At 44.6% G+C, this 42,380-nt stretch carries 47 protein-coding genes (1 of these 47 running past the window's edge); 30 read left to right on the forward strand and 17 right to left on the reverse strand.

The features are described 5' to 3' along the window. From efp to F8C76_RS04045, 18 genes are all read left to right on the forward strand, one after another. Nucleotides 1-162, forward strand: partial view of an elongation factor P gene (efp, locus tag F8C76_RS03960; RefSeq protein WP_152130550.1) — the 3' portion only. The gene continues 405 nt to the left of window position 1, outside the view; only the last 162 of its 567 coding nucleotides appear in the window; the start codon falls outside the window, past its left edge; the stop codon is at nucleotides 160-162. 6 nt (nucleotides 163-168) lie between these two features. After that, complete coding sequence (locus F8C76_RS03965; RefSeq protein ID WP_152130551.1) at nucleotides 169-1,104, forward strand: UDP-3-O-(3-hydroxymyristoyl)glucosamine N-acyltransferase; 936 nt, start codon at nucleotides 169-171, stop codon at nucleotides 1,102-1,104. A gap of 59 nt (nucleotides 1,105-1,163) precedes the next feature. Next, nucleotides 1,164-2,036, forward strand: a complete 873-nt coding sequence (gene sucD / locus F8C76_RS03970; protein WP_116218822.1) for a succinate--CoA ligase subunit alpha — start codon at nucleotides 1,164-1,166, stop codon at nucleotides 2,034-2,036. A gap of 109 nt (nucleotides 2,037-2,145) precedes the next feature. Then, nucleotides 2,146-2,895: a 3-oxoacyl-[acyl-carrier-protein] reductase gene (gene fabG / locus F8C76_RS03975; RefSeq protein WP_129654295.1), complete on the forward strand. Its 750-nt coding sequence runs from the start codon at nucleotides 2,146-2,148 to the stop codon at nucleotides 2,893-2,895. 5 nt (nucleotides 2,896-2,900) lie between these two features. Further along, a complete protein-coding gene (locus tag F8C76_RS03980) occupies nucleotides 2,901-4,934 on the forward strand; it encodes a vWA domain-containing protein (RefSeq protein WP_152130552.1) in 2,034 nt (677 codons plus the stop codon). Nucleotides 4,935-4,947: 13 nt separating this feature from the next. Then, nucleotides 4,948-5,763, forward strand: coding sequence for a prohibitin family protein (locus F8C76_RS03985; RefSeq protein ID WP_129654293.1), 816 nt, complete (start codon nucleotides 4,948-4,950; stop codon nucleotides 5,761-5,763). A gap of 202 nt (nucleotides 5,764-5,965) precedes the next feature. Continuing rightward, entirely contained in the window at nucleotides 5,966-6,823 is an 858-nt protein-coding gene (gene hisG / locus F8C76_RS03990; RefSeq protein WP_129654292.1) for an ATP phosphoribosyltransferase, read from the forward strand. Next, nucleotides 6,823-8,106 (forward strand): histidinol dehydrogenase, encoded by a 1,284-nt coding sequence (gene hisD / locus F8C76_RS03995; protein WP_152130553.1) that lies wholly within the window; start codon nucleotides 6,823-6,825, stop codon nucleotides 8,104-8,106. The genes hisG and hisD overlap by 1 nt, the downstream gene beginning before the upstream one ends. Continuing rightward, nucleotides 8,103-9,152: a histidinol-phosphate transaminase gene (gene hisC / locus F8C76_RS04000; RefSeq protein ID WP_152130554.1), complete on the forward strand. Its 1,050-nt coding sequence runs from the start codon at nucleotides 8,103-8,105 to the stop codon at nucleotides 9,150-9,152. Before hisD ends, hisC begins: the two co-directional genes overlap by 4 nt. Next, nucleotides 9,152-10,288 (forward strand): bifunctional histidinol-phosphatase/imidazoleglycerol-phosphate dehydratase HisB, encoded by a 1,137-nt coding sequence (gene hisB / locus F8C76_RS04005; RefSeq protein WP_152130555.1) that lies wholly within the window; start codon nucleotides 9,152-9,154, stop codon nucleotides 10,286-10,288. The genes hisC and hisB overlap by 1 nt, the downstream gene beginning before the upstream one ends. Nucleotides 10,289-10,371: 83 nt before the next feature. Further along, the gene (hisH, locus tag F8C76_RS04010; RefSeq protein WP_152130556.1) at nucleotides 10,372-10,956 is read left to right on the forward strand and encodes an imidazole glycerol phosphate synthase subunit HisH; all 585 of its coding nucleotides are present in this window, start codon (nucleotides 10,372-10,374) and stop codon (nucleotides 10,954-10,956) included. Nucleotide 10,957: 1 nt separating this feature from the next. Further along, on the forward strand, nucleotides 10,958-11,380 hold the full coding sequence (locus tag F8C76_RS04015; RefSeq protein WP_152130557.1) for a GNAT family N-acetyltransferase: 423 nt from the start codon (nucleotides 10,958-10,960) through the stop codon (nucleotides 11,378-11,380). Further along, entirely contained in the window at nucleotides 11,377-12,156 is a 780-nt protein-coding gene (locus F8C76_RS04020) for a 1-(5-phosphoribosyl)-5-[(5-phosphoribosylamino)methylideneamino]imidazole-4-carboxamide isomerase (protein WP_152130558.1), read from the forward strand. The genes F8C76_RS04015 and F8C76_RS04020 overlap by 4 nt, the downstream gene beginning before the upstream one ends. Next, nucleotides 12,149-12,664 (forward strand): DinB family protein, encoded by a 516-nt coding sequence (locus tag F8C76_RS04025; protein ID WP_152130559.1) that lies wholly within the window; start codon nucleotides 12,149-12,151, stop codon nucleotides 12,662-12,664. Before F8C76_RS04020 ends, F8C76_RS04025 begins: the two co-directional genes overlap by 8 nt. A gap of 13 nt (nucleotides 12,665-12,677) precedes the next feature. Then, the gene (gene hisF / locus F8C76_RS04030; protein ID WP_152130560.1) at nucleotides 12,678-13,433 is read left to right on the forward strand and encodes an imidazole glycerol phosphate synthase subunit HisF; all 756 of its coding nucleotides are present in this window, start codon (nucleotides 12,678-12,680) and stop codon (nucleotides 13,431-13,433) included. A 3-nt stretch (nucleotides 13,434-13,436) separates the two neighbouring features. After that, complete coding sequence (hisIE, locus tag F8C76_RS04035; RefSeq protein WP_152130561.1) at nucleotides 13,437-14,036, forward strand: bifunctional phosphoribosyl-AMP cyclohydrolase/phosphoribosyl-ATP diphosphatase HisIE; 600 nt, start codon at nucleotides 13,437-13,439, stop codon at nucleotides 14,034-14,036. Between the two features lie 63 nt (nucleotides 14,037-14,099). Then, the gene (locus F8C76_RS04040) at nucleotides 14,100-15,266 is read left to right on the forward strand and encodes a vWA domain-containing protein (protein ID WP_152130562.1); all 1,167 of its coding nucleotides are present in this window, start codon (nucleotides 14,100-14,102) and stop codon (nucleotides 15,264-15,266) included. A gap of 8 nt (nucleotides 15,267-15,274) precedes the next feature. Next, a complete protein-coding gene (locus tag F8C76_RS04045) occupies nucleotides 15,275-16,744 on the forward strand; it encodes a MoxR family ATPase (protein ID WP_152130563.1) in 1,470 nt (489 codons plus the stop codon). A gap of 8 nt (nucleotides 16,745-16,752) precedes the next feature. Here the strand turns inward: F8C76_RS04045 and F8C76_RS04050 are convergent, their stop codons facing one another. After that, nucleotides 16,753-17,235: a hypothetical protein gene (locus F8C76_RS04050; RefSeq protein ID WP_249042356.1), complete on the reverse strand. Its 483-nt coding sequence runs from the start codon at nucleotides 17,233-17,235 to the stop codon at nucleotides 16,753-16,755. A 241-nt stretch (nucleotides 17,236-17,476) separates the two neighbouring features. On the opposite strand from F8C76_RS04050, the gene F8C76_RS04055 reads away from it, so the two are divergent. After that, nucleotides 17,477-18,352 carry an alpha/beta hydrolase gene (locus tag F8C76_RS04055; RefSeq protein ID WP_152130565.1) on the forward strand — a complete coding sequence of 292 codons (876 nt, stop codon included), beginning with the start codon at nucleotides 17,477-17,479 and terminating at the stop codon, nucleotides 18,350-18,352. Beyond that, a complete protein-coding gene (locus tag F8C76_RS04060) occupies nucleotides 18,339-19,151 on the forward strand; it encodes an alpha/beta hydrolase (protein ID WP_152130566.1) in 813 nt (270 codons plus the stop codon). Before F8C76_RS04055 ends, F8C76_RS04060 begins: the two co-directional genes overlap by 14 nt. Here F8C76_RS04060 and cysM read toward each other — a convergent pair. Together cysM and epsC are read right to left on the reverse strand one after the other, a co-directional pair. Beyond that, complete coding sequence (gene cysM / locus F8C76_RS04065) at nucleotides 19,140-20,024, reverse strand: cysteine synthase CysM (RefSeq protein WP_152130567.1); 885 nt, start codon at nucleotides 20,022-20,024, stop codon at nucleotides 19,140-19,142. The two genes, F8C76_RS04060 and cysM, sit on opposite strands and share 12 nt — an antisense overlap. Then, nucleotides 20,014-20,808 carry a serine O-acetyltransferase EpsC gene (epsC, locus tag F8C76_RS04070; RefSeq protein WP_152130568.1) on the reverse strand — a complete coding sequence of 265 codons (795 nt, stop codon included), beginning with the start codon at nucleotides 20,806-20,808 and terminating at the stop codon, nucleotides 20,014-20,016. Before epsC ends, cysM begins: the two co-directional genes overlap by 11 nt. A 94-nt stretch (nucleotides 20,809-20,902) precedes the next feature. On the opposite strand from epsC, the gene F8C76_RS04075 reads away from it, so the two are divergent. Then, complete coding sequence (locus tag F8C76_RS04075; protein WP_152130569.1) at nucleotides 20,903-21,583, forward strand: DUF2461 domain-containing protein; 681 nt, start codon at nucleotides 20,903-20,905, stop codon at nucleotides 21,581-21,583. Here F8C76_RS04075 and F8C76_RS04080 read toward each other — a convergent pair. Further along, a complete protein-coding gene (locus F8C76_RS04080) occupies nucleotides 21,569-21,982 on the reverse strand; it encodes a glyoxalase (protein ID WP_152130570.1) in 414 nt (137 codons plus the stop codon). The genes F8C76_RS04075 and F8C76_RS04080 overlap by 15 nt on opposite strands. A 131-nt stretch (nucleotides 21,983-22,113) precedes the next feature. Between F8C76_RS04080 and F8C76_RS04085 the strand changes: the two genes are divergently transcribed. After that, a complete protein-coding gene (locus F8C76_RS04085) occupies nucleotides 22,114-22,881 on the forward strand; it encodes a 3-keto-disaccharide hydrolase (protein ID WP_249042357.1) in 768 nt (255 codons plus the stop codon). Nucleotides 22,882-22,885: 4 nt separating this feature from the next. Here the strand turns inward: F8C76_RS04085 and F8C76_RS04090 are convergent, their stop codons facing one another. The 9 genes from F8C76_RS04090 to F8C76_RS04125 all read right to left on the reverse strand — a co-directional run bounded on the left by F8C76_RS04090 (nucleotide 22,886) and on the right by F8C76_RS04125 (nucleotide 29,172). Then, entirely contained in the window at nucleotides 22,886-23,275 is a 390-nt protein-coding gene (locus F8C76_RS04090) for a DUF302 domain-containing protein (RefSeq protein ID WP_136567210.1), read from the reverse strand. Between the two features lie 41 nt (nucleotides 23,276-23,316). Next, on the reverse strand, nucleotides 23,317-23,670 hold the full coding sequence (locus F8C76_RS18835) for an NAD-dependent epimerase/dehydratase family protein (protein ID WP_211372112.1): 354 nt from the start codon (nucleotides 23,668-23,670) through the stop codon (nucleotides 23,317-23,319). Further along, entirely contained in the window at nucleotides 23,618-24,283 is a 666-nt protein-coding gene (locus F8C76_RS04095; protein ID WP_211372113.1) for an NAD-dependent epimerase/dehydratase family protein, read from the reverse strand. The genes F8C76_RS18835 and F8C76_RS04095 overlap by 53 nt, the downstream gene beginning before the upstream one ends. Before the next feature lie 9 nt (nucleotides 24,284-24,292). Further along, nucleotides 24,293-25,861 (reverse strand): serine hydrolase, encoded by a 1,569-nt coding sequence (locus F8C76_RS04100; RefSeq protein WP_152130571.1) that lies wholly within the window; start codon nucleotides 25,859-25,861, stop codon nucleotides 24,293-24,295. A gap of 18 nt (nucleotides 25,862-25,879) precedes the next feature. Continuing rightward, complete coding sequence (locus tag F8C76_RS04105) at nucleotides 25,880-26,683, reverse strand: phytanoyl-CoA dioxygenase family protein (RefSeq protein WP_152130572.1); 804 nt, start codon at nucleotides 26,681-26,683, stop codon at nucleotides 25,880-25,882. A gap of 13 nt (nucleotides 26,684-26,696) precedes the next feature. Next, nucleotides 26,697-27,143, reverse strand: coding sequence for a VOC family protein (locus tag F8C76_RS04110; RefSeq protein WP_152130573.1), 447 nt, complete (start codon nucleotides 27,141-27,143; stop codon nucleotides 26,697-26,699). Nucleotides 27,144-27,170: 27 nt separating this feature from the next. Beyond that, nucleotides 27,171-27,536 (reverse strand): DUF2200 domain-containing protein, encoded by a 366-nt coding sequence (locus F8C76_RS04115; protein ID WP_152130574.1) that lies wholly within the window; start codon nucleotides 27,534-27,536, stop codon nucleotides 27,171-27,173. Nucleotides 27,537-27,645: 109 nt separating this feature from the next. After that, nucleotides 27,646-28,521 (reverse strand): HEPN domain-containing protein, encoded by an 876-nt coding sequence (locus tag F8C76_RS04120; protein ID WP_152130575.1) that lies wholly within the window; start codon nucleotides 28,519-28,521, stop codon nucleotides 27,646-27,648. A 96-nt stretch (nucleotides 28,522-28,617) separates the two neighbouring features. After that, a complete protein-coding gene (locus tag F8C76_RS04125) occupies nucleotides 28,618-29,172 on the reverse strand; it encodes a hypothetical protein (RefSeq protein WP_152130576.1) in 555 nt (184 codons plus the stop codon). 411 nt (nucleotides 29,173-29,583) lie between these two features. Between F8C76_RS04125 and F8C76_RS04130 the strand changes: the two genes are divergently transcribed. The 3 genes from F8C76_RS04130 to F8C76_RS04140 all read left to right on the forward strand — a co-directional run bounded on the left by F8C76_RS04130 (nucleotide 29,584) and on the right by F8C76_RS04140 (nucleotide 31,496). Then, nucleotides 29,584-29,826 (forward strand): hypothetical protein, encoded by a 243-nt coding sequence (locus tag F8C76_RS04130; protein WP_152130577.1) that lies wholly within the window; start codon nucleotides 29,584-29,586, stop codon nucleotides 29,824-29,826. A 192-nt stretch (nucleotides 29,827-30,018) separates the two neighbouring features. Continuing rightward, nucleotides 30,019-30,915, forward strand: a complete 897-nt coding sequence (locus F8C76_RS04135; protein ID WP_152130578.1) for a DUF72 domain-containing protein — start codon at nucleotides 30,019-30,021, stop codon at nucleotides 30,913-30,915. A gap of 170 nt (nucleotides 30,916-31,085) precedes the next feature. Continuing rightward, nucleotides 31,086-31,496 (forward strand): acyl-CoA thioesterase, encoded by a 411-nt coding sequence (locus F8C76_RS04140; protein WP_152130579.1) that lies wholly within the window; start codon nucleotides 31,086-31,088, stop codon nucleotides 31,494-31,496. A gap of 3 nt (nucleotides 31,497-31,499) precedes the next feature. Here the strand turns inward: F8C76_RS04140 and F8C76_RS04145 are convergent, their stop codons facing one another. Then, complete coding sequence (locus F8C76_RS04145; protein WP_152130580.1) at nucleotides 31,500-32,783, reverse strand: dipeptidase; 1,284 nt, start codon at nucleotides 32,781-32,783, stop codon at nucleotides 31,500-31,502. A gap of 125 nt (nucleotides 32,784-32,908) precedes the next feature. Here F8C76_RS04145 and F8C76_RS04150 point away from each other — a divergent pair, with 125 nt between their 5' ends. Both F8C76_RS04150 and F8C76_RS04155 read left to right on the forward strand, forming a co-directional pair. Beyond that, nucleotides 32,909-33,676, forward strand: a complete 768-nt coding sequence (locus F8C76_RS04150) for a hypothetical protein (protein ID WP_152130581.1) — start codon at nucleotides 32,909-32,911, stop codon at nucleotides 33,674-33,676. Between the two features lie 10 nt (nucleotides 33,677-33,686). Further along, the gene (locus F8C76_RS04155) at nucleotides 33,687-34,040 is read left to right on the forward strand and encodes a hypothetical protein (protein WP_152130582.1); all 354 of its coding nucleotides are present in this window, start codon (nucleotides 33,687-33,689) and stop codon (nucleotides 34,038-34,040) included. A 436-nt stretch (nucleotides 34,041-34,476) separates the two neighbouring features. Here F8C76_RS04155 and F8C76_RS04160 read toward each other — a convergent pair whose 3' ends face one another. Continuing rightward, nucleotides 34,477-35,340, reverse strand: a complete 864-nt coding sequence (locus F8C76_RS04160; RefSeq protein ID WP_129654256.1) for a sigma-70 family RNA polymerase sigma factor — start codon at nucleotides 35,338-35,340, stop codon at nucleotides 34,477-34,479. 238 nt (nucleotides 35,341-35,578) lie between these two features. Here F8C76_RS04160 and F8C76_RS04165 point away from each other — a divergent pair, with 238 nt between their 5' ends. Both F8C76_RS04165 and F8C76_RS04170 read left to right on the forward strand, forming a co-directional pair. Next, a complete protein-coding gene (locus tag F8C76_RS04165; RefSeq protein WP_129654255.1) occupies nucleotides 35,579-37,090 on the forward strand; it encodes a DEAD/DEAH box helicase in 1,512 nt (503 codons plus the stop codon). Between the two features lies 1 nt (nucleotide 37,091). After that, complete coding sequence (locus F8C76_RS04170; protein ID WP_152130583.1) at nucleotides 37,092-38,327, forward strand: glycosyltransferase; 1,236 nt, start codon at nucleotides 37,092-37,094, stop codon at nucleotides 38,325-38,327. An 8-nt stretch (nucleotides 38,328-38,335) separates the two neighbouring features. On the opposite strand, the gene F8C76_RS04175 is transcribed toward F8C76_RS04170, so the two are convergent. Next, nucleotides 38,336-39,454 (reverse strand): hypothetical protein, encoded by a 1,119-nt coding sequence (locus F8C76_RS04175; protein WP_152130584.1) that lies wholly within the window; start codon nucleotides 39,452-39,454, stop codon nucleotides 38,336-38,338. Nucleotides 39,455-39,490: 36 nt separating this feature from the next. Then, nucleotides 39,491-41,173, reverse strand: a complete 1,683-nt coding sequence (locus F8C76_RS04180; RefSeq protein ID WP_152130585.1) for an N-acyl-D-amino-acid deacylase family protein — start codon at nucleotides 41,171-41,173, stop codon at nucleotides 39,491-39,493. A gap of 186 nt (nucleotides 41,174-41,359) precedes the next feature. Here F8C76_RS04180 and F8C76_RS04185 point away from each other — a divergent pair, with 186 nt between their 5' ends. Continuing rightward, nucleotides 41,360-42,202: a 1,4-dihydroxy-2-naphthoyl-CoA synthase gene (locus F8C76_RS04185; protein WP_152130586.1), complete on the forward strand. Its 843-nt coding sequence runs from the start codon at nucleotides 41,360-41,362 to the stop codon at nucleotides 42,200-42,202. The last annotated feature ends 178 nt before the right edge of the window (nucleotides 42,203-42,380 follow it).

Raw genomic sequence — 42,380 nt, forward strand, 5'->3', positions numbered from 1 at the left:
CATACCGAACCTGGGGTTAAGGGAAATACAGCCACCAATGCCACCAAACCGGCCACTGTGGAAACCGGTGCCCGTATCAACGTTCCGCTTTTTATCAATGAAGGTGACAAAATCAAAATCGATACGGAAAAAGGGGCATACATGGAACGTGCTAAAGAATAACGAGCCATGAAATTCCCTAGGGCGTATACCTTAAAAGAAATTTCGGAGCTCATTGACTCGGAATTTGTGGGAGGGGAAACCTTTCCCATTTTTGGAATGAATGAAATCCATGTCGTGGAGGAAGGGGATATTGTATTTGTGGATCACCCCAAGTACTATGACAAAGCCCTTGAGTCCAGGGCATCCGTGGTACTCATCAATAAAGATGTGGAGTGCCCGGAAGGAAAGGCACTGTTGATTTCTGATGACCCTTTTAGGGATTTCAACAAGCTGACGAAGTTTTTCAGACCCTTCCAGAGTGCCAATACTTCCATAGCCGAAACAGCCGAAATAGGTGAGGGAACCATCATACAACCCAATGTTTTTATTGGCAACCATGTAAAAATTGGAAAACACTGTACCATCCATCCCAATGTGACCATTTATGACCATTGTGTTATTGGTGACCATGTTACCATACATTCCGGTACCGTGTTGGGTTCAGATGCCTTTTACTACAAGAATAGACCCGAAGGACTGGACAAATTGATATCTGGAGGTAGGGTAGTCGTTGAAGACCACGTAGATATTGGAGCAGCTTGTACCATTGATCGTGGGGTTACGGGGGACACCCGTATCAAAACAGGATCAAAACTGGACAATCAAATCCAAATTGGCCACGATACCGTGATTGGAAAAAAATGCATGATTGCTTCCCAAGTGGGCATCGCAGGATGCGTGGTAGTGGAAGACGAAGTCATCATGTGGGGGCAGGTAGGAGTGACCAGTGCAGCAACCATAGGAAAAAAGGCAATTATTTTGGCCCAAACAGGGGTTGCCAAATCCTTGGAGGGTGGCAAGACCTATTTTGGAAGCCCTGCGGAGGAAGCCCGTGATAAACTGAAGCAAATGGCTTTGGTAAAGAAAATCCCGGAAATCCTCGAAAAATTGAAAAAGATTTAATAAAACAATAGACAAAACGCATAGCATAGCCTATTTTTACACCTAATTAAGTTTAACATATGAGCGTCTTAGTAAACAAAGATTCAAAAATAATTGTACAAGGTTTTACCGGTAGCGAAGGAACATTCCACGCCGGACAAATGATTGAATACGGTACCAATGTAGTAGGAGGTGTGACCCCCGGAAAAGGTGGGCAGGAACACTTGGGAAAACCAGTTTTCAATACCGTTTTGGAAGCGGTTGAAAAAGTAGGTGCCGACACTACCATCATTTTTGTACCACCCGCCTTTGCTGCAGATGCCATTATGGAAGCCGCTGATGCCGGCATCAAGGTCATCATTACCATTACAGAAGGTATTCCTGTGGCCGATATGGTCAAGGCAAACGACTACATCAAGAATTTTGATTGTACTTTGATAGGCCCTAACTGCCCAGGCGTCATTACTCCCGGAGAGGCCAAAGTAGGCATCATGCCCGGTTTTGTATTCAAAAAAGGAAAAGTAGGAATTGTTTCCAAATCGGGAACTCTTACCTACGAAGCTGCTGATCAAGTGGTCCGTCAAGGATTGGGAATCACTACTGCCATTGGTATTGGTGGAGACCCCATCATTGGAACAACTACAAAAAAAGCAGTGGAACTATTGATCAATGATCCAGAAACCGAGTGTGTGGTCATGATCGGTGAGATTGGCGGACAATTGGAAGCCGAAGCGGCCAGGTGGTATAAAGAAAGTGGAAGCAAAAAGCCCATTATTGGGTTTATTGCCGGTGAAACGGCTCCTGCCGGACGTACCATGGGACACGCCGGTGCCATTGTAGGTGGTAGCGACGATACGGCCCAAGCCAAGAAAAGAATCATGCGCGAATGTGGTATCCACGTAGTGGATTCCCCAGCAGAAATTGGCGTGAAAGTAAAAGAAGTGGTTGGCTAAGACCAACCGTTAAAACTATTCTAAATCCCGTTTAAAGCGGGATTTTTTTTCGGCAAAACATAAAACAACAACTATATTTGGTTGATAACCATTCAAACACTATCAGCATATGAAACTTTTGGAAGGAAAAAACGTGATCATTACCGGGGCAAGCAGGGGAATCGGAAAAGGGATAGCCCAAATATTTGGACAACATGGTGCCAATGTGGCATTTACCTATAGCTCCAGTGAAGCTCCAGCTCTGGAATTGCAAAAAGAACTGGAAGACATGGGTGTAAAGGCCAAGGCTTACAAAAGTAATGCGGCCAGTTATGAAGATTCGGAAGCTTTGGTGGCCCAGGTCTTGGAAGATTTTGATGGAAGAATCGATGTATTGATCAACAATGCCGGAATCACCAAGGACAATTTATTGATGCGGATGGGAGAGGATGATTTTGATGCTGTGGTGGAAATCAACCTAAAATCCGTGTTCAACATGACCAAAGCGGTACAACGTACCATGTTGAAACAACGAAAAGGCTCTATCATCAACATGAGCAGTGTGGTAGGAATCAAAGGAAATGCAGGACAGGCCAACTATGCCGCCTCAAAAGCTGGTATGATCGGATTCACAAAGTCCATAGCACTGGAATTGGGTTCACGGAATATCCGTTGCAATGCCATTGCTCCTGGTTTCATTGAAACTGAAATGACCGATAAGTTGGACGAGAAAACGGTTCAGGGTTGGCGGGACGCCATTCCATTGAAACGAGGAGGAAAACCTGAGGATGTGGCCAATGCCTGTCTATTTTTGGCCTCCGACCTTTCAGACTATGTTACCGGACAAGTGTTGAGCGTGGACGGTGGCATGCTAACATAAAATGCATGGAATTTAGCACGGTACTCCTTATTGTTCTTGCAGCGGTTGCCGTGCTATCCATGGTCCTTTATCAATACTTTTATAGAACCCCAAAAAAGGGTTCCTTGACAATAATACTGGCCACATTACGGTTTTTCACCTTGTTCTGTGGCCTTTTGTTATTGATCAATCCCAAATTCGTCAATAGAGACTATTTTTTGGAAAAGGCCAATCTCATCGTGTTGGTCGACAATTCTTCATCCATTCAAGAGACCCAATCCAAAAGCTCTATTTCGGAAATAACCCAGCGTCTCATGGAGAATCCTTTGCTTCAAGAACGCTTTTCCATTTATGCCTATGCCTTTGGAAAAGATATCCGCGCCATGGACTCCCTTGGGTTCAATAAAAGGAACACCGATATTTCCAATGCGCTTTCTACGGTGGATGAGGTCTTTGTAAATGGCACCAACGCTGTGGTTCTTTTAACGGATGGTAACCAAACCTTAGGTAGGGATTACGAGTATCTCAACTTGGGAAGCAATCTTTCCATAAATCCAGTTGTGGTAGGTGACACCACGAATTATGAGGATATTTCCATTGGCCTCATCAACACCAATACCTATGCATTTTTAAAGAATAGGTTTCCTGTGGAGGCCACTGTTTTGTACAACGGCCAACAATCCGTTTCCAAGGACGTCACCATGACCTTGGATGGCAAAGTGGTCCATAGGGAGCGGGTAGAACTCAATCAAACCCAAAACAGCCAGACCCTACACACCTTGGTTGAGGCCCAGAGCGTGGGAATGAAAACCATTCGAGTTGAGGTGGAAACCTTGTCCAACGAAAGAAGTACCGCTAACAATAGAAAGGAAACTGCCATTGAGGTCATTGATGAAAGAACCAATGTGGTGATAATTTCTGATATGCTCCATCCGGATATGGGGGCGTTAAAAAAAGCAATTGAATCCAATGAACAGCGTACCGTATCCATACATCCCCCAACCGTTTCCAACAGCGTTTTGGAAGAGGCAGACTTGCTTATCCTCTACCAGCCCAACCGAAAGTTCAATGCTATATACGACCATATTTCAAAATCCGGTATAGGCACCTTTACCATAACAGGCACCAAAACGGATTGGAAGTTCCTGAACAGGGTGCAACAAAGTTTTCAGAAAGAGAACAATAATCAATCTGAAGATATTTTAGCCGTTCGCAACGCTACATTCCAGACTTTTGGTCTGGATGATTTCAATGTCAATGGATTTCCGCCATTAGAAGGCTTTCTGGGAAATATTGAACTGAACAAGAACGGGGAAATCATCCTCTACCAACAGATTCGCGGTGTGGATTTGGAAAGTCCATTATTTGCTGTTTTATCCGAAGGAAATCAGAAAGATGCCGTTTTATTCGGGGAAAATCTCTGGAAATGGCGTGCCCAGACCTTCAGGAATGACCAAAGTTTCCAAAATTTTGATGCTTTTATAGGAAAGCTCATGGTGTATTTGAACAGTACAGGGCAACGAAATCGATTGGAACTCGACTACAACTTGATCTTTGATAATGCCAGCTTGGCACAGATACGAGCCTCCTATTTCGATGAAAGTTATCAGTTTGACCCAAGTGCAAGCATAAACATCCAAGTAGAGGGGAAAGACAATGGTTTTACCCGTGAATCCCCCATGTTGTTGAAAGGCAATTTTTTTGAAGTGGATCTGGGTGATCTGGAAGCAGGCGAATACCAGTTCACGGTTACGGTAAAAGACGCCAACCTGAAACAATCTGGAACCTTCAAGATTTTGGATTTTAACCCGGAAGATCAGTTTACTTCTTCCAATTATGGAAAATTGGGGCGATTGGCCGAGAAGACGGACGGCCACTTGTATTTCCCTAACAAGATTGACGCCTTGTTTGAAGAACTGACCACTTCGCAACACTATGTGCCCACACAAAAGAGCAAAGAGAATATTGTATCTTTAATAGATTTCCGTATCCTATTGGGATTGATGGTCCTTACCCTTGCTTTGGAGTGGTTCATCAGAAAGTACAACGGATTAATTTAAATGTTATAAAACCATGGATAGATTACCTAAGATTGCTTTACCGGCCTTAGCGGGCATTATTTTTCTGATCATATTTATTTCAAGATCTACAGTGACCATCGGTTCTGGGGAAGCCGGGGTTCTTTACAAATATTTTGGAGGAGGTGTGGTGACCGATGCTCCCCCCTTGGGCGAAGGATTCCACTTGGTTGCCCCATGGAACAAGGTGTTTGTGTACGAAGTTCGACAGCAAGAACAGCTTGAGAAAATGAACGTACTTTCCTCAAACGGTCTGGATATTAAACTCGAAGCCTCTGTTTGGTTCCAACCAAAATATGATGAGCTTGGTAAACTGCACCAAGAAAAAAGTGAACAATATATAGAACGAGTTTTGCTGCCGGCAATACGTTCTGCTGCCCGTAGCGTGGTTGGACGATACACCCCGGAACAGTTGTATTCCAGCAAGCGGGATGCCATTCAACAGGAAATCTTTGAAGAAACCCAAAAAATTGTGGATGACCAATATATTCAATTGAATGAGGTTTTGGTACGGGATGTAACCTTGCCACCTACCATAAAGGATGCCATTGAACGTAAGCTCAAGCAGGAACAAGAATCCTTGGAGTATGAATTTAGATTGGTCACTGCCCAAAAAGAAGCGGAAAAAGTTCGAATCGAAGCACAAGGAAAAGCCGATGCGAATAAGATTTTAAGTGCTTCCCTTACGGACAAGATATTGCAGGATAAAGGGATTGAAGCTACTTTAAAACTCGCCGAATCCCCCAATGCAAAAGTGGTAGTGGTAGGGTCTGGAGACGATGGTTTGCCCCTAATTTTGGGAAATAACTAAATAAGTCTTTTTTGATAAAAAAATATGTCCTACTTTTGATTCCATAATGAGAAACAAAAACGTACATCATCATTTTTACACTTGCTCTCAAGCGAGGTAGAGATGTATTGTTGTAATCAAAAATATATTCTAACCCGTTTGAGAAATCAAACGGGTTTTGTTTTTGTGCCCGTTTGGGTTGTCAAACACCAAAAAAAAAATAATGACAAAGATTAGGATTGCGGTTCAAAAAAGTGGCCGGTTAAATGAGGATTCCCTCGCAATTTTGAAGGATTGTGGTATTTCCATAGACAATGGAAAGGATCAGTTAAAAGCCACGGCCCGAAATTTCCCCTTGGAGGTGTTTTACCTTCGTAATGGGGATATTCCACAGTACCTAAGGGATGGGGTAGTGGATATTGCCATCATTGGGGAAAATGTGTTGGTGGAAAAAGGGCAGGACATTTCCGTTGTTGAAAAACTGAACTTTTCCAAATGCCGGGTCTCCTTGGCAGTTCCGAAGGGAGTAAAATACAACTCGGTAAAAGACTTGGAAGGAAAAAAAATAGCAACCTCTTATCCCAATACGGTAAATGGATATTTGAAATCTAAAGGCGTTACGGCAGATTTGCACATTATCAACGGTTCTGTGGAAATTGCCCCAAACATTGGATTGGCCGATGGTATTTGCGATATTGTCTCTAGTGGAAGCACCCTCTTCAAGAACAATTTAAAAGAGGTCGATGTGATCTTGACCAGTGAAGCTGTTTTGGCGGTATCGCCCACCATATCCGAAGAGCGCATGGAGATTTTGAAAAAAATCCAGTTTAGGATAAAATCGGTATTACAAGCACGCCAGAACAAATATGTATTGCTGAATGCACCCAATGACAAGTTGGACGAGATCATTTCGCTTTTGCCCGGAATGCGCAGTCCAACAGTATTGCCGTTGGCAGAAGAGGGCTGGAGCTCCGTACATTCAGTAATTACGAGGGATACCTTTTGGGAGGTCATTGATGCCCTCAAACAAGCCGGGGCCGAAGGAATTTTGGTATGTCCTATTGAAAAAATGGTACTGTAGTGAAGCGAATAAATTTTCCAGAAAGAGAAAATTGGGAAGGAATCTTAAAAAGACCCACCCAAACCGTATCCGATATTGAGGGTACGGTCAATACTATCTTTGAAGAGATGAAATCCGGAGGGGATGCCGTTGTCAAAAAATATACGGAACGCTTTGATGGGGTTGCCTTGAACAATTTCAAAGTGACTTCAGATGAAATACAAAAGGCATCCGAATCCGTTTCCGAGGAGTTGCAACAAGCCATTAGCCTGGCACAAAACAACATTGAAAAGTTTCATGCGGCACAACGTACGGAAAGGGTAGAAGTGGAAACCATGCCCGGGGTATCCTGCTGGCAGGAAAAGAGACCCATCCAAAAAGTTGGATTGTACATCCCAGGGGGTTCCGCGCCACTTTTTTCCACTATTTTGATGTTGGCCATTCCAGCCAAACTGGCGGGTTGTACAGAAATTGTACTCTGTACACCCCCAGACAAGAAAGGGGAAATCAACCCTGCCATTCTGTATACCGCACAACTTTGCGGGGTAACCCAAATCTATAAAGTAGGAGGTATACAGGCCATTGCGGGAATGACCTTTGGAACGGAATCCATCCCTAAAGTTTATAAAATCTTTGGCCCAGGAAACCAATTCGTTACCGTGGCCAAGCAACTGGCTACAAAATATGGGGTGGCCATTGACATGCCTGCCGGACCTAGTGAACTTTTGGTGGTGGCAGATGATACGGCCAATCCAGCTTTTGTAGCGTCTGATTTGTTGAGTCAGGCCGAACATGGTGCCGATAGTCAGGTAATTTTGGTATCAACCTCAGAGAGTTTGATCAATGCCGTAGAGGAGGAAATAAAGACTCAGCTAAAAGTGTTGCCTAGAGTTTCCATTGCTGAAAAAGCCATTGCCAACAGCAAATTGATTCAGGTGAAAAATGACCAAGAAGCCTTGGATTTGATCAACGAATATGGTCCCGAACACTTTATTGTATGTGTTGAAAATGAAGGCTTTTACCTTGATGGCATCCAAAATGCCGGTTCGGTGTTTATAGGGAACTATACCCCGGAAAGTGCTGGGGATTATGCTTCAGGAACCAATCACACCTTGCCCACCAATGGGTATGCCAAGCAGTACAGCGGTGTAAACCTGGATAGTTTCATGAAAAGCATGACCTTTCAAAAAATATCCGAAGAAGGCATAGATAGAATTGGAAATGCCATAGAACTCATGGCCGAAGCGGAAGGCCTTCAAGCACACAAAAATGCAGTGACCCTAAGATTAAAACGCTCCAAATGAAAGCTGTATTCAACATAAAAAATATGGTCAGGGCTTCCGTGGACCAATTGAAACCCTATTCCTCCGCACGGGATGAATATGTTTCGGACGGTTCTGAAATGATTTTCTTGGATGCCAACGAGAATCCGTTTGAGAACGGTGTCAATCGCTATCCAGATCCCTACCAGAGAAGCCTAAAATCACTCTTGGCCGAACAAAAAGGAGTTTCTGAGAGCAACATGCTTCTGGGAAATGGCAGTGATGAAGTGTTGGATCTTATTTTTAGGGCATTTTGTGAGCCTAATCGGGACAACATCATCACCTTGCCACCCACGTATGGCATGTACAAGGTTCTGGCGGGCATCAACGCGGTGGAGAACCGGGAAGTATTGCTGACACCGGATTTTGAACCCAACGTCCCTGAAACCCTGAAAGTGGTGGATGGGAACACCAAGTTGTTGTTCATTTGTTCACCAAACAACCCCACAGGAAACACCTTTACGGTGGATAAGGTGCAACAGTTATTGGAATCTTTTCAAGGGTTGGTAGTTATTGATGAAGCCTATATTGATTTTTCAGAAGAAGAGAGTTGGGTAAGTAAATTGGCGGGGTATCCCAATTTGATAGTGACCCAAACCCTTTCCAAAGCCTACGGTTTGGCGGGTATTCGACTTGGGATTTGTTATGCTTCGGAAGAAATTATTGCCATTTTAAACAAGATCAAACCACCCTATAATGTCAATCAGCTTACACAGCAACAGGCTTTGCAACGTTTGTTGAACCAAGATGCGGTTGCCACTGAAGTCAACCAGATACTAATGGAACGAACGGCATTGATCCAGGCATTAAAAGCGTTGGCTTTTGTACAGGAAATATATCCAACAGATGCTAATTTTGTGTTGGTCAAGGTGGATGATGCCAATAAACGATATCAACAACTATTGGAGCAAAAAGTGGTGGTACGTAATAGAAGTACCCAACCCTTATGCGAAAATACCCTTCGGTTCACCGTTGGGACCCCAGAAGAGAACAAAACATTGATAGCCATTTTAAAACAACTACCATAATGGGCAAGAAAGTATTATTTATTGATCGTGACGGGACCATTATAAAGGAAACGGCCGACGAACAGATTGATGCATTTGAGAAGATGATTTTTTATCCCAAGGCATTCACGTTTCTGGGGAAGATTGCCAAGGAATTCGATTATGAATTGGTCATGATCACCAACCAAGATGGTTTGGGTACGGATATTTTTCCAGAAGATACCTTTTGGCCGGTACACAATTTTATCATGAAATCTTTTGAGAATGAAGGAGTGGTTTTCGACGAAGTGTTTATTGATCGAACCTTTCCCAAGGACAATGCCAATACCCGTAAACCCGGAACCGGCATGTTGACCTCTTATTTTTCCGATGCCTATGATTTGGAGAATTCCTTTGTGATCGGAGATCGCTTGACGGATGTGGAATTGGCCAAAAATTTGGGTGCGAAGGGAATCTTCATCAATGACGACACCCATTTGGGGACAGGCGAGATTACGGTAAAACGTGAAGAGTTGGACGAGTTTATCGCCTTAGAGAGCAATGATTGGGAAAAAATCTATGAGTTTTTAAAACTGGAAAACCGTATTGGTGAAATTTCAAGAAAGACCAACGAAACGGATATCCAAATCAAATTGAATCTGGATGGCACCGGGAAAAGTGACATCCAAACCGGATTGGCCTTCTTTGACCATATGTTAGATCAGTTGGCCCGTCACGGACAAATGGATTTGGACATCAAGGTGGATGGCGATTTGGAAGTGGACGAACACCATACCATCGAGGATACGGCCATTGCTTTGGGCGAAGTGTTTTCAAAAGCCTTGGGCAATAAATTGGGAATAGAACGCTACGGTTTTTGTTTGCCCATGGATGATTGTCTGGCCCAAGTGGCCATAGATTTCGGCGGAAGAAATTGGCTGGTGTGGGATGCTGAGTTCAAAAGGGAAAAAGTAGGGGACATGCCCACTGAAATGTTCCTGCATTTCTTTAAATCCTTCACGGACGGAGCCAAGGCCAATTTGAACATCAAAGCAGAAGGTGACAATGAACACCACAAAATAGAGGCTATTTTCAAAGCTTTTGCCAAGTCCATTAAAATGGCCGTGAAGCGGGATGCCGAGAAGATGGTATTGCCCTCAACCAAGGGCGTATTATAAACTAGGTCATTTCGAAGGAGTTTATGACTGAGAAATCTAGATTTCTCACTACGTTCGAAATGACAACATACACATTACTATAAATGAAGTTGGTGATAATCGATTACGGTGCAGGAAACATCCAAAGCATCAAGTTTGCCATACAACGCTTGGGGTTTGAAGCGGTCTTGAGCCATGATGCCGAAGAAATCCGGCAAGCGGACAAAGTTATTTTTCCCGGTGTGGGAGAGGCCAGTTCGGCGATGGCAAAGCTTCGGGACACTGGTTTGGACAAACTCATTCCCACGTTGAAGCAACCTGTTTTGGGCATTTGTCTTGGTATGCAACTCATGTGCAGCTCTTCGGAGGAAGGGAATACAACCGGTCTGGGCATTTTTGATTTGGACGTGGTTAAGTTTCCCAATACCGTAAAAGTTCCCCAAATTGGGTGGAACCAAATCACAGAACTCCAATCCGATTTGTTCAAGGGAGTCCCTGAAAAATCCTATATCTACCTAGTGCATAGTTTTTATGCCCCAAAGGGTGAGGACACCATTGCAGAATCCGATTATGCATTGCCCTATAGTGCTGCATTGCAGAAAGATAATTTTTACGGGGTTCAATTCCACCCTGAGAAAAGTAGCGAGGTGGGCAGTACCATTTTAGAAAACTTTTTAAAGGTGATTTGATATGGAATACTATATCTCATCGGACAAGGATAAATTGGATGTTCCCAGAATCCACCAAGAGGTGAAATCTACCTATTGGGGTGGCTATAGGACACCGGAAATGACTCAAAAGACTATCGATACCTGCCTTTGCTTTGGGGTATATTCCCATGAGGGTGAACAAGTGGGTTTTGCCCGTGTATTGACCGATAAAGTGGTTTTTGCCTACCTTATGGATGTCATCATTTTTGAACCACACAAAGGAAAAGGATTGGGGAAAAAGTTGGTAGCTACTATTCTGGAGCATCCAGATATCAAAGCGGTTCACACCGTTGGATTGAAGACCATGGATGCCCACGGACTATATGAACCGTTGGGATTTGCAAGGATAGGAGACTCTCCTTTGTGGATGGCCAAGGACAACGCTAAATACGATTACGAATGAGACTGATTCCAGCTATAGATATTATTGAGGGGAAATGTGTTCGTCTTTCCAAAGGCGACTACAATACCAAGAAAGTTTACAATGAAGATCCCGTGGAAGTGGCCAAGGAATTCGAGGCCCATGGGATTCAAAACCTCCATTTAGTGGATTTGGATGGGGCAAAATCCAGGCATATAGTCAACCACAAGGTATTGGAAAACATTGCTTCCAAAACCAATTTAAAGATTGACTTTGGGGGCGGTCTAAAAACCGATCAGGACCTTCACATTGCTTTTGAGAGTGGGGCCCATCAAATAACAGGAGGGAGCATTGCCGTTAAGAATTCGGACGTTTTTTTAGGTTGGTTGGAGAATTATGGTCCCAATAAAATCATTCTTGGCGCCGATGCCCAAAATGAGAAAGTAGCGGTTTCGGGCTGGCAGGAGGAATCCGATCAAGAATTGGTTCCTTTTATCCAGTCTTACCAAAAGCAGGGAATCCGATATGTGATCTGCACTGATATTGGCAAGGATGGCATGTTGGAAGGGCCTTCTTTCGAACTGTATAAAAAAATCATCTCCAACACCATGAAACATGAGACCATGATTACAGGAAGTGGTGTGGAGGACAAAGAGGTAATCGGCATCAACCTCATTGCCAGTGGTGGTATTTCAACTTTTGACGAACTGCCCAAACTTGCCGAAATGGGCTGCGAGGGAACCATCATTGGAAAGGCCATTTATGAAAACCGAATCAGTTTAAAGCAATTGGAAGCTTATATTCTTCAAAATGGATAAGGAAAAGCAACTTCAGGAAGAACTCATCTGGAATGTGGGCTATCGCATGGACGAAAGTCTACGCATGATCACAATCTGTCTGGACCAACTTCCGGAGTCCGATATCTGGAAGAAACCCAATGCATCGGCCAACAGCATAGGAAACCTTATCCTGCACCTTTGCGGCAACATTACCCAATACGGGATTGCCTCCATCCAGAATTTGGAGGATACCCGTTCACGTGATGAGGAGTTTTCCGTTTCGTCCGGGTTCACCAAGGCAGAGCTTCTGAAAAAGCTCAGTGATACCATTGATGAGGCCAAGAGGGCCTTTTATGAAGCTCCCTTGGAAGAATTGTTGCGAAGGAGGGCCGTACAGGGATTCCAATTTTCTGGAGTGGGCAATATCATCCATGTGGCGGAACATTTATCCTATCATACCGGACAGATTGCCCTATGGACCAAATTGTTGAAGGATACCGATTTGGGGTTCTATAAGAATGTAGACTTGAATATTAAAAATGAATAACGCTTAGACCCATATGCTTACAAAACGTATCATACCCTGTTTGGACATCAAGGACGGAAGAACTGTAAAAGGCGTCAATTTTGTGGACTTGCGCGATGCAGGGGACCCTGTGGAACTTGCAGCCATCTATGCCCAAGAAGGGGCCGATGAGTTGGTGTTCTTGGACATTTCAGCCACCGAGGAGAAACGAAAGACCTTGGCAGAGTTGGTGTACCACGTTGCCGAAACCATCAACATTCCCTTTACCGTAGGTGGGGGCATCTCATCGGTTGAGGATGTGGATATCCTTCTAAAAAATGGTGCCGACAAGGTCTCCATCAATTCTTCGGCCGTGAAACGACCTGAGCTGATCAATGAATTGGTGGCCAAATTTGGTTCCCAATGTATTGTAGTGGCCATAGACGCCAAGCAAATTGATGGGCAATGGATAGTACACTTGGTTGGCGGTAAGGTTCCCACGGAAATGGACCTCTTTGAATGGGCCAAGGAAGTGGAACAACGGGGTGCCGGGGAAATCCTGTTCACCTCCATGGACCATGATGGTACCAAAAATGGTTTCGCCAATGAGGCCCTCGCCAAATTATCAGATTTAGTGAACATTCCCATCATTGCTTCGGGTGGAGCCGGGACCATTCCCCACTTTACGGATTCGTTTAAAGATGGAAAAGCGGATGCTGCCTTGGCCGCAAGCGTATTTCACTTTAAGGAAATTGAAATAAAGGATTTAAAAAACGAACTGAAGGAAGAAGGAATTCCTGTAAGAATTTAGGATATGAAAATAGATTTCACCAAAAGCCCGGATGGGCTGATACCGGCCATCATCCAAGACGCAAGCACTAAGAATGTTCTGATGCTAGGCTACATGGACCAAGAGGCCTTTGATACCACCCAAAAAACCCAAAAGGTCACTTTTTTTAGCCGTAGCAAGCAACGTTTATGGACCAAAGGGGAGGAAAGTGGTAACTTTTTGGAACTCGTCGATATAAAAAATGATTGTGACAGCGACACCCTGTTGGTATCCGTCAATCCGGTAGGGCCTACTTGCCACAAAGGAACCGATACCTGCTGGGCCGAGGAAAACACCCAAACCTATGGTTTTCTATCTACTTTGGAGCAAATCATCACCTCCAGAAAGAACGACCAGGAAAATCCGGATAGCTATGTGGCTTCCCTATTTCGAAAAGGCATCAACAAGATTGCCCAAAAAGTGGGTGAGGAAGCTGTGGAAACTGTGATCGAGGCCAAGGATAATGATGAAGAACTATTTTTGAATGAAAGTGCCGATTTGCTCTTCCACTATTTGATTTTGCTGCAGGCCAAGGGATATACCTTGGAGGATATTGTACAGACCCTTCAGAAACGGCACAAGTAAGCCATAGCGTTAAGTTTTCTTTAAACGCTGAGCCATTAGATCAAAATGCGTTAATTTTATGTAATGGCTATGAATACAAGAAAAGGGTTTCGTTTTACCACTTACGAAGCGCCGGACCAAACCCCGTTCGAAAAACTCTTTGAGATTTTTCAGGAACTCATTACACATACTTCGGGTGATGTAGAGGAAGCTTTGGACTGGCTCCGGGAGTTGGACAAGGAGTACGAACTTACCGATGACGACTATACCATTGATGATTTTATAGAGGACCTCAAGGCAAAGGGCTATATCCGAGAGGAATTTGATACAGATAACCCGGAAGGGGGACAAGGCGAGGAAGGTGATGAAGATGAATCAGGAAGGGGCAATCTATCCATTACCGCCAAATTGGAGCGTATGTTGCGGCAGCGGGCCTTGGACCAAATCTTCGGAAAACTCAAGCGTAGCGGTGCCGGGAACCATAGAACCGGAAAATCAGGCAGAGGCGATGAGCATACGGGAGAATTTCGGGAATATCGTTTTGGGGATGCCCTGGAACATATTTCCATGACCGAAAGTCTTAAAAATGCCCAAGTAAACCATGGACTGGACAGCTTCTCATTGAATGAGGATGACCTTGTAGTGGAAGACACCCAGCATAAGGCCCAGATGAGTACGGTCTTGATGATCGATATCAGCCATAGTATGATCCTCTACGGTGAAGACCGGATTACCCCGGCCAAGAAAGTGGCCATGGCCCTGGCGGAATTGATTACCACTAGATATCCCAAAGACACCTTGGATATTTTGGTTTTTGGAAACGATGCTTGGCCCATTCCCATCAAGGATCTTCCCTACCTAAAGGTAGGACCCTACCATACGAATACCGTGGCTGGTCTACAGTTGGCCATGGACATGCTCCGAAGAAAACGGAACACCAACAAACAGATCTTCATGATCACGGATGGAAAACCTTCCTGTCTAAGACTCCCCAATGGTGATTATTACAAAAACAGTGTTGGGCTGGATGATTATATTGTGGAAAAGTGCTATGCCATGGCCCAACAGGCCCGAAAGCTCCATATTCCCATAACCACATTCATGATTGCCCAAGACCCTTATTTGATGCAGTTTGTGAGGGAGTTTACCCAAGCCAACAGGGGCAAGGCGTTTTACACAGGTTTAAAAGGGTTGGGAGAAATGATTTTTGAGGACTACGAACAAAATCGAAAAAGACGAATCAAAGGATAACGATTTCTATGAAATTAGATCATACCAAAATAAAGACCCTCGGAGAATTGAAAGTCGCAGGGTACCAAAGTAAGAGTATCAAAGATGAGCTACGTACCAACCTGCTGGGAAAAATTGCCAGTGGTGAGGAAACCTTTCAAGGGGTGTGGGGTTATGAAAACTCAGTGATCCCTGAGTTGGAACGGGCCATATTGTCACGGCACAACATCAATCTATTGGGATTGCGAGGTCAGGCCAAAACCCGCTTGGCCCGATTGATGGTGCAGCTTTTGGACGAGTGGATGCCCGTTGTGGCCGGTTCTGAAGTGCATGACGATCCCTTGCAGCCCATTTCCAGATATGCCACTGAACTCATCAAGGAAAAAGGGGATAAAACTCCGGTTGAATGGATTCACAGAGATGAGCGTTTCTATGAAAAGTTGGCCACCCCAGATGTGACCGTCGCCGATCTTATTGGTGATGTAGATCCCATAAAAGCGGCCAACCTCAAGCTTTCCTATGCGGATGATCGGGTAATCCATTTTGGGATGATCCCACGGGCCAACCGCTGCATTTTTGTTATCAATGAGTTGCCCGATCTACAAGCAAGGATTCAAGTGGCACTTTTCAATATCCTTCAAGAAGGGGATATCCAGATCAGGGGATTCAAACTACGCCTTCCTTTGGACCTACAATTTGTTTTTACTGCCAATCCAGAGGATTATACCAATAGGGGCAGTATTGTTACTCCGCTAAAGGATAGGATAGGATCGCAGATTTTGACCCATTATCCGGAAACTATTGAAATCGCCAAAAAAATCACTCAGCAAGAAGCCCGTCTGGACCAACGACAATCCGAAGGAATCCATGTGCCCGATATTGCCATGGAAGTGTTGGAGCAAATCAGTTTTGAGGCCAGAAATAGTGAATATGTGGATGCCAAAAGTGGGGTAAGTGCCCGTATGAGCATTACCGCTTTTGAAAATTTGCTGAGTACCGCGGAACGTAGGGCCATAAAGTCCGGGAACGATAGGACCACAGTTCGTCTGAGTGATTTTATGGGAGTGATTCCTTCCATCACCGGAAAAATAGAACTGGTTTACGAAGGGGAACAGGAAGGAGCCGATTTTGTCGCCGAAACCTTGGTTGAAGAAGCCATAAAGTCCATATTCCCCAATTATTTCCCAAAGATTGATAAGTTACAGCGAAAAGATGCCGAAACGGAATACGATGAGCTTATCCATTGGTTCTTTGAAGGAGAAGGCTTTGACCTTTTGGACGAAGATACCGATGATGAATATAAGTCCAAATTGGATTCTGTCACCCCATTGGGAGCGCTGATAAAGGAATATCAACCTAATATTTCAAAAGAAGACTCCTATTTTATGAAAGAGTTATTGCTCTGGGGCTTGGTGGCCCATAAAAAACTGAGCAAACACCGATTTGTCCAAGGGTACCAATTCAAGGATCTCTACGGAAGCTATATACGGGGGCTATAGTCTATAGGCTATTGCCAGATGTTCAGGTTGTTATTGTAATCTTCAAAATTGTAGTGGCCTACATAGTTACGTCTATACCAAAACAGTGAAATTGTAAAAATGGGAAGCAAACTATACAGTACGAGCATGAGTAGGGCCATAGGTTTAAAGGTGGGTGGAATCACATGCCCAACAAGTTCTGGAAAAGAAGTCAGTGTCAGGACACTATCATATATCTTGAAGATATAAACAACCATGATGGCATAAAGCGCGTACTCTATGTTCCGCATCTTTGGATCGGGCAGTTCATCTTCCTTGATCTTGAACCACATTACATAGAGGTATAGAAAATGTACTGTACTCAACAAAGGGAAAATATAATTGTCAGGCTTCAGAAAATAGAATCTGTTGGTGTAAACTCCGTAGAAGTTTAGGATGTTCAAAGCCAACAATATCACTAAGGTTATTAGGATATTGGTTTTCCAAGGTAAAATTTTGCTTACGTATTTCATAGGTCTTTTGAGATTGGGACACTCATTATGGTAACAAATAACGTGCATCCAAAACCAATATTTTAAACAAATCGATGAACCGTAAGCAATGTTGGATTATCATAATAATCTGACATAAAAAAGTCCAATTTTCGACCTTTCCCAGTCCTTAAATCCTTATCCAAGGGCACAACATATTGATACATAATCCCGTACCTAAAGAGTATTGCAATTTTTTGTACTTTGGATAAAACGCTTTTTTATGCAAAACTGGGTCTACATCACACTTATGATACTCGGGATATACGTTTTGCTGAGTGTCCTGTTGTACTACCTACAGGACTATTTTCTCTTTAAACCAGAAAAATTGCCCAAGGATTTTCAGTTTTATTACGATAACCAAGAAATTGAGGAACACAACTTTGAGACCCGTGATGGAGCTACGATCAATGGTCTTCGATTTAAATCCAAAGACCCTAAAGGAGTGGTCTTCTATCTAAAAGGAAACTCCCGTAGCATTAAAGGGTGGGGGAAGTTTGCCGTGGACTTTACCCGTCATGGCTACGATGTGATCATGGTAGACTATCGTGGTTTCGGAAAGAGTACGGGACGTCGTACCCAAAAAGCCATTAAGCGTGATATGCAGGTAGTGTACAATAAGATCAAGGAGAAGGTGCCTGAGAAATATATAATTCTCTATGGACGCTCCATGGGTTCGGGTTTTGCGGCCAAACTGGCCTCCATGAACCAACCGCGCATGCTTATATTGGACGCGCCCTACTACAGCTTGAGCAAAGTAGCCAAAAAATTTATTCCGTTTATGCCGCTCTCCTTGCTGATAAAATTCCCCATGCCCACATACAAGTGGTTGAAGTACGTTAACTGCCCCATACATATCATCCATGGGACCGACGACAGGCTCATTCCCTATAAAACCAGTGTGAAGCTGTCCAAAATAAAACCTGGACTATCAAAGCTATACACCGTGATAGGAGGGGGGCACAAGGATTTGAACAACTTTGAATCGTACCACAGCATGTTGGAGGAAATTATCACCAGCAAACCCACCAAAGTAAATCTGGAAGGATCCAGCATCAATGTAAAACACTCCTCAAAACGGGCCAATGCAAAAGCTTAAGCGTTTTGGTATTTTTACGGTTGTTATTTTGATGTTACTCACCGTCATGTTGTATTCATTTCAGGAAAAACTGATTTTTTTGCCCACCAAGCTAGCTCAAGACCATGTTTATGCCTTCAATGCCGATTTTGATGAAATCTTTCTTGATACCACGGATGGAGCGCGTTTGAATGCCCTTCACTTTTATACGGACAACCCTAAAGGGTTGATCTTATACTTTCATGGAAATGCCGGAGACCTGTCGCGCTGGGGTGAAATCGTGTTGCCTTTTGTGGATTTGGGATATGAGGTATTGGTAATGGACTATCGCAGTTATGGCAAAAGCACCGGTAAACTCAGTGAGGAGGCATTGTACCGAGATGCACAACTGTTCTATGCCTATGCAATGGAAAAATACCCAGAAGAACAACTCATTATTTACGGACGATCTTTGGGCACCGGCATCGCAAGTCAGTTGTCCTCCAAGAATCAACCACAAAAGTTAATTTTGGAAACCCCTTTCCATAGTCTTTTGGATGTGGCCCAAGAACGTTTTCCCTTTCTACCGGTATCCTATCTGTTACGTTATAGGATTCCTTCGCATGTATTTTTGGAAAAAGTGGATTGTCCCATACGTATTTTTCATGGTACCACGGACAATGTGGTTTCGTATGGGTCAGGCAAAAAATTGTATGAGTCCATCTCCAACAGCAATAAAAAAATGTATACCATACCCAATGGCAACCACAATAACTTAAGTGATTTTGAAATCTATTGGAATGGGATTAAAAAAGAATTGGCTCCCGCCTTAATCAAATAAATCCGAAGAAAGGTAACGGTCTCCTCGATCACAGACGATGGAAACAATGGTGCCCTCTTTCAAGGTACCGGCCAATCTAATGGCCGCGGCCGCGGCACCACCACTGCTCATCCCGGCAAAAATACCTTCTTCCTTGGCCAATCGTTTTGCCATTTCCGTGGCTTCTTCCTCACTGACCTCCAACACGGTATCCACTTTCTGCGGATTGAAAATTTTGGGAAGATACGCTTCGGGCCATTTACGAATACCTGGAATCTTTGAATCATCGGTAGGCTGCACACCCACGATTTGCACCTCGGAATCTTGTTCCTTTAAATAGGTCGAGGTCCCCATAATGGTTCCCGTGGTACCCATACTGGATACGAAATGGGTGATCTCACCTTTGGTGTCCTTCCAGATTTCAGGCCCCGTGGTCTTGTAATGGGCCATCCAGTTATCGTTGTTGGCAAACTGGTTGAGCATGATATATCCTTCATCCCTAACCTTGGCCTCTGCGTAGTCCCTAGCACCTTCAATCCCAACATCCGATGGGGTCAAAGTCACCTTGGCTCCGTAAGCGCGCATGGTCTGAACTCGCTCCTTGGTGGAGTTTTCAGGCATTACCAGTTCAATGTCAAGTCCATAGATTCCTGCAATCATGGCCAAGGCTATGCCCGTATTGCCACTTGTGGCCTCAATGAGTTTGGATGCAGTGGAAAAATCCCCACGATCCAGCCCGCTCTTGATCATATTATAGGCAGGGCGGTCTTTGACACTTCCTCCAGGATTATTGCCTTCCAGCTTAAAAAACAGTTTTACGTTTGGGTTGGGGTTCAATACTTTGGATTCCACCATTGGGGTGTTTCCAATAAGATCTAGAATGCTATTGGACATTTGGGGCTGTCTTGATTTTAATTTCTGGGGTGTGATATACTGTTGAATTTGCAGGAACGGAAGCGGTAAGCCATGCATTTCCACCTATGATCGAATTTTCGCCGATTACAGTTTCACCACCCAAAATGGTTGCATTGGCATAAATGGTAACGTTAGACATTATCGTGGGATGCCTTTTGGTCTTTTGAAGGTTTTTGGATACGTACAATGCTCCCAAGGTCACCCCTTGGTACAATTTTACATTATCGTGTATAACCGCCGTTTCCCCAATCACCACACCAGTGGCATGATCAATAAAGAATGATTTACCAATGGTAGCACCAGGATTGATATCCACACCGGTCTGTCTATGGGCATATTCGGTCATGAGCCTCGGAATCATGGGCACCCCTTGAATGTACAGCTCATGGGCCAAACGATATATGGAAATGGCATAAAAACCGGGATAGGCCATATAGATTTCCTGAAGGGAGAGTGAAGCAGGGTCGCAATTAAGAATAGCCTCGGCATCCAGATTGAGTTTTTCCAAAATTCCGGGTAAGCAGCTTATATAATTGTTCCAAAGTTCATTGCTGGGCCTTTCCAAATCCCAACAGGCCATATCCATTAGTCGGTCAAACTTTTTCTCCAACATTTCAAGGTTCACGGCCACCGGGGTATTGGAATCAAAAAGGGTATAAAAAAGTGTATCTGTGAAATCCTCGGTTTCTTGTTTTAACCTATAGTCCAAATAGGGCAATTTCTTATGCCTATTGAGCTCTGAAATTATTTTTTCCTTGTCCATACAACAATTATTGTCCTAAATTTAGACAAAACCTTACCTACAGCCTTAAGAAATAGCTAACTTTAGTTTAAAAATAACATATTATCGATATAGCGTGACTGATTCCAAAATTTCCAAGAAAGTATTTGATTTTTTAGAAGAGCTGTCAAAAAACAACCACAAAGATTGGTTCGAGAAAAACAAAACTACTTTTAAAGTCCATGAAACTGAGGTGAAATCCTTCCTTTCAAACGTAAAGGAACGCTTGGAGCAACATGATGATATTGAGAAAATGAAACTGTTCCGGATCTATCGGGATGTTCGGTTTTCCAAGGATAAAACCCCGTACAAAACCCATTTTGCCGGGTCATTTTCCCGATTGGGCGCGCATCTACGGGGTGGATATTACATTCATTTACAACCGGGAAATTCTCTACTGGCCACCGGCTTTTGGGCACCCAACAAAGACGACCTGTTCCGCATACGAAAGGAATTGGAAATGGATGCATCTGATTTTAGGAAGGTCATCAGTGACCCGGATTTCACTAAAATCTGGGGGCAACTACAAGGCGATGCGGTGAAAACGGCCCCAAAAGGATTTGATAAGTACCACCCGGATATTGACTTAATCAAAAACAAACAGTATGTCTTTGTGAGGAATTTTACGGACCAAGAGGTACTATCTCCAAATTTTATCGAGGAAGTTGACAAATCGTATCGAGCTATTCGACCTTATTTTGATTTGATGAGCGATATTCTCACCACCAACCTCAATGGGGAATCAACCCTGAAATAACATCTCGTTTTCCAAAAGCTGGATTTGGTCCTTCAAACGCTCTATGACCATATTCATCATGCGTTTGTTCAAAGCGGAGGAATTTTTAATGTATTCCTGATATTCCTCAATGGTAAATTGCCCAATGACCATTCCCTTTAGAGAGTTCCTAAACTTGATGTCTTTTTGGATGGCCCGTTCAATATACTGCATCTTTTTCTCCAAGGAAAGGTCATGAAAAACGCCTTTATGCTTGCCGATATAGTTCTTGAAAACCTCAATCAACAAAAGGTTTTGAAGCTTGATGATAGGTCGCAAGGTTTGGTTTTGAAAACGTTCGTCCGCACTCATTTGATTGTTGAAATAAGACTGTAGAATTTCGGGGCGGAGGTCCAAAAGACTCTTAGATCGTGAATCCATGGCTGATAGTTTCAATAAAGTTACATAATCGACCTCCGTTCAATTTTTGTCATGCTGATAGTTGTTAACGATGTTATGAACATGCACTCCAAAGTTTTATTTAAGTATTTTTATGGCAAATCAAATCCGATATGTCCATGAACCTAAAATCCTTTGCCATTGTTTTACTTGTCCTTATGGTCATTTCCTGTAAAAAAGAAACCAAAAAAGACGATCCCCAAGTTTGGAATACCAAAAAAATGGCAGAAGAAAACGCCACACACAACCAATTACTCGATATTGAGAAAGAGCAGGGATGGGAGCTGTTGTTCGATGGGGAAACCTTGAACGGCTGGCATGTGTACAATGCTGGTGCACCATCAGTCTGGGAAGTGAAGAACGGCGAACTCCATAGAAATGTGGAACGTGAATCCGAGCACAATGAGGATTTGGTCACGGATAAAGCCTATGAAAACTATGAACTGGTTTTGGAGTGGAAAATTTCGGACCGTGGAAATAGTGGCATATTCATCAACGTTCACGAGAAACCAGATGTTGGCACGGCCTATCAAACCGGGCCCGAGTACCAAATTCTGGACCCCAACCATATGGATCATGATGTGGCCGTTAAAAAATCAGGATGCCTGTATGGATTTTCCCCCCAGAAAAATGAAGCTATTACAAAATCTGGCCAGTGGAACCAGACCCGCATCAAACAGGTTAATGGAAAAGTGGAATTCTATTTAAATGGTGTACTAACTGCAGTAGAAGATTTCACCTCACCCGAATGGCCGCAAAAAATATCGGCGACCCATTTTAAAAACTACCCTGAATTTGGTCAAGCCACCCAAGGGAAGATTACATTACAGGATTGGTATTTTGAGGTGTGGTTCCGCGACATCAAGATCAGGGAACTATAGACCACTATAGTTTATCGATTACATTTTTGAGCTTTTGCCGGATTTCTTGTGCCACAGGACCTAAGCTGTCATTCTTGACCGAAATCATGGAGGCGACAGGATCTACGGCAGCCACCTCGATATCCCCGTCCTCATTTTCCAAAACAACCACATTGCAAGGCAGAAAGAGACCAATTTTATCTTCCTGCTTCAATGCCTCATAGGCATAGGGCGGATTACAGGCTCCCAAAATCCTATATTTTTTGAAGTCCACATCCAATTTCTTCTTCAGGGTCTGGGCAATATCTATTTCGGTGAGCACCCCAAAACCCTCATTCTTTAGCTCAAGGGTTACCTTTTCAAGGGCTTTTTCAAAATCTTTCTCCTTCAAAATTTTACTGAAATAATAACTCATGGTCCTTTGTCTTTATGGTGTACGTCTTGGCTTTAAGATACTCATCTTTTATGGATAACTTGTATGCCCTCTTTTTGGAAATAGTGTTCAACAGCCTCTTGCACGGCTTGCAGCGAGCTGTATTTGGGTTGATATCGCAGCAATTTCCTTGCTTTTTCGATGCTGCCACACGGGCTGTGCGCAATGTGGTCCCATGTGAGTTCCCTATCTCTTTCACTAACACTCTTTTGCCATACCTCCCAAGGTTGAAACCGCAATTGGGGTACTTGCCCGAATAGCTTGGCCATTTCTTCCGCATAGCCCCTCAAGGTAAGTGCCTGCTCCGAAACTACATGGAAACTTTCACCGATCGCACTTTCCCTGTTCGCTATGGCCTTGACAAAAGCCTGTGCCACATCGTCCGCATGCACATGATGAACCGTTTTCCATCCCAAGGTTGGGCAAGGTGATTTCCTCTCCTTGGGCCAATCGTAGAAATACCTCCGGATTTAGATTTCCGGCCGGGTTCACGGGCAACCATCCCGGTCCCGTAATATGCCCTGGGTGGAGAATAGTGACCGGAAAACCATATTCTTTATGGAAATTGAGCAAGTAGGCTTCAATCTTTGCCTTGTTGATCCCGTAGGTGCCAAAGGGATTCCGTTCTGCAGACTCCGTGGTGGGAACCTGTACGGTATGCCCATGGACCCACATGGTCCCACAGTGTAGAAAATGTCGCACTTTGCCCTTTAGGTTTTCAGCAAGATGTTGGGCACTCTGGGGGGTGAAACAAATCAAATCAATGACCACTTCGCCGTTCAGGGATACGATTTGAGCCCCAAAATCCCCGTGCTCTTCGGATTTTTCCCGATCAATGCCCACAAACTCCACGGATTGCCATGCCTCATGATCGGCATAGGGTTGGGACTGTTGCCGACTTACACAGACCACATCATGACCTGCTTCAACAAGTTTTGGCACCAAGTATGTGCCAATATGGCCAGTGCCGCCAATCAGTATTACTTTCATTCTTATTTTTTATTCCTTGATTCGGACCAAATCCAAATCTTGATAATCAAAGCTAAAATCCATATTTGGCGAAATCCCTTTCATTTGAATCCCAACTGGGGTTCCTGAAGCATCCATTTTAAAAATGGCAAAGGCATCACACTGCATATCCGTATAGGCCATTTTAACGGCAAAGGTGCTGTCCTTGTAATGGAACATTTCCCCATTCAGCTGAGGGGAACGGAGTGACCTAAACCAAAGTTTTCCGCCATGGTTTTCGATGGATACCTTTCCGAACCATTTATCTTCATAGGTTCCTAAAAAGGAGCTTGCACCCAGTTTATTCACATCCGAGACCGTGGCACTTTCCCAAACGGCATCCAAGGTAGCATCGGCCTCGGCCTGCCCGGACTCCAATTGTTGCTTGGCAGACGCTAAATAATCCCATCGGTCCTTTCTAATCCATTCATCCCGAATAGCGGAACTTATGGTATGGTAGCTGTTGCCCCCGGGAGCCCCATTGGTGAGCACTACGACTGCCGAATTGATTTCGGGCACCATTACCACGGAGGACAACATGCCTGGTAGACCACCTGTATGCGAAATTATGGTATGGTCGTACCTATTGGAAATCCGCCATCCAAGGCCATAAGCGCCAAAATGGTACCTGTTGTCCGGTTCCGGTCTGGGTTGAAAGCTGATAAAGGTGTAGGGGCGCCACATTTCCGCTTGTCGCTCGGGACTGAAAATCTGTTTGTCCAAAGCATCGCCATATTTTCCTTGCTGCAATTGAGCCATGATCCATTTGGACATGTCATGGACGCTGGAATAGATTCCGCCCGAGGCCACCAAAGGGCCTTCACCCTTTACGTACCGCTCTACCTTTCTTACGTTTCCGTTCTCGGTGGAGTGGGCCGATGCCACGTTTTGGGTCGATTTCAATCGCTTATAACGAACCGCGGTCCTGTCCATGCCCAACGGACCTAAAATTTGCTGTTCGATAAATTCATCATAACTCTGGCCGCTTACCCTGGCAATGACCTCGCCCGCTACAATATAGAGCAGGTTGTCATAATCATATTTGGTGCGAAAATCCGAAGTGGGTTTAAAATATTGAAAACTGTTGAGTACATCCTGAATTTTGTAATCAGCTCCCGGAGGGAAAAACATTAAATCCCCGGCACCGAGCCCCAGCCCGCTGCGATGAGTCAACAGGTCCACAATGGTGAAATTCTCCCGAACGTATGCATTGTACATGGTAAACTCCGGTATGTGTTGAACCACCCGATCATCCCATTTAAGTTTTCCCTGATCCACCAAAATGGCCAATGCGGCAGCGGTGAACGCCTTGGTGTTCGAGGCAATTTGAAACAAACTATGCTCATCCACCTTCTCTTTGGAATCAACCGAGAGTTTTCCGTATCCTTTGGAGTGGATGACCTTCCCATTTTCTATTACGGCCACGGCAACACCCACTTGGGGCATCATTTCCATAGATCGGTTCACCAAGGAATCTATCTGCGAAGAGGTAAAGCCCTGTCCGAAAACGGTGGATATGGCCCATAATAAAAATAAGGGGAGGGTAATTTTGTTTTTCATGAGGTTTTTTAGTGGTTATTAAAATACGACAGGGTTCAAATGCGAATCTATGGTCTCACCAATGGCCACTCCCGGACACCAGGTCTCCCAATCGTTCTTTTGGCCGTCGTTCTCAGGTTTCTTCAAAATCATGTCCTTGTCCATATAGATCACGGTCATAACCTTTCGGGTCTTGCCAGAAGTATTGGCCCCGGCCCGGTGGAAAATCCAACCGGAATGAAAACTGACCTCGCCAATATCAAAAGCTTCTATGGTGTGCGGAAAATTATTGATCTTCAAGTTTTTTTGGATCACTTGTTCGCTCTCATCGCTGATGGACAGTTCGCGCCCCAACAGAATCTCTTGGCTGCCCGCACTGAATTCCAGCGGGCCCATTTCCAAAGGTGTTTCTTGCAAAGGAATCCAGATGGTGATGGACTTGTCCGAAGACAACGGCCAATAATATTGGTCTGCATGCCAAGGGGTGATTCCCCCGCCGGCCTCCTTGAACAGGGCTTGATCGTGGTAGATGCGAACCCCATCCACTTGCATGAGGTCTGCAGCGACCTTGGCCAACCGCTTGCTCAGGATCAGTTTTTTGATCTCCTCGTCCTGCACCCAGAGATTACAGAGTTGTAAAAAGGCCTTGCCGTAGGTATCCCGCTGATTGATGGGCACATCCACCTTGTTCAGTTCTGCAACCTTTTTGGATATGACCGCATTGAAATGCGCCACGATCTCAGGCGATAAAAATTCCTTGATCTTGATGAAGGCGTTCTTTTGGTAAAAGTCCACCTGTTCTTTGGTCACCTGAAAAGGTTCATCCAATAGGGTTACATCCATATTTTTTGGTTTTCTATCCTAACTCCTCTGCCAATCCAACAAGAAGTCCTTCGACCCCACGAATATAACACAGACGATATATGTTTTCATAATTGACCACGTCACCGACAAGCTCTGCCCCTTTTTGGGTGAGTTTGACAACCAGTTCGTCCAGATTTTCAACGGTGAACATGACCCGCAAATATCCAAGGGAGTTGACAGGTACCTTCCTATGATCGGAAATGGTTTCCGGCTTCAAAAATTTTGAAAGTTCCAACCGATTATGCCCATCCGAGGTGGCCATCATGGCAATCTCCACTTGTTGTTGCCCCAGTCCTGTGACCCGGCCAGTCCATTCTTCATCAATGGTGGCCCGTCCCTCAAGGCGTAGGCCAATGTCTTCGAAAAACGATATGGCACTATCCAAGGATTCCACAACAATTCCAACATTGTGCATTCGTGGGAGGTTGGTCTGGGTCATAGTTAGGCGTGTTCTTTTATGCTTGTTCTAGTTCTGTCTTAGTATTTTTTCCATTTTCCGGCCCTTGGCCAACTCATCCACCAGTTTGTCCAAATAGCGGACCTGTTGGGTCAGGGGATTGTCGATTTCCTCAATCCGATACCCACAGATCATCCCGGTAATGAGGTTGGCATTGGGGTTCAAGTCCGCATCTTGGAAGAAATCTTCAAAAGTGCTCTTTGCATCGATATGTTTTTGAATGGCCTCATCATCAAAGCCCGTAAGCCATGTGATTACCTCGTGCAGTTCTTCTTGGGTGCGACCTTTTTTCTCCACTTTGGCCACGTAATGGGGATATACCCCGGCAAAGGTCAGCTTTGCCATTCGTTCGTTATGTTCTGGGGTGACTTTCATCTTGCGTGGTTTTTACTTTGAGGGATACAATCCGTTCATTTGCTTAAATGTAGGGATTTTGAAAGGACTTTGGAACAGGGACCTGTTTTGAGGCCAAAAGAGTAGGGGACTACTGTTCGCCTTCCCCGATCTGCGTTATTTTTCCCTGGCAGATCTCCTCGGTAAGCTGCTTTAGTTGCAGCACTTTGTGCGACAGGTATTCCAAATCACCTTTGGTGATGTGGTACTCCTTCATGTTGTAACGGGCATCGATGTAGGCGCGTTTCAGCAGCTCAAAAAGGCGCTTGTGCTCCTCGGTCTGTTTGGGAAAAAGGTCGAAACGCTTATCACACATGGCCACCTTTATCCCCAAGGTCTCCAGATTGTGGTCCTTGGGCCGGTAATCCGTTAACACCAACAAAATGGTGGTGTAGTAGCGTTCCACGGCTTGATGCAATTGGAAAGCGGCTACATAAAAGGATTCTTTATCAAAATATTGATCAAATCCCCATAAAAATTCGTTCGCGCTATCAAACCACTGGTCAAAATAGTCTTGGGCCTTGTCTTGGTATTGTTTTGGGGTGAGCTTTTTGGGCGAGGCCAGTTGGTGCTTGCCCGAATCGTACAGCACAATGCCCTCTTCCTTGATGTCCCTAAAAAAGTAGTTCCCCACCCGAAGGGCCTGGTTCAGGTGTTTGATCCCGTGGAAAATAAGGTTCACCGGGGTGGCCACTTGGCCCGTGACGGTGAGCTCCGCCTTGATTTGGTCCTCTATACGGAACTTTTGTTGCAGGTCTTCATGGGTGAGGACCACGAGCAGGTCGTAATCGCTGCGGTACTCGTAGGTGATGCCTTGTTCCATATAGGTGTCTTCCACCCAGTTGCCGCGGGCGTAGCTACCAAAGAGCAGCACCATTTCCACTTCCTTGAACCCGGACAGCAAAGCGGTGAGCTGGTGCAGCTCGGCCTGCTTGTGATCTGGGAGATGTGCCACGGTCTTGTTCAACAGTTAGGTGTTTGTGCCCGAAAGATAGGCATATTTGAGTTTGCGTGGTTTTGGGTTGGGGAGGTTGATTTGGTTACAAGATACAATTTTGTGACCTTAGGAACAGATTTTATGTTCAAGCTTTTTTAGGGCTTTATAGGTGACCTCCTTCAAAGCATTTTTGAAAATCCTTTCGGATCTTTTGTAAGTTGCATCTATAGATTTTTTGATATACTCTCCCGATTCAAGAACCACGATTTCTTTTTCGCCAACTTTTGCAACGATCTTCAGTTCAACCATGGAAGTTTCCCTTTCGGACCAGTATGTTGCCGAAAACTCCTTTCTGGCATTCAAAACTTGAACCGTAAGAAACGCTTGGAGAGTAGATTCTGAATCAAGATTGTCCAATATGGTCTGCTTAATTATTTCTTCATGATCACTTTTCAATGGGGGAACCACGATGTCATACTGACCTCTATGAGAGATAAAGGGTAGCTCCAAATCATCTGAAATAGAGACGTTCTCTCTTCTATCTTCAATTACTATGGCATCAGCTACCAAATCAAGACCTATTTTTGGGTACTCTTCATCGTTTGTCACAAATCTTGGAGTACTGCATGAAACCAATAAAAGAATAACCGTTAACAAAAAAAGGGTTGGATTGAGATTCATTTAAAATCAGATAGGTTATAATTGGAGGGCAACAATCTATTATATGACTGAACTTGTTTAGGCCCGTAAGATAGGCATATGCTTTCTTTTGGGATAGATAGGTATTCTAATGGGGGTTGGAACTTATTTTGAATAATCAGCCCAATACCCACCATAAGGTAAACATCACACCGCATATGGCTGTTTGGATATAAAGCAATAACTGGAATATTCGTTGGGTCTTCTTTGTCATAGTCTAAATATAAACTTTTTAAACTAAACCCCGTTCAAAGTTGGAAGGGGTGTGCGAAAAAACTAAAACAGGAAATAGGGTAAGCCTAATGATAAAATCATATGTTTTTTCCTACTTATTTCACAAGTAATTCTTATCTTAACCAAGAAACACCTAGTAAACACTTAATCATTGACATTATGAAAAAACAGATCTTTTTTTTCGCGATCCCTGTATTGCTTTTGGTAGGGCTACTGTTCTTGAACACACCCCAGGAAAGGACCTTTAACGAGTTGCCGGAAAACCCGGAGACCGAACAGGCCTTTACGTTTCCCTGCGCATTCTGTGATGCGGAATTGGCCGCTTGCATAGCGGGAGGCTCGTTTACCGAGCAGGAATGCCAAGAAATGATGGCTTCCTGTTACGCGGAGTGCCAGCCCTAAGGTACAGCCAAGTATTTTTTGGGACAGTGCCCGGACCTATCGTTCAACCTGTACGTATTCCTTTAGGAATACCTCCCTTGTTTGACCATTAAACGATAGGTTTGGGCGCTTGTTCTTTTATACCCAAGCCATTTGCCGATGGCTTTTTCTTTTTCACAGAATTTGTTTAACATTGGGCCTATAAGCAACGTTATGAAATTTGGCCAAGTAGACCACCCGGAACTTATTGATTTTACCATCCCCCCTGACCACCCGGACACTGCCGTGGTGTTGTCCCAATACAAAGGTGGGGGAGTGCCCAACGTGTATGTGGGCTGCGCCAAATGGAACCGGCAAGACCTCAAGAACTTTTACCCCCGCGGCACCAAGGACGAGCTGGAATACTACGCCACCCAGTTCAACAGTATTGAGCTGAACGCTACCTTTTACCGGATTTTTCCGGCAGAGCAATACCAAAAGTGGTACGACAAGACCCCGGAGGGTTTTAAGTTTTTTCCCAAAATGACCAATGCGGTGAGCCATTTGCGACGTCTCAACGACCAAGTTTATGGGATTGTGGACGAGTACTTGCAGGTAACCTCGCTCTTGAAGGAGAAATTGGGCACCATTTTCTTGCAGATGCACAACAACTTCAACCCCAAGAATTGGGACAGGGTAGTGCGCTTTGTGGAGTACTGGCCCAAGGAATTTCCCTTGGCACTCGAGTTCCGGCATACGGATTGGTTCACCGACGAAACAGTTTCGCAAGAACTTTACCATCTGTTGCAAGAGAACAACATGGCCAATGTTTTGGTGGACACGGCAGGTAGGCGGGACCTGATGCACATGCGGCTTACCAACAACGAGGCCTTTGTGCGCTACGTGGGCGCCAACCACGAAACGGATTACCCCCGACTGGACGATTGGGTTACCCGATTGACCGCTTGGAAGGAACTGGGATTGGAGAACATCCACTTTTTTGTGCACCAGAACCTAGAGCTGGCCTCGCCCTTACTTTCGGCCTATTTTATTGAAAAGTTGAATCCCGCTTTGGGTTGTGGGCTGGCCATCCCCAAGACCACCATCAGTCCGCAGGAGCGTTTGTTCTAGCCAATTTCAATTGTGGAATCTTTGATGGGCAAAATTGCAGAGTCCGTATTCCTTGATAATGAAATGTTTGAAATCCACAATTCCATGGTAAAGGAGTGCTAAAATAGGGCGTTCTGGCCGTGATTTGGACTAATTTTGTACTGTAGATATAAACGCTAAACGTTACACTAATGCGATTTCACACTAGAAAATGGGTAAAACCAGAAGACTTGAACGCCAACGGGACCTTGTTTGGCGGTAGGGTGCTGGCATGGGTGGATGAGGAAGCCGCGCTGTACAGCATCATACAACTTGAAAACAAAAAAGTGGTCACCAAATACATGTCAGAAATCAATTTTATGAGCACCGCCGTTGAGGGCGATATCATTGAAATTGGAATCGATGTGATCAAATTTGGGGTGACCTCCATTTCCTTGAACTGCGAAGTGCGGAACAAAATGACCCGCGAGAGCATCGTTACCGTGGACAACATCATCATGGTGAACCTGGACGACAAGGGCAATCCCAAGCCCCATGGCAAGACCAAGATAGAGTTCGTAAAGGACCGCTTGGCCCAAAAAGAAAAGGAAGAGAATTCCTAGGTCTTAATCCAAGGTTGCCGCAACGGCCTGTACCTCGTCCAAAACACGTAGAAGGTTACCGCCCCATAGTTTGGCGATTTCCTCTTCAGTATAACCACGTTTTACCAATTCCAAGGTTACGTTGAAGGTTTCTGAAGCATCGGACCAGCCCTCGATACCGCCACCTCCATCAAAATCGGAGCTGATGCCCACGTAATCGATCCCAATGAGTTTCACCATATAGTCGATATGGTCCACCAAGTCGGATACGTTCACCGCTGGGGGAACATTGGGGTCATTCGCCGCCATTTCCTCACCCAATTTGGTCACTTTGGGATAGTTTTCCATGAATTCCTCTTGTTGATCCTTGGTAAGGGAGCCAAATTCCGACCGCTCGTACCAGTTCAATCCTAAAGAATCCGCCGCTTTTTGGTTGATGCTTTTCATATAGGCCGCACGGGCATCATTTTTCTCTGTGTTCAGGTACGAGGTGAAGGCCACTGTTTGTGCCACACCGCCGTTTTCCTTCAACAATAGGAGCAGTTCATCATCCAGGTTACGGCTATGGTTGCAAAGTGCCCTAGCCGAGGAATGCGAAGCGATCACCGGTGCCTTCGATAGTTCTATCATCTGTTTTATGGCTTCTTTGGAAGGGTGGGAGATATCGATCATGATCCCTACGCGGTTCATTTCGGCAACGGCCTGTTTTCCCAACTCGCTGAGTCCGTTGTGCAGCCACACGCCGTCCGCTTCACCAGTATTGGAATCACTGAACTGGCTGTGTCCGTTATGGGCCAAAGAAATGTACCGTGCCCCACGCTTTTGATAGTCTGCAATTTGGGAAAGGTCCTCACCAAGGGGATAGGCATTTTCCACCCCGATCATGGCCGCTTTTTTACCCGCTGCGGAAATCCTTCGCACATCGTCTGAGGTCAAGGCCAATTCTATCCGGTCCGGGGCATATTCTTCGCACAGTCTGTGGATGGCCTCGAACTTGGAAATGGCATTCTCCTTGGCCTTGGCATAGCCTTCGGCATTCAAGGAATCCTGTCCGGTGTAGACAATGAACCAGGCCACATCCAGACCACCTTCTTCCATCTTGGGTAAATTCACCTGGTTTTCCAGTTTTTGGGTATAGTTGATACTGTCAGTGAAGTTCCTCACGTTGATGTCCACATGGGTATCCACAGTAATCACGGTATCATGGATTCTTCTGGCTTTTTCTTCCATGGTCTCAGTTTTATCGGATTGTTTTTCGGCGCATGAAAAGAAGAGGCTCACAGCGCACAAAAGGGCAGCGTATTTCATAGTTGGTGGTTTACACCTACAAATAAAGCAATTTGACAACAAAATCCATGGGCTACATAACAATTAATTGTAATCCCTTGATCCAATGCGGATTTTTAGGTGATAATTCAATAATTGAACAAAATTTGGAAACTAGGGAACTACTCACGTATCTGGAAAAATTGGAAATCGGGCTCAGCAGCTTTTCGTATGAGGAATTGGGCGTTGTGGAGGCCGGTGAGCTGAAAAAATCATTTGAAGTCTTCAAACACGGACTTGAAAACAAGGTTTTTGGCGTTCCCGAGATGAAGCAGTTGGAAAACATCTACAAAAAAGTGGGCATCCAAGGTTCTGAAATCCATATGGGAGAAACCGGTAATATGCCCAACGAACTGAAAGAGTTCCTATCCCTGATCGATGCCATGGAGAATACCCGTTTGTCACATGAACAACAAAAGATTGCCAAAGCCATGAAACAAGTGGCCCAGCAGTTGGGCAAGGAGTTGCCCATGTCCCAGAACCTACAATTTATTGAGAAAGAACTAGAACCCGGCCATTTGGCCCATACCATCAACTTAAAGCCCATTTTACAGGATTGTATGGGGCAGATGGAACTCATGGAGGAGCTGGTTAGGCTCTTCCAACAAAACCTCATGGAATTTATTGGCAGCGTAAAGGTGCACTTGCAGAACGAGAATTTCAAGCAAGTGGACCTGGCCTGTCAGAAAGTCCGTCCGAGTCTGGAGATGATGAAGGCCAACGGTCTGTTGGAAATCGTAAAGGAAATCCTCATGCTCTGCAGAACGGACAATGACCCAAAGCACCACGCATTTCTGTACGATCAATTTGTAATGGAGTACCCCAAGGTACAGGAGCAGGTGGACTTTGAAATGGAAATTCTCAGAACCATGTAAAACATACCCCATGGAAAGCCAAGTCCTTCCCGATTATCTTCAAAGTATTTTTCATCCGCTGTTGGAGCATGCCAAAGATATGGAGTGCAAACTAATGCTGTTGGATGAGATACTGGAGGTAGGGGACAAAAAGGAACTTCCCTTGCTCAAGGAACTGGAAAGCCATGACCATCCCAAGATCAGCAACAAAGCCTTTGAGATACGATCCCTACTTGAAACCAAGTTGGGGGTAGACGGCGAAAGGGAACGGAGAAGGCTCCCCATGAGCCTGTGTTTCATCTATGATGAATTCAATATTCGTCCCAGCAAGATAGACCCGGACTTGGAGTTTGGGGTATCCTTGGACATCCTTGATTCGGAGTAACCACTGAATCCACTTTCCCTTATCCCCATGATGGGACATTTCACAACTGCAACACCCATTTTCACCACAATTAATTGATAGACAATAATCTTTCCCATAGATTCACGTTAATAACATAGACCAACATCAAACCCTCGAATCATTATGTTATACGATACCTACGGAGAAGAATATTTGGCCTTCTTACAAGAGCTCAACGAGATTTTGAGCATCAATGAACTGGCCGAACTTGATTATTTATAGTAAACCCCAAACGTTGCAATATGAAAAATCTTAACCACGAAAACACGGCGTATCTTAACTTTATTCAAGATTTGAACGATATGCTCGTCGATTTTGATATCAATCAACTGAGCTGCTCATAATAGTTTAAGTGGATATCATGGAAAAGGGGATGTTTTTAACATCCCCTTTTCTATTTTATGTTGACATGGTGTTATCCCAAATACGACTTCAAAATTTTACTTTTTGAGGTGTGTCTCAGTTTACGTATCGCTTTTTCCCTGATTTGTCGCACACGTTCCCGTGTCAGGTCAAAGGTGCTCCCAATCTCTTCCAAGGTCATGGAAGGTTGGTTCCCGATACCATAGTACAAACGCACCACATCTGCCTCACGAGGGGAGAGAGTGTCCAAGGCCCGGTTGATTTCCGTGTTCAGGGATTGGTGCATCAATCCATTGTCCGGCTTGGGTGAATCCCCGGTATTGATTACATCGTATAAGTTGGAGGTTTCCCCTTCCTTCAAAGGAGCGTCCATGGATACGTGTCTTCCTGTATTTCTTAAAGACTGCTTTACCTCGGAAACGGTCATGTCCAGCTCTTTGGCAATTTCTTCCGGGGAAGGTGGCCGCTCGTGGGCCTGCTCCAAATAAGAAAACGTCTTTTTGATTTTATTGATGGAACCAATTTTGTTCAAGGGGAGTCGTACCACCCGGGATTGTTCGGCAAGAGCCTGCAAAATGGACTGCCTGATCCACCAAACCGCGTAGGAGATGAACTTGAATCCACGGGTTTCATCAAACCGTTTGGCAGCCTTTACCAGTCCCACATTACCTTCGTTGATGAGATCGGGCAATTTCAACCCTTGGTTTTGATACTGCTTGGCCACAGATACCACAAACCTTAGATTGGCATTGGTCAATTTTTCCAAGGCCAACTGGTCCCCGGCCCTAATACGTTGGGCAAGCTCCACCTCTTCTTGGGCAGTGATCAAATCAATCTTGCTGATGTCCTGAAGATATTTGTCCAAAGATTTGGATTCCCGGTTGGTGACCTGTTTGATGATTTTTAATTGCCTCATGCTCAAAAATGGTTTTCTAGGTGATACATAAGCTTACATTATACATTATAATAGCCTATTTTCCAAGCCCTAAATGTTATTGTTATCAAAATGTTATGAGCAACATCCAAAAAAGTTTCAGATTGTTCGCATTGTTGATAGTATCTTAATAGAAATGCGAACATAGGGTTCCACCTTACTGCAAAAAACTCCTAATTTTGCAAGGTTTGTTGATCAAGAACCAAAAAACCCTTTTCTTTTGGAGGTAAAAAAAGCTGTAAACAAGAAAACATTATACAATTACCAACAGGAAGATCTTAGAAAAATCTTCAAGCATTTGGAAGAGCTCCCTGATGGCACAAATATCCTATACCAGCTTCCCACGGGGGGTGGCAAAACCGTGGTCTTTTCCGAAATTACCCGAAAATACATCCAAAACACGGGCAAGAAAGTCATTGTTCTGACCCACAGAATCGAGCTGAGCAAGCAAACCTCCCATATGTTGCACGGTTTTGGAGTTGCCAACAAGGTAATCAGTAGCGAGGTCAAGGAACTTCACGATCAAGACGATTATATGTGCTTTGTGGCCATGGTGGAAACCCTCAACAATCGGTTACAGGAAGAAAAGGTGACCATCAACAATATCGGTCTGGTCATAATCGATGAGGCCCACTACAATTCGTTCCGAAAGCTGTTCAAGTACTTTGACAAGGCCACTATCTTGGGGGTAACGGCAACTCCACTGAGTTCCAATATTAAACTTCCCATGAAGGATCATTATAAGCATTTGATCATTGGGGAATCCATCAAGTCTTTGATTGAGAAACAGTTTCTGGCACGGGCCAATCTCTATAATTTTGATGTAAGCCTCAAGACGTTGAAGTTGGGAATCCATGGGGATTATACCGTAAAATCCTCTGACGAATTCTACGGAAACCACAGTATGTTGGGCAAACTATTGTCCGCCTACGAAGAAGTGGCCAAAGGCACCAAGACCTTGATCTTCAACAATGGAATCAATACCTCGCTATACGTTTACGAGACCTTTAAAAAAGCAGGGTACAACATTCGCCATCTAGACAACAAGAACACAGCCAACGAACGAAAGGAAATTTTGGAATGGTTTGCCGAAACCCCGGATGCCATCCTAACTTCGGTAAGTATCCTCACCACCGGTTTTGATGAGCCCAGTGTGCAATCCATCATCCTGAACAGGGCCACAAGGTCGCTCACCCTATATTTTCAGATGATAGGGAGGGGGTCACGGATATTGCCCAACAAGGACGAGTTCAATGTAATAGATTTGGGTAACAACATCGCCCGTTTCGGACCTTGGGACACTCCCGTGGATTGGCAGGAAATCTTCCACTTTCCAGATTTTTATCTGGAGAACATCAAAAATGATGAGGAAATAGAGCGGGATTTCGTTTACGAAATGCCTGAAGAACTCCGTGCCAAATTCAGCAAATCGGATAACATTACTTTTGACATCAAGGAAGAATACAAGAAGGTCTTTGCCCAAGGCAAAAAATCCAAAGAGGTATTGGAGCGCAGCATAGAACAGCATGCCCAAATCTGTGTGGAAAACAGCGAGGATGTCTTCGATGCCCGAATCCTGGCCAAGGAACTCAAAGATGAGATTGCTTATAGGGTACGCCAATACTCCTATTGCATCATGAACAACACCAAAAACTACAAAGAGTGGTTGGAGGAGGACTATGAGCGTAAACTGCGTTCCAGCATTTCCAAAAAATTTGCGGCACTGATGTAACATGAAAAAGGCCCTGTTCATAGGTCATGTATGGCCAGAACCCAGTACCACGGCAGCAGGTCACCGAATGCTGCAGTTGCTGGACGCCTTCCAAAAGTTCGGATATCAGATCACCTTTGCCTCCACGGCCCAAAAAACGGAATATAGCCTTGATTTGGCCGGTATGGGTATTACTTCGGTCGATATTTTACTCAACCATTCCAGTTTTGATGTGTTTGTCGCGGAACTGTCTCCGGATGTAGTGGTGTTTGATCGATTTATGGTAGAAGAGCAATTTGGATGGCGCGTGGTCGAGTTTGCCCCCAAGGCCATTCGTATTTTGAACACAGAAGATCTTCATGGATTGCGAAAGGCTAGGGAAGAGGCCCACAAAAAGCAGGAATCCTTTGTACTTGACCAATGGACCAACCATCCCACGACCCTGAGGGAACTGACGAGCATCTATCGTTCAGATCTTTCCTTGATGATCTCCAGTTATGAGTTGACCATTTTACAGGAAACACTGAAGGTTCTAGAGAATTTGCTGCTACATCTTCCTTTTATGGTGGAAAACATCTCAAAACAAACCTATCACCAATGGCCCAGTTTTGAAGATCGAAAGGATTTTGTTACTGTGGGCAATGGCAGACATGCCCCCAATGTGGACTCGATACAGGTTTTAAAAACCAAGATATGGCCCCTCATCCGAAAAGAATTGCCCGATGCCCAAATCCATGTGTACGGAGCCTATCTACCTCAACAAGTCAAGGAAATGCACCATCCCGAGCAGGGATTTCTCGTAAAAGGTTGGGGCGAAGATATCGGAGACATCATGGAAAGTGCCCGTTTGGTATTGGCACCAATCCAGTTTGGGGCAGGCATCAAAGGCAAATTGTTGGATGCCATGCTACATGGCGCCCCAAGCATCACTACGCCAATTGGAGCAGAAGGAATGCATGGTAATTTGCCTTGGAACGGAACCATTTGCCGAGATTGGGAATCCTTTGCCCAAGCAGCAATCAAGCTCTATCAGAACCCGGTCCAATGGAAAGAGGCACAAGCCGATGGAGTGGTATTGGTCAATACGCTATATGATAAAGAAAAGCTTCAAGACCAATTGCAAAAGACTTTGGAGACATTGCATCAAAACCTCGATGCCCATCGCGATCAAAACTTTATCGGAAGACTATTACAACATCATACTTTGGCAAGCAGTAAATATATGGCCAAGTGGATCGAGGCAAAAAATAGAAGATAGCTTGGATTTCACTCCATTTTTTCCATTGGTTCTGTATATACTTTTTTCATTGTTTCGGCCTTGTTTTCATCTTCCGCCACAGCGGAAGTGGTAAACATCATTACCCCACTAGATTCTCCTGAAAGTCCACCTCTTAGAACCGTTTCAAACTCTTCTGCGGAAATCGTTTCTGGGCCGTTAAGGGCTTGAACGATAGGCCATACTTTTGGATATTCATCCTTCTTAATGTTCAAACGGTCACCAAACCAAAGAATGTTCTCTTTCACCCAATTGGGGTCTCTTTCCATTCTTCCGTGGTAGACCATCGGGGAAAAAACATCAATGGTTTCCCGCAATAAATCATAATCCAATCCCAAGATACGTCGTCTTGCCCCATCAAACTCTTCATCGTCCCAGGGACAGTGGTAAAGGCCAAGCAGGGCCTCAGGTTTTATCTCTTTGACAATGTTCTTCATTTCATAAGTCCAATCATAAATGACCTTACAACGCCAATCCCGCCAGGTTGTATCATGTTGGTCAAGAATCCACTGGGCTTTTTCCGAAGTGGTTCCTTCAGGGATTTCAATGTTTGAATCATGAGAAAATTCATCCAGACAGTGGTCACAGAAACAGGTTTCTGGCAATATGGGTTCAGGGTCCTCAAACTGGGCGTGCCAGTGCACATAATCCATCCAAACCCCATCCAAGTCAAACTCTAACAATAAATCCCGTAATTGGTCAAATCGATACTTGCGGAAGCCGGGTTCAGTAGGACAGACTCCCATGAACCACGTAGCAGCCTCTACTTTTTCCCCTTTTTCATTGATGGCCCACGCTTCAGGGTTTTCTTCCACATACCCTTTCCCGTTCAACGTAGCAAATTCAGCATAAATTTTCAATCCCTCGGATTTAGCCCTATCCACCATTTCAGGATTTATGGACCCACTATGCACAAAAATGGCATTGACCCCAAGTTCATTAAGATTATACCCCTTGTCCCATAAAGGTTTTGGATTGCCATAAACGCCCCTTATTTGGACAGTTTCAGCAACTTCAACAGGTTTTGGTTTCGGTTTACAGCTAAATAACAATACTGGGGCCATGCACCATACCATATACCGATAACAAAATTTGATAATTGAATCCATGGATGTAAGCTTATGAAAGTGATACAAGGTTCTCATCTAGTCTCTTTGATAGCCAGGCCCGTGCACCACCCGCCCAGGAAATGCTCCGGTATGCTCCCCTTCCTTGAGCACTTGGGTGCCGTTCACAAAAACATGTACCATTCCGGTGGCATATTGATGGGGTTTCTCAAAAGTGGCTTGATCTTGAATCTCTTCGGTATCGAACAAAACCACATCGGCATAATGGCCTTGGGTCAATGCGCCCCGCTTTTTGATCTTCAAATTGGTAGCGGGTAGGGTAGTGAGCTTGTGAATGGCCTCTTCCAGCGGTATCACTTTTTCGTCCCTGACATACTTGCCCAGCAAACGTGAGAAATTGCCATAGGCCCTGGGGTGGGTGCTCGATTTCAAGAACACGCCTTCAGCAGCCATGGATTGCGCATCGGAACCAAAACTCATCCAAGGCAGGGCAATCTGCTTTTTTACATTCTCCTCGGACATTAAAAAGTAGATGGTCCCTACGCGGCTACCGTCTTGAACCACCAAGTCCATAGCAGTTTCTTCCGGGGAAAGATTTCGCATTTCCGCTACCTCCTTCAAGGTTTTCCCGGTCAGGTATTTTAAGGAATCATTTTTAAAACCCACCAATAGTATTTTAGCCGGGTCGCCTGCCGCTTGCATTAGACTTTCCCATTCATCGGTAGGAGTCGTCATTTCTTGCCTGACCTTTTTTCTGATGGCGGGATCTTGCAAACGTTCCGCCCATTTCTCGTACCCACCTTCCTGTACCCATGGGGGCATGGACGCATCCAATCCTGTGGCTCCTGCTACATAATTATACATGTCAGCCGTAATGCTCATGCCCTTTGCCCTTGCCGAATCAACTTTAGCCACCACGGCATCAAACTTGTCCCAATTTTCCTTTCCGCTTTGTTTTAGGTGATAGACTTCGGCCCGTATTCCTGCTTCATGAGCTATTTGAATCAATTCGTCCAAGCTTTCTAAAAGTCGGCCCCCTTCACTTCTCAAGTGACTGATATACATGCCGTCATAAGCGGAGGCAACCTTGCAAAGTTCTATAAGTTCCTCTGTACTGGAATAAAAGGCCGGGGCATAGATCAACGAAGAGCCCACTCCCAAAGCACCCTCTTCCATAGCCTGTTTTACCATTAATTTCATGGAGTCCATTTCCTCTGGAGTAGGTTCCCTATCCTCATACCCCACCGTGTTGACCCGCAGGGTGGTGGCTCCCACAAAGGAGGCTACATTGGGAGAAATCCCTTTGGACGTAAGAAAGTCCAGATATTCGTTCAAAGTGGTCCAGGACACGTCATACTTGATGTCGCCTTGACTCTCCTGTTCTTGTTGTCTCATTTTCTCACTTAAGGGCCCCATGGACACTCCTTCGCCAAAAACTTCCAAGGTAACCCCCTGTTTGATATCTCCCATGGATCGACCGTCCTCGATAAGGGATTCCACCGCCCAACTCAACATGTTGATGAACCCTGGGGCGACCACCAAATTGGAAGCATCAATCTCGGTATCTCCCGTTGCGTTCTTCAAATCACCCATCGCGGCAATCGTATCGGCATTGATTCCCAAATCGCCAACATAGGAAGGATTACCCGAACCATCCATGATACGCCCATTTTTGATGAGTACATCAAATTTTTGGGGTTTTGAGCAATTAATCAATAACAAGGAAATTAGGATAAAAGAAACGGAAAGGTTGAATCGCATAGTTTGGTCATTTAGTGAAAGATACCAATTTAGTGATTTTTATGCTGATGTATTCAACACCCATATTTAGGTCATAAAAAAGATGTCAAAGGAACTTTATAAGTTCCTTAAAGTAACCAAAGTCGTTATTGTGGTAGGGTCTGAAAATTTAAAAATGCCGTACTTTGTGACATTAAATATTTCTTTATGAAATCACCCAATTGGCAGACCGCCCTAGAATTTGAGGATATCACCTATAAAAAAAGTGATGGTGTGGCACGCATCGCATTCAACCGACCCAACGTACGCAACGCGTTCCGTCCAAAAACCACCAGCGAACTTTACCAAGCCTTCTATGATGCCCATGAAGACACCTCCATTGGCGTAGTGTTGTTATCTGCCGAAGGACCTTCGACCAAGGATGGGAAGTGGGCCTTTTGCAGTGGGGGCGACCAAAAAGCCAGGGGCCATCAAGGCTATGTAGGCGAAGATGGCTATCACCGTTTGAATATTTTGGAGGTACAACGCCTTATCCGTTTTATGCCCAAGGTGGTAATTGCCGTGGTACCCGGTTGGGCCGTAGGGGGAGGGCATAGCCTGCACGTGGTGTGTGATATGACCTTAGCCAGTAAGGAGCATGCCATTTTTAAACAGACTGATGCCGATGTGACCAGTTTTGATGGAGGATACGGGTCGGCTTATCTGGCCAAGATGGTCGGACAAAAAAAGGCTAGGGAGATTTTCTTCTTGGGTCGAAATTATACTGCCCAAGCTGCCTATGAAATGGGTATGGTGAACGCGGTTGTTCCCCATGAAGAATTGGAAGATACCGCCTACGAATGGGCCCAGGAGATATTGGAAAAATCACCCACCTCAATTAAAATGCTCAAGTTTGCCATGAACCTTACCGATGATGGCATGGTCGGCCAACAGGTGTTTGCAGGAGAGGCCACGCGATTGGCCTATATGACCGAGGAGGCAAAAGAAGGACGAAATGCATTTTTGGAAAAACGGAAACCCAACTTTGGGAAGAACAACTGGATTCCATAAACCAATGGACAATGTTCAATAATCAATTACAAGTACTTGATTTAGTCCAGAACAAACAAAAAACAACTCTTATAATACTAGATTCTTCCTCCTTGTTTGGAAAGCGATGAGGTGATTCGAGAAATTCGCGTCAACCATTTTCCCAAAGATCTTAAACCAAAAAGAGCCTTGCCACTTG

This window comes from Flagellimonas olearia (genome assembly GCF_009184425.1).
In the GTDB taxonomy this organism is placed as follows: domain Bacteria; phylum Bacteroidota; class Bacteroidia; order Flavobacteriales; family Flavobacteriaceae; genus Flagellimonas; species Flagellimonas olearia.

Coding starts and splice junctions, on each gene's coding strand:
- F8C76_RS03965 (WP_152130551.1), top strand. CDS start 169: ATGAAATTCCCTAGGGCGTATACCTTAAAAGAAATTTCGGAGCTCATT.
- sucD (WP_116218822.1), top strand. CDS start 1,164: ATGAGCGTCTTAGTAAACAAAGATTCAAAAATAATTGTACAAGGTTTT.
- fabG (WP_129654295.1), top strand. CDS start 2,146: ATGAAACTTTTGGAAGGAAAAAACGTGATCATTACCGGGGCAAGCAGG.
- F8C76_RS03980 (WP_152130552.1), top strand. CDS start 2,901: ATGGAATTTAGCACGGTACTCCTTATTGTTCTTGCAGCGGTTGCCGTG.
- F8C76_RS03985 (WP_129654293.1), top strand. CDS start 4,948: ATGGATAGATTACCTAAGATTGCTTTACCGGCCTTAGCGGGCATTATT.
- hisG (WP_129654292.1), top strand. CDS start 5,966: ATGACAAAGATTAGGATTGCGGTTCAAAAAAGTGGCCGGTTAAATGAG.
- hisC (WP_152130554.1), top strand. CDS start 8,103: ATGAAAGCTGTATTCAACATAAAAAATATGGTCAGGGCTTCCGTGGAC.
- hisB (WP_152130555.1), top strand. CDS start 9,152: ATGGGCAAGAAAGTATTATTTATTGATCGTGACGGGACCATTATAAAG.
- hisH (WP_152130556.1), top strand. CDS start 10,372: ATGAAGTTGGTGATAATCGATTACGGTGCAGGAAACATCCAAAGCATC.
- F8C76_RS04015 (WP_152130557.1), top strand. CDS start 10,958: ATGGAATACTATATCTCATCGGACAAGGATAAATTGGATGTTCCCAGA.
- F8C76_RS04020 (WP_152130558.1), top strand. CDS start 11,377: ATGAGACTGATTCCAGCTATAGATATTATTGAGGGGAAATGTGTTCGT.
- F8C76_RS04025 (WP_152130559.1), top strand. CDS start 12,149: ATGGATAAGGAAAAGCAACTTCAGGAAGAACTCATCTGGAATGTGGGC.
- hisF (WP_152130560.1), top strand. CDS start 12,678: ATGCTTACAAAACGTATCATACCCTGTTTGGACATCAAGGACGGAAGA.
- hisIE (WP_152130561.1), top strand. CDS start 13,437: ATGAAAATAGATTTCACCAAAAGCCCGGATGGGCTGATACCGGCCATC.
- F8C76_RS04040 (WP_152130562.1), top strand. CDS start 14,100: ATGGCTATGAATACAAGAAAAGGGTTTCGTTTTACCACTTACGAAGCG.
- F8C76_RS04045 (WP_152130563.1), top strand. CDS start 15,275: ATGAAATTAGATCATACCAAAATAAAGACCCTCGGAGAATTGAAAGTC.
- F8C76_RS04050 (WP_249042356.1), bottom strand. CDS start 17,235: ATGAAATACGTAAGCAAAATTTTACCTTGGAAAACCAATATCCTAATA.
- F8C76_RS04055 (WP_152130565.1), top strand. CDS start 17,477: ATGCAAAACTGGGTCTACATCACACTTATGATACTCGGGATATACGTT.
- F8C76_RS04060 (WP_152130566.1), top strand. CDS start 18,339: ATGCAAAAGCTTAAGCGTTTTGGTATTTTTACGGTTGTTATTTTGATG.
- cysM (WP_152130567.1), bottom strand. CDS start 20,024: ATGTCCAATAGCATTCTAGATCTTATTGGAAACACCCCAATGGTGGAA.
- epsC (WP_152130568.1), bottom strand. CDS start 20,808: ATGGACAAGGAAAAAATAATTTCAGAGCTCAATAGGCATAAGAAATTG.
- F8C76_RS04080 (WP_152130570.1), bottom strand. CDS start 21,982: ATGGATTCACGATCTAAGAGTCTTTTGGACCTCCGCCCCGAAATTCTA.
- F8C76_RS04085 (WP_249042357.1), top strand. CDS start 22,114: ATGTCCATGAACCTAAAATCCTTTGCCATTGTTTTACTTGTCCTTATG.
- F8C76_RS04090 (WP_136567210.1), bottom strand. CDS start 23,275: ATGAGTTATTATTTCAGTAAAATTTTGAAGGAGAAAGATTTTGAAAAA.
- F8C76_RS04095 (WP_211372113.1), bottom strand. CDS start 24,283: ATGAAAGTAATACTGATTGGCGGCACTGGCCATATTGGCACATACTTG.
- F8C76_RS04100 (WP_152130571.1), bottom strand. CDS start 25,861: ATGAAAAACAAAATTACCCTCCCCTTATTTTTATTATGGGCCATATCC.
- F8C76_RS04105 (WP_152130572.1), bottom strand. CDS start 26,683: ATGGATGTAACCCTATTGGATGAACCTTTTCAGGTGACCAAAGAACAG.
- F8C76_RS04110 (WP_152130573.1), bottom strand. CDS start 27,143: ATGACCCAGACCAACCTCCCACGAATGCACAATGTTGGAATTGTTGTG.
- F8C76_RS04115 (WP_152130574.1), bottom strand. CDS start 27,536: ATGAAAGTCACCCCAGAACATAACGAACGAATGGCAAAGCTGACCTTT.
- F8C76_RS04125 (WP_152130576.1), bottom strand. CDS start 29,172: ATGAATCTCAATCCAACCCTTTTTTTGTTAACGGTTATTCTTTTATTG.
- F8C76_RS04130 (WP_152130577.1), top strand. CDS start 29,584: ATGAAAAAACAGATCTTTTTTTTCGCGATCCCTGTATTGCTTTTGGTA.
- F8C76_RS04135 (WP_152130578.1), top strand. CDS start 30,019: ATGAAATTTGGCCAAGTAGACCACCCGGAACTTATTGATTTTACCATC.
- F8C76_RS04140 (WP_152130579.1), top strand. CDS start 31,086: ATGCGATTTCACACTAGAAAATGGGTAAAACCAGAAGACTTGAACGCC.
- F8C76_RS04145 (WP_152130580.1), bottom strand. CDS start 32,783: ATGAAATACGCTGCCCTTTTGTGCGCTGTGAGCCTCTTCTTTTCATGC.
- F8C76_RS04155 (WP_152130582.1), top strand. CDS start 33,687: ATGGAAAGCCAAGTCCTTCCCGATTATCTTCAAAGTATTTTTCATCCG.
- F8C76_RS04160 (WP_129654256.1), bottom strand. CDS start 35,340: ATGAGGCAATTAAAAATCATCAAACAGGTCACCAACCGGGAATCCAAA.
- F8C76_RS04170 (WP_152130583.1), top strand. CDS start 37,092: ATGAAAAAGGCCCTGTTCATAGGTCATGTATGGCCAGAACCCAGTACC.
- F8C76_RS04175 (WP_152130584.1), bottom strand. CDS start 39,454: ATGGATTCAATTATCAAATTTTGTTATCGGTATATGGTATGGTGCATG.
- F8C76_RS04180 (WP_152130585.1), bottom strand. CDS start 41,173: ATGCGATTCAACCTTTCCGTTTCTTTTATCCTAATTTCCTTGTTATTG.
- F8C76_RS04185 (WP_152130586.1), top strand. CDS start 41,360: ATGAAATCACCCAATTGGCAGACCGCCCTAGAATTTGAGGATATCACC.